This is a genomic window from Kribbella monticola, from assembly GCF_003261635.1.
Lineage (GTDB): Bacteria > Actinomycetota > Actinomycetes > Propionibacteriales > Kribbellaceae > Kribbella > Kribbella monticola.
This window is the reverse complement of record NZ_QFXK01000038.1, coordinates 55,190-112,346: the sequence shown is the minus strand read 5'-3', so window position 1 is coordinate 112,346 and position 57,157 is coordinate 55,190. Positions and strand designations below refer to the sequence as shown.

Here is a 57,157-nt window from a genome sequence, read left to right as displayed (position 1 = left end):
ATCTCCCGGTCGGGTACCACGAACCGGTCCCCGGCGCTCGGCACCCAGAGCGCCCCGGCCTTGCGCAACCGCCTCGCCTGCTCAACCGTGATCACTCTTCCATCCTCCCCACCCACTCCAAGTCCTGCATCAACCGGCGAGTTCGGCCCGGGTCGCCAGGGTCGCGGTCAGACCGATGAGGACGGCGATCGCGGCGATCGTTCCGGCCAGCGCGCCACCGGATCCGTGCAGGGGACCGGTCAGCGACAGGAACACCGTGCCGATCAGCGCGGCCCCGACCGCGAGCGACGCCTGCTGGATCGTCACCATCAGGCCGCTTCCGACACCCGCGAACTCAGCCGGTACGCCGGACAGCACAACGCGGAACATCACCGGGATCTGGGAGCCGGTGCCGAAGCCGCACAGCGCCATCCCCGGCAGGAGCATGAGCGGTGTCAGGTGCTCCCACTCACGCAGTACGACAGCCGCCAGTACTGCGAGTCCCGCGATCTGTGTGAGCCCGCCGCCGACCAGTACCCGGGTGCCGAAGCGGTTGACCAGGCGCGGGCCGACCAGCGAGGCAGTCAGATGGCAGACCGCCAGCGGCGCCAACGCGAGCCCGGCCTGAACAGGGCCCAGGTGAAGTCCTTGCTGCAGCGCGATCGCGAAGACGAACATGAACCCACCGAACCCGATCGAGAACGGCACGAGCAGCACAAGCCCGGTCCGTACTGCGGGGACGCTGAGCAGCCTGGTCGGCAAGAGCGGAAGGACTCCTCTGAGCTCCTTAGCCCGCTCGACCCGCAAGAGGGCGTATGCCGCTGCAGGTACCGCCGCCAGACTCAGCCAGGACCAGATCGGCCAGCCGGCCGCGCGGCCTTCGCTCAACGGGATCAGCAGCAGGACCAGCAACAGGCTGAGCAAGATCGTTCCGGCCCGATCGATCGGAGCCGGCTCGGCCGCGCGCGTAGCGGGCACCGTGCGGGAAGCGAGCAGCAGGGTCAGTAGGCCGACCGGCACATTGACCAGGAAGACCGTGCGCCAGCCGAGGCCCGCGAAGTCGGCGGCGACCAGCAGGCCACCGAGCACCTGGCCGATCACCATCGCCAGGCCGGCGACCGCGCCGTACAGGCCGACGGCCCGGTTCCGGCGGTCGGCGGTGGTGGCCGTCTGGATGGTCGCGAGGACCTGCGGGTTGAGCAGCGCGGCCGAGGCGCCCTGGGCGATCCGGGCGACGACGAGCAGCAGCGCGGTCGGCGCGAGACCGCAGGCCAGCGAGGTCAGGATGAAGGCGGACAAGGCGATCAGCAGCATGCGCCGCCGGCCGAGGGCGTCGCCGAGTCGGCCGCCGACGACCAGCAGGACGGCGTACGCGACGCCGTAGCCGGCGATGACGAGTTCGAGCAGAGCCGGGCCGGCGGCGAGATCGGTGTCGATCGCGGGGAGGGCCACGTTGACGATGAAGAAGTCGAGGATCGGCAGCGCCCCGGACAGCAGCAGGGCCAGCAGGCCGAGCCCACTCAGGTGACCGGTCGCCGCGGAGGCGGGCCGGGTGGTCACTTCCAACTGTGTGGTCATGGATACCACCCTCAAGCGGGGCTCAGCCTGGTACCAGAGTCTCCTTATCCTGGTACAAATTGCACCTGGTACCAGTTTGAGTGCGATGCCATCCTGGTGTCATGGACGCAAGCGACAGCCCTCGCCGGGACGAGTTGGCCAGCTTCCTGCGCAGCCGGCGCGAGCGCCTCACGCCCGAGGACGTCGGTCTGCCGGTCGGCCGCAGACGCCGTACGCCGGGGTTGCGGCGTGAGGAGGTCGCGCAGCTCGCCGCCATCGGGGTGACTTGGTACACCTGGCTGGAGCAGGCGCGCGACATCCAGGTCTCGGCCGAGGTGCTCGACGCGATCGCCCGGACGTTGCGGCTGGACCGGTCCGAACGCAACCACCTGTTCAGCCTGGCCGGGTCGATCGATCCGACGCCGGCGAACAGCTACAGCCCGGTCAGCGAAGCGATCCGGTTGATGATCGACCAGCTCGACCCGTTCCCGTCCAGCGTGCAGAACAATCGCTTCGACGTGCTCGCCTACAACCGCAGCTTCGAGCGGCTGTTCTGCGATCTCGATGCGGTACCGGCCGAGGACCGCAACATGATCTGGCTGGCGTTCACCCACGAGCAGGTGCGGGCGACGATGGGCGATCTCGATCTGACCCTGCGGCTGATGACGGCGAAGTTCCGCGCGTCGATGACCGCGAACCTCGGCGAGCCGGCCTGGAAAGCCTTGCTGAACAGGCTGCAGACCGAATCCGCCGAATTCCGCGAACTCTGGGAACGCCACGAGGTGATGACCCCGACCACCGCCCGCAAGCACTACCGGCACCGCGAGGTCGGCGACCTGCACCTACTGGCCAGCAACCTCTGGTTCGAGCCCAACCCCGCCAGCCCCCACATCGTCACCTACTCCCCGTCCGACGAAGCCACCGCCGCCAAATTGCCCCAGTTGGTCCGCGAACCGTTGCCGGCCCTCTGATTCACGCGGCGACCCGCCAGTACTGGTTCTTGTTCCTGTCCCGTACGACGTAGCCGAGCTTGCCGAGTTCTTCGCGGAGTTCCCGCAGATCAGCCTTGCCCTTGTCACCCTGATCGAACGCCTTCGACCTCGCACGCAGGACGGCGTTGACCGTGGGCGGCAGGTCGGGGTCGTCCTCCACCCAGCGCCGGAACTTCTCGCCGTGCGGATCGCCCGCTTCCGACCACGGATATCCGTGCCGGCGAAACGCCCCCGGGATCTGCCGCGCATCGGACTTCAACTGATCGTGCCGTTCCCGAGCGAGCTCCCGCGACGAAGCGTCCTGGACGACGATCTCCCGGCCGTCCAGAAAAACCACGGCCACCTGCTCACGCCGTACCCGAACAGTCTGCTGGTTCTTCAAGAACTCGATTCCGCTGTTCGTGATCGTCACCTTGAGCGTGTCCTCCAACGCCATTCCGGCAAGCAGCACACCCGCGATCGAACCTGCCGCCGTACAAGCGATCACCGCCCACCAGCTGTCCCACGACGCGATCAGCTCGAGCGGACGCAGGAACGGGACCCACTTCTGCCCGGCGCCCCACTCAGCGATCAACGGCAAGAAGAATCCGAGCGCCGCCCCGGCCAGCGGCAGCCCGCCGAACAGCACCGCCTTGTCGGACGTCGAGTGCCCGATCACTGTCGCGGTGTCGGTGGTCATGGCTTGCTCCTTCTCGTCTGTCCGGCGAACGTAACAGCGCGAGCAGCCCCGATCTGCGGTCGCGATCGAGCGCGATACCGAAGTCGGCGCGGCGGGCCCCGAAAGAGACGAAAGTCGCTGCTGGCACGATGCTGGGAGGCGACTAGGGCGGAGGGTTGATGGCTGAGGGCATTTGGTTGAGGTTCTTGTCCGGGCCGGAGATCGACTCGCTCGGGCTAAGCCGGACGGAGATCGTCGATGCGGTGGAGGCGGCCGTCCGCGATCACGGGGAGGGCGAGACGAGTTTCGAGCCGCGGGTGCATCTGCAACCGGACAACGGCGGGATCGGGCACTTCAACGTACTGCGCGGTCATCTGAACCGCCTCGGCGAGCACGGTGTCAGCGGCGTGAAGGTGGTCGGCGACTTCGTTCCCAACTACAAGGTCGGGCTTCCGAGTGAGCTGGCGATGGCCACCCTGTTCGATCCGACCACCGGCATCCCGCTGGCCGTGCTCGACGCCACGATGATCACGGCTGCGCGGACCGGCGCGATGACCACGGTCGGCGCGCGGCACCTCGCCCGCCGGGACAGCAAGATCCTGGGCCACGCGGGATCCCGCGGTACGGCGTGGTGGAACGTCACCATGCTCGACGATCTCTTCGACCTCGACGAGATCCGGGTGACCTCGCGGCGGCCTGAGTCGCGGGAGAAGTTCGCGGCAGAGCTGTCCGCCGAACTGTCCACGCCGGTTCGCGTGGTCGCGACCGCCGAGGAGGCCTTCGACGGCGCCGACGTGATCGTCGAGGCGACCCGGCTGACCGAGCCGAAGCCCTTGTTGCGAACAGCTGCGGTCAAATCAGGCGCCTTCGTGGTGCCGTACGGGACGGTCAGTGCTGTCGAGCTGGACCTGCTCGACGTGATGGACAAGGTCGTCGTGGACGACTGGCGCGAGGCGCAGTCCGGCCGTTTCGGGGCACTGCGCCGCCACGTCGACACCGGCCGGCTCTCACCGGACACCCTGTACGCCGAACTCGGGCAGATCGTCGCGGGCCAGAAGCCTGGCCGCGAGAACGATGCCGAGCGCAACCTCTTCTGGCATCGCGGGCTTTCCTTGCTGGACGTGGCGATCGCCCACCTGATCCTGCGCCGGGCCGAGGCCGCGGACGTCGGCACGATGCTCAGATTCCACTGACATGCTGATCGACAAACCCGAAGACCTGACCCTGGACCGTACGCCGATCGAGCTCTCCCGCAACCTGATCGACCGCCTCAGCACCACCCGGTACGCCGTACTGTCGGCCTTGCGCGCCGGAGATGCCGTCTATGGGGTCAACACCGGGATGGGGGCCATGAGCAAGGTCCGACTGAGTGAGCCCGAACAGGCAGTCCACCAGCGTAATCTCTTGCTGGCCAGGGCGGTCGGCGGCCCACCCTGGCTGCCGGTCGACGAAGCGCGGGCCGTTGTCGTTGCTCGCTTGCGGACGTTTCTCAGCGGCGACGCGGGAGTGTCCGCCGAACTGTGCCTTCAACTGGTTGAACTCCTCAACAGCGGTGTCGTTCCCGCGATCCCCGTCGAGGGTGCTGGTTCGGCGGGGGAGATCATCCCGTTGGCGCATGCCTTCGGGCCGCTGGTGGGGATCGGAACCGTCCTCACCGACGAGGGCGCGGTCGCGGCTCCGCCGACCTCCTTCCAGCTCGGTCCGAAAGAGGGAATCTCCCTGCTGGCAGGGATTCCGGGAGCCAGCGGACGGGCATGGTTGCAGCTGTCCCAGGTGGCGAAGCTGCTCGAGTACCAGCGCTTCGCTGCAGCTACCGGGATTGCCGTCATCGGCGCCAACCGGGATCCATACAATCCCTTGTGTGGAAGGGGCGACGACGTCCTGACCGCCGAGCTGGCCCGATTGCTGGAGCTCGCCGGACCCGAGGATGAACCGCGCTCGTTGCAGGCGCCTGTGTCGTTTCGGACAGCAGGGCAGGTGATCGCCAACGTCGAGCGGTCCGTCGCGCGCCTGGGGGAGGCGGTCGAGCGGGCACTTGCCGGCGTGACGGATTCGCCTGCCTTCCTCGACGGCGCCTTCGTTGGAACGGCTGGCTTCCACGGGATCGATCTTGCGGCGCATTGCGATCAACTGGTCGCGGCGCTCACGCACGCGGCGGAGGTGTCGGCTGCCCGGGTTCATCGGCTGCTCGATCCCGCGGTGACCGGTCTGCCGGCCCAGTTGGCTCACGAGCCTGGTCCACAGGCGGGGCTGGTCGCAGTACACAAGAAGGCTGTCGCGCTGGTGCATGCGATGCGACGGCTCTCGTTGCCGTCGGCAATTGGTTCGGTCGAGACCTCCAACGGACAAGAAGACGTGCAGTCCTTCAGCTGGGAGGCGGCGGGTGGATTGGCGGGTGCCGTCCGGCTCGCTCGTGAGGTGCTGGCGTGCGAAGTACTGACGGTCTTTCAAGCCTGTGCGCTGGCGAAGCGGCCTGTTTCGCTTGTATTGCAGGCGTTTCTCGATTCAGTGGCGACTGTCGTACCGCCGATCGAGGCGGATCGGCCGTTCGGGGTGGATCTGCACCGGTTGAGCGTGGAGCTGCTCTGATCACTGGTTGTTTGCCACCTGTCACTCCGGGTACCCGGCGGGAGAGACAGTTGCTGACGACAATCAGAACGGGGATGTGAGCACTGATGAGTACCGCGCAGGAGCTGGAACAGGCCATCGGCAAGGACGTTTACGATGTCGAGGGCCACAAGGTCGGCACGGTCGCCAACCTCTACGCCTCCGATCTGTCGGGGATGCCCGAGTGGGTGACGGTGCGGACAGGGCTGTTCGGGACCAAGGAATCCTTTGTCCCGTTGACCGGGGCGCACACCGAGCAGGACGGCCTGCACGTCGGGGCGCCGAAGGACCTGATCAAGGACGCGCCGCGGATCGACGACCAGGGCCACCTGTCGGAGGAAGAGGCGGCCGAGCTGTACCGGCACTACAACCTGCCTGCCGCGATGCCGGGCCGCGACCAGACCGGCCGCAACACGCAGAACCTGGCCGGCCAGGACACCGCGGTGCGGGGTCAGGGCATGCACGGTAAGGGCGATCAGGACCTTGCCGGCCAGGAGTCGATGGTTCGCTCCGAGGAACGGCTGCGGGCCGGTACGGAAACCGTCGAGACCGGTCGCGTCCGGCTGCGTAAGCACGTGGTCACGGAGGAACAGCAGATCACCGTGCCGGTCAGTCACGAAGAGGTCCATGTGACCCGCGAACCGATTGCCGAGGGCATGGATCGCGACGGCAAACTCGGCGGGACCGGCGAGATCGGCGAGGAGGACCGCGAGGTCGTCCTGCACGAGGAACGTCCCGTGGTCGCGAAGGAGACCGTCGCCGTCGAACGCGTCGGCCTGGAGACCGAAACGGTCCGCGAGGAACAGCAGATCAGCGACACGGTCCGCAAGGAGCAGATCGACGTCGAGGACGAGTCCGGCGGCAAACACCGCAAGTAAACACCCGGGGCCGCCGCCATCCATGCCCGGACGGCGGCGGCCCGCCCATCAACACCCTTCAGCGCTCTGCGGCAGTCGGCTGCACCAGGTCCTAGGTATAGGTGGACACTCCGTGCCTCACCATCGCGGGATCACCGGATCCCAGTCCGGTTGGATGGCTCGCATCGGAGTGATGTCGTCGCGGGTGTCGAACCCGCACTTCTCGTACTGCTCCGCGAGCCGCGCCAGTGAGTCCAGGTCCAGCTCGACCCCGAGACCAGGCCCGTCCGGCACAGCCACCGCACCATCGACGAACTCGAGCGCGCCCGGCTGTACTACGTCCTCCACCAGATACGGATAGTGCGTGTCGCAGTCGTAGGTGAGCTCAGGCGTCGCGCCCGCCAGGTGGGTCATCGCGGCGAGGCTGATGCCGAGGTGCGAGTTCGAGTGCATGGAAAGGCCGATCCCGAAGGTCCGGCAGATCGCGGCGAGGTCGCGGGACCGGCGCAGACCGCCCCAGAAGTGGTGATCCGACAGCACCACCTGGACCGCGTCGGCCAGTACGGCGGGCTTGAGGTGGCTGAAGGCGGTCACGCACATATTGGTTGCCAACGGCATCGAGACCTCGCGGGCGACCGCGGCCATCCCGTCGATACCAGCGGTCGGATCCTCCAGGTATTCCAGGACGCCGTCGAGCTTCTTGCCGATCGCGATGCTGGTCTCGACCGTCCAGCCTCCGTTGGGATCAAGTCGCAGTGGATGATCCGGGAACGCTGCCCTGAGGGCGAGGATCGCGTCGGCTTCTTCGTCCGGCGGTAGCACGCCGCCCTTGAGTTTGAGCGACTTGAAGCCGTAGCCGTCGACCATCCGGCGGGCTTGCGCAACGATGCCCTCGGCATCCATCGCCTCGCCCCAGTCGTCCGTCGGGTAGTCCGGCAAGGGACTGTGCGCGGCCGGTTTGAAGAACAGATAGCCGCTGTACGGCACGACGTCGCGGACCTTGCCGCCGAGCAGCTCGACCACAGGGCGACCTAGTGCCTTGCCCTGCAGGTCCCAGCAGGCGACCTCGAAGGCGGACAAGACGGTGGCGAGCGTCTTCTCGTCGCTTGCCTCGCCGACGAGGCCGTGAGTCGCGAGACCGGCGGCTCGGCCGAGCGTTTCGTCGATGATCCGCTCGAGACCGTTCAGGTCGTACGGATCGAGCCCTTGGAGTCGCGGCGCGACCTTGTGCAACGCGGTGAGGATCGCGAGGTCGCCGTACGTCTCACCGAGCCCCGTCAGTCCCTCATCCGTGTGCACCTGGAGGATCGAGCGCAGCGCGTACGGCTGGTGGATGCCCTGGATGTTGCGGAGCGGCGGGTCCTTCATCGCGACCGGGGTGATGACGATGTCGGTGAGCTTCATGCGACGGCCGCCTTCCGTACGACGGTCAGGCCGTGATCCAGGAGTTGGTCCAGTTCCTCCAGGTGCTCCGGCAGCGGGTCGGTGAGAGGCGAGCGGACGGATCCGACATCGGTGAACCGGCGCCGGACGGCTGCCTTGACCAGCGATACGGCGTACCCGGTGCCCTTGTCCCGCAGCTTGACCAGTGGCAGGTAGAACTCGGGCAGCAAAGCGTCGAGACCGCTCTCGTACGCATGCGCGATCTCCGGCGCGAAGCAGTGCACGGCCGACGAGTACGCACGTACGCCGATGGCCGCGTACGACCGGGCGGTGACCTCGGCCGTCGGAAGCCCGTTGAAATAGGTGAGCTCCGGTGCGACGGCCATGATCCGCTGGAGCAGATCCAGATCGCCGAGGCCGTCCTTGAATCCGATCACCTCCGGGATGGCTGCGAGGGCGGCGACGGTCTCGGGGGAGTAGATCGCGTTGTCGCGCTGGTAGGCGATCAGCGGCAAACCGGCCCGCGCCGCGAGCGCCTTGAAGTGGTCGAGCAGACCTTGCTGCGACGGCTTGATCAGGTACGGCGGTAGCACCAGCAACCCGTCGGCGCCGGCCTCCCGAGCAGCCGCGGCGAACTGGGCCGCCATCGCGGTTCCGTATCCCGTCCCGGCGAAAACCGGTAAGGCGCCCGCGGCTTCGGCCACCGCCGCGCGCACCGCGGCGGCGTACTCGTCGAGGGTGAGCGAGAAGAACTCGCCGGTCCCGCAACACGCGAAGATCGCGGCTGGGCCGGCATCGATCTGGTGCCGCAGATGCTGGCGGTACGGACCGAGGGCGAGGTTGCCGTCCGCGTCGAACGCGGTGACAGGGAAGGAGGACAGCCGATCGAGGTGCAAAGACAAGGTTCACCCCTTGCTGGGTGGCGGTCGCTCGCTCGATTGGCAAGCGCTTGCCAATCGAGGTTAGCAAAGCATCGCAGGCCGAGCTCCAGCTGTACCGGCCGCTCTGGGAACCCTGACCCGGCTGGATACTGGCCGTATGTACGTTCCTTCGCATTTCGCCGCGGACGACGCCGTGGTGCAGGATCTGCTGACCAATCACGGCGCGGCGAACCTGATCACCTCGACAACCGACGGCTTGCTGGCGACTTTCCTGCCTCTCGTGTACGACGCCGACGCGGGCGCTCTGCTGGGCCACGTCGCGCGGAACAACCCGCAATGGAAGACCCCGGTCCTCGGCGAAGCGCTCGCGATCGTCGCCGGTCCGGACGCCTACATCAGCCCGTCGTCGTACGCATCGAAGGCCGAGCACGGCCGGGTGGTCCCGACCTGGAACTACGTCACCGCGCACGTCTACGGCGACCTCGTCATCCACGACGACGTCGCGTGGCTGGATCACCTCGTCCGGCGCCTCACCACCAAGCACGAGTCCCGGCACGCCGCCCCGTGGTCCGTTGACGACGCACCCGCGGCTTATGTCGCCGGCCAACTCCGCGCCATCGTCGGCCTCGAACTCCGCATCACCCGCATCGAAGCCAAAGCCAAACTCTCCCAAAACCGCCCCACCGCCGACATCACCGGCGTAATAACCACCCTGGAAACCGACGGCGCCACCCCCACCGCCGACGCCATGCGCACAACCAACAACCTTCCTTGACCTGCGACGTACGGCGGTGCGTTGGTCAGGGGTGGTGGGGGTCTTGGTTCCAGTTGTCAGGGTCGCAGACTTCTGGGGGCCAGCCTTGCCGGCGGCAGTATTCGGCGAGGAGTTCTTCGCGGGTGGGTGGGTGGGACGGCGTCGTGGTGGGCGGCTTCTGGGTGGTGGTGGTCTTCGTGGGCTTCGGGGTGGTGCGCTCGGAGGTTTCGACCTTCTTCGTCGTCCGGGTCTTCCGCGGTAGCGGGGGGAGCGAACTCTTCTCGACCTTCGGCGGGGCCGAGCGCACCGTGGTCGGCGCCTGCGGAGTGGGGGTCGGCGTCGGCGTCGGGGTGCTGTCGTCGACGACACGGACGGCTTGGCTCTCCGGCTGTCCCGAGTCGAACAGGCCGATCGCGGACAACGCCCAGATGTTCAGCGCGAGGAACAACGCGATGCCGCCGGCGCCGGCGAAGACCGCCCGCCGCGACGGCCCGGCGTACCGGCCGATGGGTCCTCGGACCGGGTTGCCCTTGCCGTCGACCCAGAACTTCCAGCCGTCGGGCGCGGGCGGCCAGGCCGGATCCGGGCGCCACGTCTTCGGCGGCATCCAGCTACGACGAGGCGGCGTGGGCCAGTTTGGCGGTACTACGAACCGCTTCACGCATCCTCCACGTCGCCGAGAAACCCGACCCAGGTTAGTTGATCGCTCAGGACACCTTCACCCAGCGTCGCCCCGAACCGGAACATCAACCTGACACTGCCCTAACGAGCGGTACTGAGAAAAGCTACTTTCCAGCGACGGCCCGTCGGCGTGTCGCTGGCGCAGCGACGATGTCATGACTTATATCCACGGCCGCGACGAGATCGCTGAGCCGTCAGACGATGTTCTGCTCGGCGCGCAGCCCGGCGGTCCGGAACCGGGTGGCATGCAAGGGGGCGGTGTCGACGAACGGTGGCCGGTCGAGATACAGGTCGCGGACGATCTCGCCGACGGCGGGGCCCTGGAGGAAGCCGTGGCCGGAAAAGCCTGTGGCATAAAGGAATCGGCTCACCTCGGCGGCCTCGCCGATCAGAGCGTTGTGATCCGGCGTGTTCTCGTAGAGCCCGGCCCAGCCGCTCGCGAGACCGACGTCCAGCAACGACGGTGCCCGCTGCTCCATCGCGGCGGTGAGTCGTGGCAGCCAGGCCTCGGAGCGATCCAGGTGGAAGCCAGGCTGCTCCTCGGGATCGGACATGCCGACCAGCAGCCCTGGTCCTTCGGAGTGGAAGTAGAACGTGCTGCTGAAGTCGATCGTCATCGGCATCGCCGGCAGGTCCGGGATCGCTTCTGTCACGACGATCTGGCGACGCAGTGGTGTCACTGGCAGGTCCACGCCGACCATCGCGCCGATGCTCGCCGACCAAGCACCGGCGACGCAGATCACCGTCGACGTGCGGATGACGCCGCGGTCGGTCCGTACGCCGGCGATCTTGTTGCCTTGAGCATCGATGTCGGTGACCGTGCAGCCGGTGATCAAGGTTGCGCCGAGCCGGCGGGCCGCGGAGGCGTAGCCGAGTACGACCGATTCCGGCGTACAGTGCCCGTCGGACGGCGAGAAGCAGGCGCCCGCCAGGCCGTCCTGGGAGATGATCGGCGCGAGCGAGGCGGCCTCGTCGGGGGAGATCATCCGGGTCGGCTGGCCGGCCGCGTTCTGCAGTCGGGTGCTCTCCTCGAACAGGGCAACTTGGTCGGCGGTGGACAACAGGAACAGGTAGCCGACGCGGTGCAGGTCGATCTCCTGACCGGGTCGTTCGCCGAAGCGCGCGAAGGCCTCCAGGCTACGGGCGCCGAGCGCGATGTTGAGTTCGTCGGAGAAGTTCGCCCGTACGCCGCCGGCCGCCTTCGACGTCGAGCCCGAGCCGAGTTCGTGCTGCTCCAGGAGCACGATCCGCCGTACGCCGGCCTCGGCCAGGTGGAACGCGATACTGGTCCCCATCACCCCGCCGCCGACGATCACCACGTCGGCGGCGTCCGGCAGCGCAACCGGCCGGCGCGAAGAAGCACCCGGCCGGCGCGAGGCAGCAGCCGGAGTCGCCGCCGGTCCCGGGGTCGCCGCCGGTCCCGGGGGTCGTTCCCGGTTCCGGGGTCGCGGCGGTCATCAGTCGGGTAGCAGGAAGTCGTCGTCGGCCTCGACCGTGACGGTGTCCATCTGGGCCTTCTGGAGTTTGCCGGAGTAGTCCCAGTTCAGCGACTGCCAGCGGGTGAACTGGTCGAGCACCCAGATCCCGCTCTGCCGCGAACCGTTGCCCGACTTGCCGTTCCCGCCGAACGGCAGATGCGCCTCGGCACCCGACGTCGAGTTGTTCACACTCACCATCCCGGCCGAAATGCCCTGCGCGAACCGGAACGCCTTGTTCGGATCGGTGGTGTAGATCGAACTGGACAGCCCGTACCCCGACTTGTTGCCCAGAGCAATCGCTTCGTCGAGCGTCGAGTACGTCGTCACGCCGACGATCGGCCCGAACGTCTCGTTCAGGAACAGCTCGTCGTCCGGCCGGACGCCGTCCACGATCACCGGGTGGTAGAACAAGCCGGCCGACGGATCGCCGACGAATCCGTCCCGCGGGTTGTCCGCTCCGACCCGGCCGGTCGACCCGATCACCTGGTGGTGCGCCGCGATCCAGCCGAGCGATTTCTCGAAGCCGGCGGCGAACTTCTCGTCCAGCAGCGGGCCGAACAGTACGTCCTCGCGAGGATCTCCCATCGCCGCCTCGCGGACCGCCGTACCGAACTTCTCGATGAAGGAGTCGTGGATCGACTCGTGCACGATCACCGTTCCGAGCGAGGTACACCGCTGACCCGCAGTACCGAAGCCGGAGAACAGCGCGCCTTCGACAGCGAGGTCGAGGTCCGCGTCCTCGGTGATCACCATCGGGTTCTTGCCGCCGAGTTCGAGGCAGGGGGTCTGCAGGTGGCGGCCGCAGAGTTCGCCGATCCGGCTGCCGACCTCGCTCGAACCGGTGAAGCCGACCTTGTCGATCAGGCCGGCCGCGAGCGCCTGATCGAGTCCGGCGAAGGTGTCCGCGCCGTCGGCGTACACGACGTTGAGCACGCCCAACGGTACGCCTGCGTGGGCGAAGATCTCGTAGAACGCGTTCGAGACGACCGCGGAGTACTCCGCCGGCTTCCAGACGACCGTGTTGCCGCAGAGCAGGGCCGGGACGATGTACCACGACGGGACGGCGACCGGGAAGTTGCCGGCCGAGATCACCGCGACGGCGCCGACCGGGCGGCGGAAGGTGAACAGTTGCTTGTCCGGCATCTCCGACGGCACGGTCTGCCCGTAGAGGCGACGGCCTTCGCCGATGAAGAAGTCGCAGGTGTCGATGATCTCCTGCACCTCGCCCAGTGCCTCGGCGAGCGGTTTGCCGATCTCGCGGGTGACGAGCGCGGCGAGCCGGGTCTTGTTCGCCGTCATCAGCCGGCCGACGTTCGCGATCACCTGACCGCGTTGGGGTGCCGGCAGAGTGGCCCATCCGTACTGCGCTGTCTTGGCCGCCGCCGCTGCCCGGGCGAACACGTCGGCGCCGGCGGAGCCGATGAGGCCGACCACGTCGGCGGTGTTCGCCGGGTTGGTGGACGGGGTGGTCCGGATCGGGTCGGGAACCCGTTCTCCGGCGACGACGGACAGGATGACGGACGACACTGGTGGGTCCTCTCGATCGCAACATTCGGTCCGCCCAGCCTCCGCCACCACCTCACCCTTTGCCAACCCCCGCCCGCCGCCTCGAAGCCCGCAAAGCTGCAGGATGGGCAGGGAGTGGCGCGGGGTACTGGGTTGGGGTTGGTGGGCGTGTGAGCATTCAAGGGTGAGTGGTTTGGGGCTGACGGACGAAGAGATCCAGTCGATGACGGCGGCGGAGCGGCGGGAGCTGATCCGCCGGCTGGCTCCGGCGGCGACCGGGCTGATGCTGAGCCCGCGGACCATGCAGCGGATCCGGAAGTGGCGACTGGTGCTGCTGCTGTTCGCGGTGGCGGTGCTGATCCCGTGGACCGTCTACCTGGGCAACACCCTGCCGAGTCACTACGTGGCGCGGAACTGGGTCGCCACCTGGGTGGGCTTCGACATCCTGCTGCTGGCCATGCTGACGGTGACCGCGATCGCCGGTTGGCGACGGCGGCAGTTGTTGTTCCCGTTCGCCTTCGCGACCGGCGTCCTGCTGATCTGCGACGCGTGGTTCGACGTGATGACCAGCCAGCGCGGTGACGACCTGCTGCAGGCGATCCTCAGCGCGGTCCTGCTCGAACTACCGCTCGCCTTCGTCTTGATCGCCGGCCCGCTGCGCCTGATGCGGTACGTCGCGATCCGGCACGGCCTGGTCGATCCCGGCGTCCGGATGTGGCGGGTGCCGATCGCGATGCCCGAGCTCTGGCCCGACCGCACCGCTCCCGTCGTCGTGGTCGACCCCGATCCACCCTTGTGATTGCATTCACAAGCCACTAAACTCGGTTCGTACAAGCAACCATGTCGCCGGACACGGGAGGTTGGACATGACCGAGCGCAAGCCGCCCTCGATGAACGTCGACGACTGGGTCGAGGCGCAGATCCAGCGGGCCCAGAACGCCGGTGAGTTCGACGACCTCGACGGTGCGGGAAAGCCGCTCCCGAAACTGGCCGATCCGCACGACCCCGACTGGTGGGTCAAGGACTTCATGCGCCGGGAGAAGATCGAGGCCGATGTTCTGCTGCCGCCGACCGTGCTGCTGCGCAAGGAGAAGGCGCGGATCCGCGAGCACGTGCAGAAGATGCGGACCGAAGCCGAGGTCCGCGACTACCTGGCAGACCTGAACAAGCGGATCCTGGTCCAGGTCCGCGACGCCACCGGTCCGGTGATCCCGGTCGGCAAGACCGACGAGGACGCAGTACTGCGGCAGTGGCGCGAGGACCGCGACGCTCTGCAAACGCCCCAGCCCAAGCCCGCAGCCGAGCAGCAGCCGGCCCCGAAGCGCTCCTTCTGGCAACGCCTCTTCAGCTGACCGGGTTGCGTCCCGAAAGTGTGAGGATCCGCTAGTCGGCAAGGAGTTTGCGGGCCGCGGACTCGATGGTCTGTTCGCTGAGCAGAACCTGCCGGGCCGCGTCGCCCAGCGGGACGAAGGAGTCCTCGCTGCTCACCCGGGCCAGCCGTCCGGCGTACCCGGCGTCGATCAGTGCGGCCAGCACGCCCTCCGACACACCACCCGAGCGACGTGTTTCGTCGGCGACCAACACCCGCCCGGTAGCCGTTGCCTCACGCAACAAATCCTCCACCGGTAGCGGCGCGAGCCAGCGCAGGTCGACAACCCGTACGCCGGGCAGCCGGTCCGCCACCCGCAAGCTCATCGGGACGCCGTTGCCGAAGGTGACGATCGTGAGCCGGTCCCCGTCGCCGTACGTTCGGGCCTTCCCGATCGGCACATGCGCAGCCGGATACTCGGCCAGCCAGCGATCGTCACCGTCCTCGAGCAGATCACGCCGGTGGTACAGGGCGATCGGCTCGAGGAAGACGCAGACCGTCCCGTCGCTACGGGCCGCCGCCGCGCACGTGTGCAGCATGGCGGCCGCGTCGTCCGGACGAGAGGGTGACGCGATCACGATGCCCGGGATGTCCCGCAGTACGCCGATCGCGTCGTCGTTGTGGAAGTGGCCGCCGAACCCTTTCTGATAGCCGTATCCGGCGATCCGCAACACCATCGGATTGCTGTACTGCCCTTGCGAGAAGAACTTCAGCGACGCCGCCTCACCGCGCAACTGGTCCTCCGCGTTGTGCAGATAGGCGAGGTACTGCACCTCCGGAATCGGCAGCAACCCCGACACCCCGGCTCCGAGCCCCAGCCCGAGAATGGACTGTTCGTCCAGCAACGTGTCGAACACCCGCGCCGCCCCGAACGTCTTCTGCAGCCCGCGCGTAACGCCGTACACGCCGCCCTTGCGGCCGACATCCTCGCCGAACACCATCGCCTCCGGGTACGACGCCAGTACGTCGGCGAGCGCCCGGTTGATCGACTGGCTCAGCGTGAGCGGACCGCCTTGCTCGACGTGATGACCGGGCAGCGCCTTCGCGACCGTCGCGGCATCCGGATACCGCAGCGGCGCGGCGACGGCCGCTGCCGACTCGAGTTGCGGGAGCCCCGCGACCTCGCGAGCGATCCGCATCACCTCGGCACGCTTGTTCTCGTACAGCTCGACCACTTCGTCCGGCGTACAGCCCGAACCCATCAGCAGCCGGGCCGTGCCGAGCAACGGATCCAGCTCCTCCTCGGCCAGCAGTTCGGCCGGGGTGCGGTAGGCGGCCTCCACGTCCGACCCGGCGTGGCCCATCAGCCGGACAGTGCGGAGCCTGAGGAACGCGGGCCGGTGATTCCGGCGTACGAAGGTCGCGGCCTCGGTCGCCATCGTCAGGGTCGCGCCGAGATCGGTGCCGTCGGCATCGAAGTACCGCAGCCCCGGACGTTGCCCGTAAGCCTGTTTGATCCAGCCTTCCGGGGTACGCACGCTGATCCCGATCCCGTTGTCCTCGCAGACCAGCAGCAGCGGCATCGGCAGTCCCTGGTACGACGCGTGCAGGGCCGCGTTGATCGCGCCGGTCGCCGTCGAGTGGTTCGCCGAGGCGTCGCCGAAGCTGGTCACCACGACGGCATCCGCGGGCCACGGTGACGGTACGCCGAGTTTGGCCGCGCGCGCGATCGAGAAGGCGACGCCCATCGCCCGGGGCAGGTGCGACGCGATCGTCGAGGTCTGCGGAATGATCGCCAGGTCATGCCGCCCGAACACCTTGTGCCGCCCGCCCGCGATCGGTTCCGTCGTCGCGGCGGCGACACCGAGCAGAATGTCTCGGATGCCGTCGGGTGATCGATGTTGCGCCGCCCGGGCCAGGTAGAAGGCACCGGATCGGTAGTGCAGCAGGGCCGGATCGGTAGGCCGGAGCGCAGCGGCGACGGCCGCGTTCCCCTCGTGGCCGGCCGACCCGATCGTGTAGAAACCGAGCCCCTTGGACTGCAACCAGCGAGCGGCCAGATCAGCGTGCCGGCTGCCGAGCTGAGCGTCGTACAACTCCCGCAGTACGGCGGCGGGGTGGTCGCAGGGCGCGGGTTTGAGCGCGGCGACCCGCTCGGCGAACAACTCGTCGACCTGGCTCACTCGTCACAACCCGTCCTCGCCATGGCGACGAGCCTAATTCCCGAGGTACCGGGCCGTCAGCCGCCAGGTGGCGCGAACCCGATCACAACCGAAGCCCCCGACCCGCGCCAACCGATCGGCGTACGCCGGGGTGACGGCCCCCCCGGCCTTGCGGGGTGACCCGGGCTCCCGTCGGGAGGCTTCCGGCGGTGGGAACCGGGGGCGGCGATTGTTCGTTTTCCAGGTGTTGCCGGCCGGGTGGGGGCGGTTTTGGTGGACGGCGACGGGGGTACCCGACTGGATGTCTTCTTCAGATGGATGAGCGAGTCCGATGCACGTTTCTCCCAGGGTTCAGCGGCTGTCGATCGCTGCAGGCGTGGGGATCGGCACCGCGGGCTTGCTGGCTGGGGTGCTGCTGCTCGGACCGCTCGCGGCCTCCATCTTGCTCGTCGTGGTGTTCGGGCTGATCTGGCCGCTGGCTGCGGTGATCCGGCACGTCGCGGATGACGCTCCGTTCGAGTCACCGATGGTGGTCGCCTGTTGTGCGGCCGGGACGGTGCTGTGCGTGCCCGGCGTGGTGCGGCTGCTGGCGTGGGGAGCGATCGGGTTCGCCGTCATGCTGATCGCCGCGGTGATCGGGATCGGCTTCGATCTGGTGGTGCCGAAGGGTGGCCGGCCGAAGCGGCGGCGGCTGCAACCGGCGTACAAGGCGCTGGCGGAGCTGAGCCGGCGTGAGCAGGAAGAAGACGAGCGGTTGATCGCGTCGCTGCAGTGTCCACTCAGCATCGAGGAACTCTGCGGCGTGTGGTGCGAGACGGCGACCACGCTGGCCGAAGGCGCCGGGGCACGGGACCGGCAGGCCGTCGCCGAGGTCCGCCGGATCTGCCTGGACGAATTCGAGCGCCGCAACCCGGCCGGCTTCCAGCGCTGGATCGCAGCCGGCGCTCCCCCCAACCCCGGCAGGTACCTGCTCCCCGAACCTAGCGAGTAGGAGCCGAGCCCGGGGCGGCGCGGCCGGCTGTCGCTCAGCTGATCGGGTCGAGCAGGAGATCGGCGACGGCTCGGGCGGTCGCTTCCGCGGAGGCCGGGTTCTGGCCGGTGACGAGGCGGCCGTCGGTGACCACCTTCGACGCGAAATCGGGACCGGGGTGGTGCTTGGCGCCACGCTTGGTGAGTTCGTCGGCGAGCAGGAACGGTACGACGTCGGTCAGGCCGACTGCTGCTTCCTCGGCATTGGTGAACCCGGCGACGTCCTTGCCGTCGATCAGGTAGCTGCCGTCGGAGAGCCGAAGCCCGATCAGAGCGGACGGGCCGTGGCAGACGGCCGCGACGACTCCGCCACGCTCGTAGACGGTGGCGGCGAGGCCGGCCAGCTCGGTGGCGTCGGGAAAGTCCCACATCGTGCCGTGGCCACCGGCGTAGAAGATCGCGTCGTAGTCGGCCGCGTTCAGATCGGCGGCGGTCGGGGTGTTTTTCAGATCGACCGCCGCGAAGAAGTCCTGCTGTACGGCGTTCGTCTCGTCGCGGCCGTCGACCGGCGGCTCGCCGCCGGCAACCGAGACGACGTCGACGTCGAACCCGGCGGCGCGGAACACGCTCCAAGGCTCCGCGGCCTCGGAGGCGTAGAAGCCGGTCCGGCGGCCGGTGTCGCCGAGCTCGGAATGGCTGGTCAGGGCAATCAGTACGCGTGTCATGGCCCCATCATGGTCAGGTTGATCCATCGGAAACCAATAGGCGCATGACGACTTAGCCATAGGATTTCCGATATGAGCCTCTCCCTCGACCTGCTCCGGAGCTTCCTCGCCGTGCACCGGGCCGGATCCGTCACCGCCGGTGCGGAGACCCTCGGGCTGTCGCAGCCGACGGTGACCGCGCAGCTCAAGGCACTGGAGGCGGCGTTGGGCAGGCCGCTGTTCGTACGACAGGCGCGCGGGGTCCGCTCCACGGCCGCCGGGGACGAGCTGGCCCGCCGGATCGCCGAGCCGATCGACACCTTGCACGGCCGGGTGGTCGACGAGCTGGACGATCCGGTCGCGGCGACGGTCCATCTCGGTGGTCCGTCCGACTTCGTGTCCGATCGGGTGCTTCCGGCGCTCGCTGCTCGCCTCGGTGCGGGCCTCCAGTTGCGGACCAGGTTCGGGTTGCCGGAGGAGTTGCTCGACGGCCTGGCGAGCAGGACGCTCGACGTCGTGATCAGTTCGATCCGGCCACGCCGGGCCGGTGTACGGATCACTCCGCTGTACGACGAGTTGTTCGTCCTGGTCGCCGCGCCGCGATGGTCCGTGGGGAAGTCGATCACGTCACCCGAGCCGCTCCGGAAGATCCCACTGGTCGCGTATGCCGAAGAGGCGCCCATCATCCGGCGCTACTGGCGCAGCGTTTTCGGAGTACGGCTGACGCGGACCGCGGATCTCGTCGTACCGGATCTGCGCGGTGTGCTGTCCGCCGTACGGGCCGGCGCGGGGGCGAGCGTGTTGCCGACCTACTTGTGCGACAAGGCACTCGCCGATGGAGAGCTTGTGCGGTTGGCCGACCCCGAGTTGCCGCCCCTCAACACGTTGTATGTCGCGACGCGATCCGACGTCGGTCCGAAGAGTCCGGCCGCGACGGTCCGCGACGACCTGCTGCGGGCGTTCAGGCGGCCTTCTTCTTAGCGCTGGTCTTCTTCGCCGTGGTTTTCTTCGCGGTTGTCTTCTTGGCTGGAGTTTTCTTGGCTGCTGCCTTCTTGGCCGTTGTCTTCTGGGTCGTCTTCTTGGCAGCGCTCTTGTTGGCAGCGGTCTTCTTGGCGGCGGCGGTCTTCTTGGTGGTGCTCTTCTTCGTCGCCGCCTTCTTCGCGGTACCCGCACGGCGGGCGCGGGCGGCCTCCACGCTGGCGCGCAGGGCCGAGACAAGGTCGCTCCGCGGCGTCGCCTCGGGCTCTTCCTCGGTGAACACGACCTCTTGACCCTTGCGCTTGGTCTCGACCAGCTTCTTCACCCGCTCGGTGTAGGAGTCCTTGTACTCCGTCGGCCGCCACGTGCCGCTCATCGCCTCGATCAGGTCGACCGCCATCGACAGTTGCTTGCCCGCCCCCGACTTGGCCGGCAGCGAGCCCACTTCCTTGGCCGGGTCGCGGATCTCGTCGGCGAAGAACATCGTCTCCAGCACCAGAACCTTGCCGTCGGCCCGGATCGCGGCCAGATATTCCTTGCTACGCATGACGAAAGTCGCGATCCCGGCCCGGTTCGTCTTCGCCAGAGCGTCCCGCAGCAGCGCGTACGACGAGGCGTTCTCGCTGTCCGACGGTGCCAGGTAGTAGCTCTTCTCGAAGTGGATCGGGTCGATCTCGTCCAGGTCCACGAAGGTGGAGATCTCCAGCGACCGCGACTTGCCGGGCGCGATGTCGGCGAGTTCCTCCTGCTCGACGATCACGTACTCGCCGCCGCCGACGTCATGACCCTTGACGATCTTGTCGTAGTCGACCTCGCGGCCGGTCCGTTCGTTCACCCGCTTGTACCGGATCCGGTCCGAGGTGCCCTGCTGGAACTGGTGGAAGTCGAGCTCGTGCTCCTCGGTCGCGCTGTACAGCCCGACCGGCACCGAGACCAGCCCGAAGTTGATGTACCCACTCCAGATCGCCCGCGCCATCGCCCAGCCCTTTCCGTACTCCGGTCCGCCTGACCCCGGTCGTCATCCGTACTCCGGTCCGTCTGGTCCCAGCCGGTACCCACCTCAGAGCCGGTTGTACCGTGCGCGCTCAGAGCCGGTTGTACCGTTTGCGCGCCTCGCGGCTCTCCTTCTGTGCCTCACGCGCCGCCTTGCGCGCTTCGTCGAGCTCGTCACCGATCCGGTGCACGGCCTCCTGGGCATCGGCCAGCGCCTCGCGGGCGGCCTCCAACTGGCCGGCGAGATCGGCGACCGCCGCCTCGGTCGACTCCGCCGCAGCCACCGCGTCCTCGAATTCCTTCTTGGCCGCGGCTTTCTCCGCGGCTTCGCGTTCTTCCTGCTCGCGTTCGGCCTTCTCGCGCTCCCGCTCGGCCTTCTCCCGTTGCTTCTTCTCGGCCGCGGTCTCCTTGACCTCGGGCTCGGCCTTCTCGGGCTGGGCCTTCTCGGTCTCGGCCTTCGTGGTCTTCTTGGCGCGGCGTTCTTCGGCGCGCTGCCGGCGTTCGTCGGTCAACGGCGTCACGTTGGACGGCTCGCCGCTCTCGTCGACGACGCCGAACCCGACATGCCGCAGCGCACTACTCAGCCGGCCCTCGCGAACCGCTTCCCCAGCGGCCGGATCCACCAGCGCGGCATCGAGAGTCTCGCGCAGCTTCTGCCCGACGTCCGCGCTGACCTTCTGTCCCTCGCGCTCCGACAAGCTGGCTGCCGACTTCGTCAGTTGGTCGATCAGCTTGTGCCGCCGGGGCGTCAGCTCCCGCAGGCGCTCGCCGTCGAGGTCGGCCGTCGCTTCCCGGAACTCGTCGCCGAGCGCAAGCAGGTCGTCGATGTCGTCGGGAAGTTCACGCGCGACCAGGTTGGCCAGCCAGGCGGCGACGGTCGGCTTCCGGAGTGCTTTCAGCCGGGTCGATCCGAGCTGGTCGCCGGCCGCCTTGAGTTCCTTGGCCAGCTCGTTGCGAGTAGCAATGAAGTCAGCCGCGGGCGCGGCGTACAACCGGCTCGCTGCTTCTTCGAAGTCCACCCGCCCGACGCTACACCGAACCCACGCCCCAACGACCGTGAATCAGACGCAGGAGTTGCTCCCGCACACGCCATGCTCCACGGTGCTGCACGTGCTCCCGCTCCCCGGCGGTCCTGGCGCGCAACGGGTACGTAGTACGGATCCGGGACGTCGGCGTCGGCACCTGGCGATTGCGTCAGCACCGCACGAGCAGCCTCCCGTCAGACAGCGCGAGGGCTCAGGTGGGTTGGGGGACACCGCCGCCGCCCTTGGTGAGTTCGGCGCGGAGGCGGTCGAGGATGTTGCGGAGCAGCCGGGAGACCTGCATCTGGCTGACGCCGAGTTCGTTGCCGATCTCCTCCTGGGTGAAGCCGGAGCAGAACCGCAGTTCCAGGATGCGCCGGTCGCGATCGCCGAGCCCTTCGACCGCCGGGGTCAGCGTCTGCACGTTCTCGACCAGCTCGTAGCCGTCCTCGTCGGCGGGCACGGCCTCGATCAGGCTGGCGCCGTTGTCCAGCCCGCTCGGCGCATCCAGCGACAAGGTGTTGAAACACCCTCGGACAGAAGCCGCTTCGGCGACCTCTGTCGCGGCGGTACCCAGCGCCTCGGCAGTCTCCTCGTCGGTCGGCAGATGCCCCAACCGCTGGGTCAGCTCGGGCTCCGCGGCCGCGATGTTGCCCTGCATCTCCTGGACCCGCCGCGGCGGCCGAACGGTCCACGCGCAGTCGCGGAAGTACCGCTTGAGCTCACCGCGGATCGTCGGTACGGCGTACGCGAGGAAGGCGGTCGCCGCATCGGCGCGGTACCCGTTGACGGCCTTGACCAGGCCGAGATAGGCGACCTGCTCGAGATCGTCGGCGTCCACGCCCTTGCGGCGATAGCGCGACGCCATCGAGCGGGCGACCGGCGTATTGAGGATGATCACTTCGTCGAGGAGTTCCCGACGGCGCGAGGCAGACGCTTGAGCGGCCTCGGCGAGCAGCTTTTCGGTGCTCTCGGCAACCCCGTCATGGGGGTCGGCGTGGGTCTGAACAGGTGCGATGGTCACGGTGAGAAACCTCGTCGTGCTCGTCCTGCGCTGAGTGGCGTCACGGCTGAACCACTTGGCTTCCACCAGATCAAATCCGGACGACGGAATCAACCTTTGGAGTGTTGCAACCGTTTGAATGTGTTGTGAGGACGCTCACTGGGCACCGGGGCCGCATGGAGCATTACCCCGGCGCCGCAGAGTGGGTTCCGGACACCGGCGGCCTCCCAAGAGTACGAAACGCGCTGCCCGACTGCCGCGGCTGCGACCTGTGGGAGTACGCCGACCAGGTGGTGCCCGGTGACGGCCCGGCCGAAGCGCGGATGATGCTGGTCGGCGAACAACCGGGCGACGTCGAGGACCAGCGCGGGAAGGCGTTCGTCGGACCCGCCGGCCGGTTGCTCGACAAGGCCTTGGTGGAAGCCGGTATCGATCGCGCGGACGTGTATCTCACCAACGCTGTCAAGCATTTCCGCTTCGAGGAGCGAGGCAAACGCCGGATCCACAAGACACCGGCAGTCGGCCACATCGTCGCCTGTCAGCCCTGGCTCGTGCGGGAACTGGCGATCGTGAAACCCGAACTGGTGGTGGTCCTCGGGGCGACCGCGGCACGGTCCCTGCTGGGAACCGGCTTCAAGGTCACCGCGCAGCGAGGTCAGCCGGTCGAGCTGCCGGACGGGACGGCGGCGATGGCAACGGTTCATCCCTCGGCCGTGGTTCGTTCCCGAGAGTATCGGCGGGACTTCGGGCTGTTCGTGGACGACCTCCGCGCGGCCGCCGCGCTGCTCGGCTGAGGACGCGCGCCGGAAGTTTCGGCAGCGGACCCCGTTTGTGGCTGTTGGGCAGCGGGCACCAGAGGGGCCACAGAGAACACGGGGAATCAATCGCCGGGCCGCTGGCCGGTCCGGTGCGTCGAGAAAGGACACGACCATGGGCCTAGTGCTCTGGATCATTGCGGCGATCCTCGTCATCTCGGGGATCGTCTCCCTCGTCCGCGGCCAACTCTTGATGGGCGCGGCCCTCATCGTCGTCGGCCTCTTGGTCGGCCCCGGTGGCGTCAGCATCTTCACCTGACCCGAAAGACCGAACCGTGGGTGGTGGCCGGCAACGGCTGCCACCCACGGCGGTGTCTGAGGGAGCAACGCTGCGGTGTCTGAGCGAACCAACGCTGCGGTGTCTGAGCGAACCAACGCTGCGGTGAGGCAGATCAGCTTTCGGCAGCGTGACGGTGAAGCCGGGTAGGCCTTCGGCAGCGTGATCAGCCGGGCCGGCGGAAGACCCGTAGGGCCGCGGCCATCCGGAGGCGTTCCAGTTCGGCGAGCTGACTGTCGGCATCCTTCAGCAGGTCGTCGAACTCGGCGACCTCGAACCGGTCCTCGTCCTCGGCGAGCTTCCGCAGTACCCGCCAGCCGGCTGCCTTGCCCTCCGTGGCGACCCGCAGCGCTTCAAGTTCCACCACATCGCTGAGCGGCGATCGCCGGATCAGTTCGCCGTTCGGCTTGAACCGGCCCAGTTTCTCGGCCACCCAGGCTCCTGCGTTCTTGACCGGGTCGGGTTTCGAGCCGACCGCCGCGAGATACCGTTCGAGCGCGGTCTGTTCGGCCTCGATCCGCTCCACCATGGCGGCCAGGGCCGTCCGGGCGACCGGATCGGTCTGCTGATCGGCCGCGCGCCGGAACAACTCGATCCCGGCGGCTGATCCCGCGTAGTGGTCCTGCAGATAGGTTCCGAGCCGTCCTTCGTCGATCATCCGTCACTCCCGCACGTTGGATCGGACTGCAGTACTTTCCCGTACCCAGCGGCTGCGATTTCAGACCGATCGGCGGCAAAGACTGACGGGTGTTGTCAGCCTTCGCCGGTTGACTGGCGTACCGGCGTACCGGCGATGCGGAGGTTCGGATGACGGAATGTTGTGCGGTGCTCGACCTGCGGCAGTACACGCTGCGGCCCGGGCAGCGGGATGCCTTGATCGACGTCTTCGACGAGGCGTTCGTCGAAGGGCAGGAGGTCGAGGGAATGCACATCTGCGGCCAGTTCCGCGATCTCGACGACCCCGACCGGTTCGTCTGGCTGCGCGGCTTCACCGACCTCGAAGCCCGGGCGAAGGCACTCAACGGTTTCTACTACGGCCCGATCTGGAAGGCCCGAGGTGGCGAGGCGAACGCGACCATGCTCGACTCGGACAACGCGCTGCTGCTCAAGCCGATCGAACTCGGTCCCGGCTCTCCCGCTCTCGACACGCCCCGCCCGCCGATCGGTGCGACCGAGATCCCCAGCTCGGTGATCGCCGGCGCCGTGTACCACCGCCGTACCGCGGACGACGGCTTCGTGGAGTTCTTCACCGACCAGCTCGCACCGGCGCTGACCGGGACCGGGGCCGTCCTCACCGCGACCTTCGAGACCCTCGACGCGGAGAACAACTTCCCCGCCTTGCCCCTGCGCGACGAGACCGTCTTCGTCTGGCTCGCCACCTTCCCGAACGACAGCGCGTACGCCGAACATCGTCGCCTGCTGGCCGGATCTCGCGTCTGGCAGACCAAGCTCCTGCCCGAGCTGACCTGCCGGAGTACCACCGCGCCCCAGCTGCTCCGGCTTCGCCCGACCGCGCGATCCCAGTTCCGCTGAGCGGTTGAATTTAATTCGGTTGCGGGCTCCGGGAGGAGCCTGCATTCTGGTTTCGCCTGTGCAGCAACGAGTGCTGCCTGAACCGAAGGAGGGCTGAACGGATGTCCATCACTGTGCTGCGGCATGCCCGCGTCAGCCTCACCTCTTCCTTCAGGAGCACACCCGATGTCTTCCGACGTCTTTCGCACGAACTCCGAATTCGCTGAGCAGGACCACTCCGACTTCGCCGACCTCGACTCGCGCTGGGCCGCGCTGACCGCCGACGACTCCGAACCCGATGTCGCCGACGCGTTCGTCTTCCGCTTCTCCGCGGTCGAGGAACAGCTCGACCCCGATCAACGCTGGTCCACCTGGCTGGATGTCGAGCGCGGTTCTCGCGGCCCGGATCCACGACCCGACTGGGTGGTGACGGAACAGGCCGCGATCGACACCGAGCTCGGCATCCTCAAAACCGGCAAGGAAGCCGACGTCTTCCTGCTCGAACGGGCCGTCCAGGCTATCGGCGACAACCCCGCGAAGCGGTCGCTGCTGGCCGCCAAACGGTACCGGTCCGAAGAACACCGGTCCTTCCACCGAAGTACGTCGTACGTGGAAGGCCGTCGGACCAGGAACAGCCGTGACACCCGCGCCATGGCCAAGAAGACCGCGCACGGCCGAAGCGTCGCGGCCGGTCAATGGGCCTATGCCGAATGGGACGCGCTCTGCCGGCTCTGGAAGGCCGGCGTCCCGGTGCCGTACCCGGTCCAGGTCGACGGCACCGAACTCCTGATGGAGTTCATCGACGACGGCAACGGCGGCGCCGCACCCCGCCTCGCGCAGGTCCGTCCCAAAGGCGACCTGCTCGCCTCGTACTACGAACAGCTCCGCGACGGCATGCGCGAACTGGCCCGAGCAGGCCTCGCCCACGGCGACCTCTCGCCCTACAACGTGCTCGCCCAAGGCGACCGCATCGTCATGATCGACCTCCCCCAGGTCGTCGACATCGTCGGCAACCCCAAGGGCATGGACTTCCTGATGCGCGACTGCCACAACATGTCCACCTGGTTCACCAACCGCGGCCTGGAAGTAGACGAACACGAACTCTTCGCCGACCTGCTGACGATGGTCTTCTGAGCAAGGAACCCGCCCGCGCAGGCTCGTTCCTCACCTGCTCCCCACCCCCCAGCGACGGGCGCTCCTCCGTCGCACCCTTTGCTGCCTTGGAGAAAAGCGCTATCGCTCGATCAACCCGATTGCTGTGCGGTCGGGCTGGGCGGTCAGTTCGAGGCGATCAACAAGACCTGTGCCCGTGCGGTTCACGCCAGCGTGGTTGCCAGAACCTTGCGGATCGCGGACTGCTTTTCCAAAGGCAGCGAGGGCGCGACGGAGGAGCGTCCGGGCTGGGGGTGGGGAGCAGGCGACGTAGGAGCCTGCGTGGGCGGATGTGCCTACGAGATCGCCTTGGCGGCGGCGCGGCCTGCGGTGCGGCCGGTGAAGAGGCAGCCGCCTACGAAGGTGCCTTCGAGGGAGCGGTAGCCGTGGATGCCGCCGCCGCCGAAGCCGGCTACTTCGCCGGCTGCGTAGACGCCGGGGAGTGGGGTGCCGTCAGCTCGGAGTACGCGGCTGTCGAGGTCGGTTTGGAGGCCGCCGAGTGATTTGCGGGTGAGGATGTTCAGCTTCACCGCGATGAGCGGGCCGGCTTTCGGGTCGAGGATCTTGTGCGGTGGGGCGACCCGGATCAGCTTGTCGCCGCGGTAGTTCCGGGCGCCACGGAGTGCGGTGACCTGCAGGTCCTTCGTGAAGGTGTTGTCCAGCTCCCGGTCCCGCGCGACGATCTGGCGCTCCAGGTCGGCGTACTCGATCAGATTGGAACCGGCGACCTCGTTCATCCCGCGAACGAGATCGGCCAGGTTGTCCCGGACGATGAAGTCGGCGCCCTTGTCCATGAAGGCCTGCACGGGCGCGGTAGCGCCACCGCGGGCACGGCCGAGCACGCCGCGGATGTCCTTGCCGGTCAGGTCAGGATTCTGCTCCTGACCCGACAGCGCGAACTCCTTCTCGATGATCTTCTGGGTCAGCACGAACCAGGTGTAGTCGTACCCGGTGGTCATGATGTGCTCGAGCGTGCCGAGGGTGTCGAAGCCGGGGAACAGCGGTACCGGCAGTCGCTTGCCGGTGGCATCGAACCAGAGCGACGACGGACCGGGCAGGATCCGGATGCCGTGCATGGGCCAGATCGGGTCCCAGTTCTGGATGCCTTCGGTGTAGTGCCACATCCGGTCGCGGTTGACGTACCGGCCGCCGGCCTTCTCGGTGATGGCGAGCATCCGGCCGTCGACGTGCGCCGGTACGCCGGAGATCATGGTCTCCGGCGGCTTGCCCATCCGGGCCGGCCACTGCTCACGGACGAGATCGTGGTTGCCGCCGATCCCACCGGAGGTGACGATCACGGCCTGCGCGCGCAGGGCGAAGTCCTCCACCTCGACCCGCGAACTGGAAACGCCCCGGGCCTCGTCGCTCGGCTCGAGCACCTTGCCGCTCACGCCGTCCACTACACCGCCGGTCAGCGTCAGCTCGTCGACGCGGTGCCGGAACCGGAACTCCACCAGCCCCTTCGCGACCGCCTCGCGCACTCGCCGCTCGAACGGCGCGACCAGGCCCGGTCCGGTGCCCCAGGTGATGTGGAACCGCGGTACCGAGTTGCCGTGGCCGTCGGCGTTGTACCCACCGCGCTCGGCCCAGCCGACCACCGGGAAGAACCGGACGCCCTGGGCGTGCAGCCAGGCCCGCTTCTCGCCGGCCGCGAAGTCGACGTACGCCTCGGCCCACTGCCGGGCCCACTTGTCCTCGTCGTCCAGCCGGTCGAAGCCGGCCGAACCGAGCCAGTCCTGCCAGGCGAGGTCGCGGGAGTCCTTGATGCCCATCCGGCGCTGCTCGGGGGAGTCGACGAACAGTAGTCCGCCGAACGACCAGAACGCCTGGCCGCCCAGTGACGCCTCCGGTTCCTGGTCGAGCAGCAACACCTTCTTGCCCGCGTCGGCCAGTTCCGCGGTGGCGGCCAGCCCGGCCAGCCCCGCTCCGACGACGATCACATCAGCGTCCACGTGCCACCCCTCAGCGAGCACGGGAGTTCGGCAACCCGCGCAGTGCCCCTATGTATAGCGGACCCCGCCTACCCCTGGACTAGACCTGCGCGAAGTTGCCAGAATGAGGGCTGTGACGATCCTTTTTGCGCAAGATCTGGTTCTGCCCGCCGCCGCGCTCGGACCGGAGAATCCGCTACCGCCGATCCACCAGGTCGGCCGCCCGCCGCTCGGCAACCTGGCCGAGCTGCCCGCGGAGCTGCAGCAGAACGCGCAGTACGGCGGACTGAGCAACCCGCTGCCCTGCCTCCTCCAGGACAACTACGACCGTCACCTCGTCGACCGGCCGATCCCCACGCTCGTACTGGAGAACGACCATCTGCGCGCAACGATCCTGCCGTCGCTCGGCGGTCGCCTCTACTCGCTCGTGCACAAGCCGAGCGGCCAGGAACTGCTCTATCGCAACCCGGTGCTCCAGCCGGCCAACCTCGCCCTCCGCGACGCCTGGTTCGCAGGCGGCGTCGAGTGGAACCTCGGCAGCACCGGACACTGGACCGGCACCTGCTCACCGATGCACGCTGCCCGCGTCGAAGGCCCGGACGGTACGCCGATCCTGCGACTGTGGGAGTGGGAACGCACCCGCAACCTCGTCACCCAACTCGACTTCTGGCTCCCGGAGAACTCGGAGTTCCTGTACGTCGGCGCGCGGATCCAGAATCCGTCGAGCGACCCGGCTCCGGCGTACTGGTGGTCGAACATCGCCGTCGAGCAGACTCCGCAGACCCGCGTCCTGGTGCCCGCGGACCAGGCCTGGCAGCACGGCTACAGCAACCGGCTCGATCTCGTCGACGTTCCGGTACTAGAGGGCGTGGACCTCAGCTACCCGATGCGGCACAAGCGTGCGATCGACTTCTTCTTCGAACCGGTACCGGAGCAGCAGCCCTGGATCACGGCACTCGATGCCGAAGGCAACGGGTTGGTGCAGACCTCGACTGCGCGCCTTCAAGGCCGGAAGATGTTCGTCTGGGGTGAGAGCCGCGGCGGTCATCGCTGGCAGGAGTGGCTGTCGCCAGGCAAGCAAGGCGATGGGTACTGCGAGATCCAGGCCGGCCTGGCGCGGACCCAGCTCGAGCACTTGAAGTTGCCTGCCGCAACGAACTGGCATTGGCTGGAAGCTTACGGCCGCCTCGACGTCGATCCAGGGGTCGCGCATGCGGAGGATTGGGTGACTGCTCGAACCGGCGTCGGTGAGCTTCTCGAGTCATTGCTCAGCGCAACCGAATTGGCGGAGCGGGAAAGCAGCTGGCTGACGGTCGCCGACGCTGCTCCGGTGGAAAGCTTGTTCGCCGGTGCCGGTTGGGGAGCGCTCGAGTTGCGCCGTACCGGATGGAAGGTGTCGAGCGGCACACCGTTCGCCGACGACACCATGTCCGAACGCGAGCGGGCCTGGTTGCCTGCGCTCGAAGGGCGGATGCCGCTGCGCGACGGAGCGCCGGACGGAACCTTGGTCGGCTGGCGTGAACTTCTCGAAGCGGTCGAAGACGACAACTGGCTTGTCTGGTACCACCGCGGCGTCGCCCGTTGGTACGCCGGCGATCGGGACGGCGCGATCACCGCTTGGCACAAATCCGGGTACAACCCCTGGGCCGTGCGGAACTTGGCGATCGCCACCAGTGACGACTCGTACTACGAACGGGCGGTGGAACTCTGTTCGCCGCAGCGTGCCGAGTTGATCGCCGAGGCGATGAACGCCTGTCTCGCTGCCGGTCAGCCGGACCGGGCCCAACGCATCTTGGAGCAAGCCGATCAGGTCGGAGCGGATCCGAGAGTCCGCCTTGCCCGGGTCCGGCTGCTTCTGCTCAGCGGCGATCCGGCGGGAGCAGAGGCGCTGCTGGACGAGGGGATCGAGCTGCCCGGCCTTCGCGAGGGCGAGAACGATCTGGCCGGGTTGTGGCGGGAGATCCAGAGTCGCCTGGGCACGGACCGGCCCGTGCCGACGCAGTACGAGTTCAGCATGTTGGGCGATTCGTAGCGTCCCGGTCATCGCCTGCTGCCCCGAGCTTCGGTGACGACTGGAAGTCTTTTCTCGAAAGGTGGGAACCGGCCACTTCCGGGCAGCGTCAGAACCGTCGTGCGGGAGGGCCGCACAGCTGTATCGACAACGACGACCGCGCCGCTGCGGGCGGCGCGTCGGGGGTGAGTGCCATGTTGACTATCGTTGTATTCGGTGGGTTCGGCCTGGTGCTGCTGGTCGCAGCATGCATCGTGGCAGATGTGGTCGCGGGAGCGAGGCGTCGCGATCCGGGTGAGGAGAAGACGGCGGGGCGGGTCGTGCGGGTCCGGGGCCCGATCCGGGGTCAGTTGGTCGGCGGTGCGCCGGCGGAGTACGTCGAGGTCACCGTCGAGTACTACACGCGGCACGGCGAGGGGCCGTTCGAGGTTCAGCGCAAGGTGCCGGTGAACAGCAGGCTGGTCTACACCAAGGACGACCGGGTGATCGTGAGCTACGACGTACGGACGCCCCGTCGGGCCAGGATCGCGGGCCGGGTCAGCCACTGGCCCCAGCTCGGGCCGCGATCATCGGACCCTGTTCCACAGCCCTAGACCAACCTTGCCTGGGACGATTCCCAGGAGCCGGCCAGACCGGTGTACCCGATCCCTCGCCCGAGTGGCGGGGGCGTTTTGATTCTTGATCGTGTAGTTCTTCACCTGCTCGAGCCGACCTCCCTGGCTCGAGCAGCGCGGCGGCGGATCCGCCGCCGCGGCCGGGCCGCCGTCAACAGGCCGCGGCTACGGGAGGTGGGGCTCGAGCAGGCGATGCAGCGCCGGGCGTCCTTGGGACAGCACGTACTCCGAGGCATCGGCCGGCAGCCGGTCCGCCAGGTGGGCCAGCGCCTCGCCCATCGCGATCGTCAGCGTCACGCTCAGCCGGAACTCGTGACTGTCCCGGGCCCCGAACCGCGAGCTGAGCAGCTCGGCGAACTCGTCCGCGTGCTGGTCGTCGAACTCGCCGGGCGTCGCCTCCAGCTCCGGATCGCCGAGTCCGCTCAGCACGACAGCGCGGAAGCCGGGATCGGTGCGGTGCATCTCCCGGAAGGTGTCCAAGGTGACGTCGACGGCCTGCCGCCAGTCCTCGACGAGGGCCAGCCGCTCCCGGACCGCCTCGGTGTAGCGGTGCTGATTGCGGCGCTCGATGGCCTGGATCAGGGTGCGTTTGTCCGGGAAGTACCGGTAGACGCTGCCGACCGCGATCTCTGCGCGCTTGGCGATGGTGCTGGTGGACGCCGCGTCGTACCCGCGCTCGACCACCTCGGCACAAGCGGCGTCCAGGATCCGCTCGACCTGGCGGCTGGCCCGGTCCTGGGTCGGGGTCCGGCGCAACGGATAGGCCGTTTCGCCGCCCGAGGCCTGGTCCGCGCCGGCTGAAGTGGTGACCATGGCCTCATTGTGCCCCGCGGAAGCGACAACGTTGCCAAAACACCGGGTGATGTCATCAACCTGTGTGTAACTCCGCTGGTCCCTGCCATGACAGCTTTCGTCCAGCTCAGTGACACCGGTCTGGACCAGACTCTTCCCCAGATCCACCGCCAGATCTTTTAAGGAGATCCAGATGCAGATCGGCACCAAGATGGTCGCGGGACTCGCGTCCGCGACCGTCGCCCTGGGAGGCCTGGCCGGCTCGGCCCTGGCCCCCGCCAAGCACACGCCGGACACCCTGCGGACCGCGGGCAGTTCGGGGCTGCGGATGAACCAGGTCCAGCAGATCGGTTCCCACAACTCCTACCACCGTGAGCTCAGCCCGGCCGAGCAGGCCGTGCAGAAGCAGCAGAACCCCGGCTCGGTGGACCTGTGGTACTCCCATGCCCCGATCCAGCAGCAGTTGCAGGACCAGCGCGTCCGGACACTCGAGTTCGACCTGTTCCCGGACCCGGCCGGCGGCCTGTACACGTACCCGCTGATCCGCAAGCTGACCGGCCAGGGTCCGCTCACCGATCCGGCGCTGGCCCAGCCCGGCATCAAGGTGATGCACATCCCGGACTTCGACTACAACACCAACTGCCGCACGTTCGTGATCTGCCTGCAGCAGGTCAAGAGCTGGACCGACCAGCACCCGAACGCCGCGCCGATCTCGATCAACCTCGAGCTGAAGCAGTCCGACCCGAACGTGGTCGCGGCCGGTGGCGTCAAGGCTCCGCCGTGGGACCTGACCAACCTGAACAGCGTCGACACCGAGATCCGCTCGGTCTTCGCCGCGGGCGACCTGATCACCCCCGACAACGTCCGCAAGGACGGCCTGACGCTCGAGCAGTCGGTGCTGACCAAGGGCTGGCCGAGCCTGGCCAGTGCCCGCGGCAAGGTGATGTTCTACTTCGACAACGGCGGCCCGGGCGAGCTCCGCGACCTGTACCGCGAGGGCAGGCCGAACCTGGAGGGCCGGGCCGTCTTCACCCGCGGTCCCGAGGGCGAGCCGGACGCGGCGATCACCGAGGTGAACGACCCGCGCGGGGCGAACACCGCCGAGATCCAGCGGCTGGTGAAGAAGGGCTACCTGGTCCGGACGCGCTCCGACGAGCCGCTGTCGACGATCCGGGCGAACGAGACCAGCCGAGTCGGAGTCGCCCTGGCGAGCGGTGCGCAGTACGTGACGACCGACTTCCCGGTGGCGGGGATGGCCGCGCGGTACGACAGTGACTTCGTCGCTCAGCTGCCCGGGCGCGCCGCCGTACGATGCAATCCGGTGACGGCACCGGCCAAGGTGCTGGCCGCAATCTCGGAGGGATGAGCGCGACATGTCGGAGCACGTGGTCGATGTCAGCTGGAGCCGCGGTGAGCACGAGTTCACCTACGACACCTACAGCCGGGACCACGAGTGGCGCTTCGACGGCGGGATCACGGTGCCCGGGTCCGCCAATCCGGCGTACCGGGGCAGTCCCGGGCCGGTCGACCCCGAAGAGGCGTTCGTGGCGGCCTTGTCGTCCTGCCACATGCTGACGTTCCTGTCGATCGCGGCGAAGAAGCGGCTGGTGGTCGACTCGTACGACGACCACGCGGTCGGCGTGATGGCCAAGAACGCGGCCGGCAAGCTGGCGATCACGCACGTGACGCTGCACCCGAAGATCACCTTCGCCGGGCCGACGCCGGACGCGGAGACGCTGGAGCGGATCCATCACCTGTCGCACGAGGAGTGCTTCATCGCGAACTCGGTGACCACCGAGATCACGGTCGTCCAGTAGCCCAGACACCCAAAAAACCACCCGCCGGTCGGCCCTGAGCCTCGCGCAAGCGGCGTCAGGACTGACTCGGCGGGTGGTTTGGGGTGCTCCCTCTGTGGTGAGAGCACCGGTGACGGTGCAGGCGACGCTGCGCACAAGGGCGCCTCTTGCGTCGTGCGACCTCCGTGCGGTCTACCTCGGTGGGGGAGACCGTCCGGGTGCGTCGCCTGCCCGTCCGTCCGGTTCGCGCCTTTACTGCTCGGCGGCGGCGTCGAACTGGTCGTCGGGGGCGGCGTCGGCCGCGGGAGTCTCGCCGGTCTGCTCAGCGGCGAGAACGCTCATCAATCGGTGGATCGTCATGCCAGTGAGACGCACGCGGACCCGGGGTATGACGGAGATTCCGGAAAACTTTTTGGTGTGACCTACTTCTCATCCAGTCCGTCTGGTCTCAGCGGGACCAGGTCGCGGGCTTCCTCGTAGGTCGCACCGGTCAGTTCCAGGAGGTCGACGATCGTCGAGCGGATCTGGCCGAGCACCACCACGGCGGACAGACCGGCGGGCGTGGGCAGGTCCGCAGTACGGCGGCCGAGTTCGCCGAGGACCCGGTGGGCTGCCACGTCGGCGGCCGGTTCGAACAGGGACTCCGCGATCAGCCGGGTACCGTCGGCGAGGCGTTCGAGCAGTTGCGGGTATTCGGCGGGGATCTGCTCGCCTCGCCAGACGGCGACCGCCGCCCGGCGTACCAGGACCCGGATGTTGCGGATCGCCCGGTCCAGCGGGACGACCAGGTCGGCGACTTCCTGAACCCGGCCGCGATGCCGCCGCCGGAACGGGGACATCCGGACCACCGCGACCCCTTCGGATGCGGCGCTACGGAGATCGTCGAGCAGGGATTCGCTCTCCCGGGCACGACGCAAGGCGTCGGTCAGGTCGCTCTCGTCGTGGTTGCGCAGCCCGTCGGCCGTCTCGACCAGGAGGGAGGCGAGCTCGTTCAGTACGCCGGTGGCTTGTTGCCGAGGGCGACGAATCGCCGCGGCGGGCGCGATCGTTGCCGCGGCCAACGCCACGACGCCGCCGAGCGCCGCATCCAGCCAGCGGCTGAACCCGGCCCCCGGATCGGGCAGCAAGGTGGTGACCATCGCCGCCTGTACGCCGGCCTGCGTGACCATCAGGTTGCCCGCGCCGAGCAGTACGGCGACGCTCATCGCCAGCGCGACGACGAAGACGATCTGCGGGATCCCGGTACCGAACATCTTGACGAACAGGTCGCCGACCCCGACCCCGACAGCCACACCGACCATCACCTCGGCAACCCGGCGCAACCGCTGCCCGAAGCTGAACCCGAGGCAGACCATTGCCGCGACCGGCGCGAAGAACGGCATTTTGTGACCGACCACATAGCGGGCCAATCCCCACGCGACGCCGGCGGCGAGCGCGCACTGGGCGATGAAGAACGCCCGGTTGCGCCAACGGTCGACGCGACGGCGTACGGAGGCTCTGGACCGGCGAGCGGCCTGCGGGGCGACGTCGTCGCGCAGCTCACGCAGCTGTTCCAGGGTCAGCCTGACCGGATCCATCACACCATCATGGAGTACGCCGTACGCCGTCCGGGGGACACGGCCGCGCTCTGCCTTGATTCAGCTCCCCTGGACGGTCAGGGTGGGGGCATGACCGAGAACAACCGTGAGGACTACGGCAGCTACAGCGTCGACGACGAGGACCAGCTGCAGCCCGAGGACACGCTGAACGACCGCGGCGTGGACGACCTGCTGGACGAGGGCTACTCGCCGCCGGAGAAGTGGTCCGCGGGAGAAGGCTTCGGTACCACCGCCGACGAGGCGCTGGAAGGCGAGACCCTGGACCAGCGGATCGCTCAGGAGGAGCCCGACATCGACCCGTACGCCGAGGAGGACGAGAACGTCGGCGGTCCCGAGGTCGGCGAGGCCCGCTCCGGCCGGCTCGTCGCACCGGACGAAGGCGCCCACTCCGACCTCGAGAAGGACCTGGTCGCCGAGGACGTCGGCTTCGACGGCGCCGGCGCGAGCGCCGAGGAAGCAGCCGTCCACGTCGTCAACGACGACGAACCCTTCGTACTCGACGACGAGGACGAAACCGACATCGAGGACGTCCGCGACGTAGACCTGGGCGACATCGGCGACCTGGAGGACTGAATCCTTTGAGCTGAGGCGGTCTGCCCCACGCCGCCGCCTACGGTCGCTCCTCCGTCGCGCCCTCCGCCGCCTGGCTCCCACCCACCCGGCGCCGCGGGCTCCTCCGTCGCCCGCTCAATGGGTGCCTGGCTGAGGTTGCAGGTAAGGCGGCCATGGTGACCTCTGATGACTCCTCGCGGCGAGCCCCTCGTGCCTGGTGCTCGCCGCCAGGGTGCGACGACCTGCTACCCCGGCCGTGGCGCGTCAGAGGTGGAACCTGCGTGGGTCACGTGTTTCTCGACTTTAAGAGCACAAGCAGTACCTAGCAGGGATCGGCGCTGAGCGCCAACCCAACGGGCTACGCGACGTTCAGCCAGCGGGGCCGGTGAGATGCGTGCGGACACCCGCTGCTGGACCACGAGCAAGCTGCAGCTAGGCGGCGGCGCGCCCACGGACTGAGCAGGGCGGCGGAGGAGCCTGCGACCCGGCGTGGGTTCGACAGCCTCAGCTGGTTAGCGGGGGGTGATGGTGATTTCGCAGCCGCGGGCGGGGACGAGGGTTACGTTGCGGGGTTGGGTTTTTTCTGGTTCGGGGCGGGGGGCGTGGACGTCGTAGCGGGTGAGGGCGGCGCGGAGGATTTCGGTTGCTTCTAGCAACGAGAAGCCGGCGCCGATGCAGCGGCGGGCACCGCCGCCGAAGGGGATCCAGGTGCCTGGTGCGGGCGGGTTCGGGCCAAGGAAGCGGTCCGGCTTGAATTCGGACACGGCGGGGAAGTGCTGCTCGTCGCTTTGTACGAGGCCGATCGCGGCCATCAGGGTCGTTCCGCGCGGCAGGCGGTAGCCGGCGATCTCTACCGTCTCGGTGACGCGGCGGCCCACCTGGTACACGACAGGGTGCAGCCGCATCGACTCCTTGGTGATCGCTTCCAGGTACTCGTCGTCGCCCTCGTCGGCGGCTCGTTGTCCGGCTCGCAACAGCTCTGGGTCTCTGGCCAGTTCGTGGAATGCCCACGCCAGCGCCGTCGCCGTGGTCTCGTGGCCGGCCAGTAGCAGGGTGACCAGTTGATCTCTGAGTTCGATGTCGGACAAGATGCCGGCGGCAAGCAAACGCGAGAGCACGTCGTTGCGCTCGGCAAGGTTTTGCTGGGAGCGCCGGGTCGCGATCTCGTCGTACAGGATCGCGTCGACCTCGCGCTGGATCTCCAGATAGGTTCGCCAGGGACGCATGCGCAGCAAGCGCGGATAGAAGCCGCCGAGCATGATGATCGGACGGACCGCGACGATCCGCTCGAGCAGCGGCCGGAGCTGGGCCAGCCGGTCCTGGTCGGTGACGCCGAAGACGACCTGCAGGATGACCTCGAGTGTCAGGGTGCGCGTTCGCTCGTGCAGCTTGAAGGTTTCACCGATCGGCCAGGTGGCGACCTCGGCACGGGCCAGGCGGCCGATCATCTCGCGGTAGCCGCGCAAGGCGCTGCCGTTGAAGGCGGGCATCAGTTGGCGGCGCATCCGGGCGTGATCGTCGTCGTCGATCAGCAGCAGCGAGTGCTGGCCCATGATCGGAGCGAGCACGGTGTTGCCTTCGCCCGCGTGCATCACCTTCGGCGAGGCGCCGAACACCTCGCGGATGTGCTCGGGCCGGCTGAGCACCACGACCACCCGGCTGCCTGGTACGAGGCGGATCGTGAAGACATCGCCGTACCGGGCTCTCAGCCGTGGGAAGAAGGTCTTGCGATGCCCCGCGAACAGAAAGGTCTGCACCAGCGTCGGCAACCGCGACCCGGGTGGCAGAGATCGAGCCGTCTCCCGGTCAAGCGTGCGCGATCCCAGCAAGGGCGTCGTCATGCCACCTCCCACCTCCAGCGTCCCTCCCACGCTACGTCAGCCCGGTGAACGCCAGGTGGCGTCCACACCACCGCCGTCGGAGAGCCGAACTCGGGCCGGAATACTAGGTTGGCGGTGTGAGCCTCGACATCCCTGACCAAGTCCGCAAGACGGTCATAGCTGACGGGAACGAAGCCTGGCTCGATGAACTGCCTGGTGTGGTCGATTCGCTGGCTCAGGAATGGTCTCTGATGATCGGGTCCAGCTTGGCGGGCGGTCATGCCGCCCTGGTCCTCGAGGTAACGCTGGTTGACGGAACTCCGGCGGTCCTCAAGATCGGTGTGCCAGGTCGGGACGTCGGGCCGGAGGCCATGGCGTTGCGGCTGGCCAATGGAGAGGGATGCGCCAAGCTGTTGGGCGAAGACGTGAGTCGGCAAGCCCTTTTGCTGGAACGTCTTGGGGCACCGATGTACGACGTCGTCGCCGACCCTGCGAGCCGCCACGCCTTGCTGTGCGAAGTGGCGGTTCGCCTGTGGCGTCCGGTGGGTCCCGACAGTGACCTTCCAACCGGCGCGAACTTGGCTGAGCAGTACGCCGATCGGCTGCCAAAGCTCTGGGAGCAGGCGGGCCGACCGTGTTCGCCGGCCACCGTGGCGGACGCACTGGACTGTATGAATCGTCGTCGCCTTGCCCATGACGATCGGTCCGCGGTTCTGGTCCACGGCGATATCCACGAGCTGAACGCCCTGCAAGCGAGTGACGGCAGCTACAAGCTCATCGACCCAACCGGGCTGCGGGCCGAACCCGCGTGCGATCTCGGCACCATCGTGCGTTGCAACCCGGACCTCGGGGATGACCTCCGGGTGCGGACCGAACAGCTGGCTTCTCGTACGGGCGTGGACGCCACCGCCATCTGGGAATGGGGAACCATCCACCGAGTCGTCAGCGGCGTCTACGCCTGCAGCATCGGCTTCCAACCCTTCGGCGACCTCCTCCTGGCCGAAGCCGACCGCCTCACGGCGTAGTCACCGGATCGGGCAGCAGTCCCAACCCTCCGTCCCGTGACGCCCGGCACGAAGCTCGCGGACGCGACGTCCACCACCGCCGTCAAACAGCCATCTGATCACGAGCGACGGCTGGAGTACTTGGCCGAGCCGGTAGCGACCATTGATTGAGAATGGTCAAGGACACTGGCGCAGAGAGCGTCGAGAGTTCCCTGGCAAGCAGCGCTGACCTAGTTGGCTTTGAGGCGATGGACAGGCTTCCGAGTTCGTTTGGAAACAACGCCAGCCAGGCACCCACTGAGCGGGCGACGGAGGAGCCCGCGACCCGGGGCGGGTGGGCTGGACGACAGCAGGGCCGCCCGGGACTGGGCGGCCCTGCTGTTTGGGGGTGTCAGGCGCGGGTGAAGCGGAGGGTGAGGATTTGGAAGGGGCGGAGGTCCAGGGCGACTGTGCCGTTGACGAGGTCGTGGTCGGTGAGAGTGCGTTCGAGGAGGTCGACCTCGGTGACCGCGCCGGCTTGGAAACCTGGGGTGATGGTGGCGCGGGAGCGGCCGCCGGAGGACTCGTAGAGGCGGACGATGACGTCGCCGGACTGGTCGTCGGCCAGCTTGACGGCCTCGACGATCACGTTGCCGTTGTCGATGGCAACGATCGGGTCGACGCCCGCCGCACCGGTGACGACGCGCTCCGGCAGATTGATCCGGTAGCCCTCCTCGATCGCCTCGGGGATCCCGGCGCCGACCACCAGCGCGTGGTTGACGACGTGCAGCCCCTGGTCGGTCTGCGGATCGGGGAAGCGCGGCGCCCGGATCAGCGACGTACGGATCGTGGTCGTCGTTCCGCCGTCCGCGCGCGCGGTGCGGTTGACGTCATGCCCGTACGTCGAGTCGTTCACCACCGCGACGCCGTAGCCGGGCTCGCCGACGTGGACCCAGCGGTGCGCCGCGATCTCGAACTTCGCCGCGTCCCACGAGGTGTTCTGGTGGGTCGGCCGGAAGATGTGCCCGAACTGGGTCTCCGAGGCGGACCGGTCGGCGTGCACGTCCACCGGGTACGCCGCCTTGAGGAACTTCTCCGACTCGTGCCAGTCCATCGCCGTCTCGATGTCGACCCGCTTGGCGCCCGGCCGCAACCGCAGCGTCTGGGTGACGCTGGACCGGTTGAAGGACCGCTTCACCACGACGGTGGCGACCCCGTCCTCGACCGAGAAGTCGACGGTGTCGACCTCGGTGATGTCGCGGACGGTGTTCTTGTAGAACGAGTCGACGTCCCAGGCATCCCACTGGTTCGGGGTGTCGACGTGCAGCTGCAGCAGGTTCGCGGCGGTGCCCGGTGCGATCACCTCGCGGTCGGCGGCCACGTCGTACAGGCTGGTGATCAGGCCGCGGTCGTCGACGGTGACCCGGATCAGGCCGTTGTCGAGGACCTGGCCGTCGATCGTGGCGGCCTGGCCCGCGCCGGTGGTGATCCCGGCGCCGAGACCGGGGACGCCCTCGCGGCCGTGCGGGGCGGCGTTGAAGACGACCTGGTTCGAGCCCTCGCCGGCCAGCGCTTGCTGGGCCTTGGCGATGATCGCCTCGAGCTCCTCGGCCAGCCTCGCGTACGTCGCTTCGGCCTCGCGGTGCACCCAGGCGATCGAGCTGCCGGGGAGGATGTCGTGGAACTGGTTCAGCAGCACGGCCTTCCAGATCCGGTCCAGCTCCTCGTACGGGTAGCTGTCGAGCTTGCCGGCGACCACGGCGGCCGTGGACCACAGCTCGGCCTCGCGCAGCAGGTGCTCGCTGCGACGGTTGCCCTGCTTGGTCTTGGCCTGTGAGGTGTACGTCGCGCGGTGGATCTCCAGGTAGAGCTCACCCGACCAAACCGGGGCGTCCGGGTACTCCTCCTGGGCGGCGCTGAAGAACTCGGTCGGCGACTCGATCGTCACCCGCGGCGAGGACTCCAGGTTCGCCACCCGGCGGGCGGTCGCGATGAACTCACGGGTGGGGCCGCCACCGCCGTCGCCGTACCCGAACGGAGCCAGCGAACGCGTCGCCGCACCGTTCTCGGCGAAGTTGCGCTGCGCACGGGCCAGCTCGCGGCCGGACAGGTCGGAGTTGTAGGTGTCGATCGGCGGGAAGTGCGTGAACACCTGGGTGCCGTCTAGACCCTCCCACCAGAAGGTGTGGTGCGGGAACTTGTTCTTCTGGTTCCAGGAGATCTTCTGGGTCAGGAACCACTTCGAACCGGACAGCTTCACCAGCTGCGGCAGCGCCGCGGTGTAGCCGAACGAGTCCGGCAACCACACTTCCTGGGTGTCGATCCCGTACTCGTCCAGGAAGAACCGCTTGCCGTGCACGAACTGCCGGGCCAGCGCCTCGCCGCCGGGCAGGTTGGTGTCGGACTCGACCCACATCCCGCCGACCGGAACAATGGTGCCCTCGGCAACGGCCTTCTTCAGCCGCTCCCAGATCTCGGGGTAGTTCTCCTTCACCCACGCGTGCTGCTGCGCCTGGGAGAAGGCGAAGACGAGTTCGGGATACTCCTCGGCGAGCGTCGCGACGTTGGAAACCGTGCGGGCCACCTTGCGGCGGGTCTCGCGCAGCGGCCAGAGCCAGGCCGAGTCGATGTGCGCGTGACCGACCGCGGAGATCTGGTGAGCACTGGCGTGCGCGGGACGGCTCAGTACGTCGGTGAGCTCGGCGCGCGCGTCAGCCGCAGTACCGGCGACGTCTTCGTAGTCCAGTACGTCGAGGGCGCGGCTGAGCGCACGGAGGATCTCACGGCTGCGCGGCTCCTGCGGGGCCAGTTCCTGCTGCAGGCTGTTGAGTGCCTCCAGGTCGAGGATCAGGTCCCACACCTCGGCGTTGAAGACGGCCAGGTCGGCGCGGGTGAGCTGGTAGATCGGCTTGCCGCCCGGCTCCGGCTTGGCGCCGAGGTCGGCGGAGATCGGAGCGAACGCGTTCCAGCCCAGTACTTCGGGGTTGGCGGCCGCCTCGACGTAGAACTCGATCGAGTCGCCGGGCGACGCAGCCGTACCGTCCGGGCCGAGGATCGACAGCGGCGCGTAGGTCTGGCGCGGGTGCAGGCCCTTCAGCGGGACGCCCTTGGTGGTGTGCACCAGGCCCTCCGCGGAAAAGCCCGGGCCGCCGCTGAAGCCGAGGTCGATGACGGCCTCGATCTCGCGGCCGGCCCACTCGGCCGGCACCTGGCCGCTGAAGTGGAACCACGCAGTGCCCCACGGAGCACCCCAGGGCAGGCCGATCTCGGCGGGCTCATAGCTGGCCGCCAGCGCTTCTGCGGGGGACACCGGCTCACCGGGCGCATGCCACACCTTGATGTCCAGCGGGACGGCCGCGCCGTAGATCGCGGGGCGGATCCGCTCCCGCAGGGCGCGCTGGAGCCGCTCCTCGATGAGTTGACGGTCGTCGTGCACGAAATCATCCTCCGATGACGGGGTGGTGCTCAGTGGGTAGACGCGGCCTTCACGGCCGACTGTGTTGACAACGCTGTCACACCAGGTGGGGGCCCGTCCAGACCTGTTCGCTCGCGTACGCGCGGTAGTGACGCATCCGCGGGCGGCCCGGCGATGGTGGCGCGGGTCGCAGCGGAGCGACTACCCGTGGGGACCGGGTGCCCTCTAGGTTGTTCCCATGGATCGTCCCCGCCTGCTGAATCGCCGGAGTGTGCTCGGACTGGGGGCAGCCACCGCGGCCGCCCTGGTGACACCCGGTTGTTCGCGCGGCCGCTCCGACGAGCCCGCCCCCGCGTCACCGGCCAGACTGGCCACCGGGAATGCCGGCGGCGTCTACCAGAAGTACGGCGACGGGCTGGCCAAGCTCGTCACCGAGGTCACCGGGGTGTCGATGACCACCGTCCCGACCGCCGGCTCGATCCAGAACCTGAGAATGCTGCACAGCGGGACCGCCGACCTCGGCTTCAGCCTGTCGGACTCGGCCCTGGACGCGTGGGAGGGCGAGGGTGCCTTCACCTCCGGCGTACTGCGGTTCACCGCGCTGGCCCGGACGTACGACAACTACGTGCACATCGTCGTACCGACTGCCTCGGACGTCTTCAAGATCGAGCAACTGGCCGGCAAGGAAGTCAACATCGGCCCGGACAACTCCGGCACCAGGGTGATCGCCGAGCGCATCCTCACCGCCGCCAACGTCAAGGTCCGGGCCCGGAAGTTCGACCTCGAGACGGCGGTCGCGCGACTCATCCTGCGGGCCAAGGAGCCGACCAAACCGGGCGGCATCGACGCGCTGATCTGGAGCGGCGGCCTACCGACCGACCCGATCAAGGACCTCCAGTCGACGATCGGGTTCCGGCTGGTGGACATCGGCAAGATCGCCGAGCAGATCGCCCTGCGGCGCTTCGGCGGGTACATCCTGTCCTCGATCCCGCCCTCGATCTACCAACTGTCGAGTTCGGTACCGACCCTCGCAGTACCGAACTACCTGCTGGCCAGGCGCGGCCTGTCCGACTCCTGGGCCTGGTGGACACTGAACACCCTGTTCCGCCGGCAAGCCGACCTGATGCAGTTCCACCCGGAAGCAGGCTCGCTCGACGCCCGTTCGGCGATCGCCACGATGCCGATTCCGCTGCACCCCGCAGCCGAACGCTGGTACCGCAACAACCACATCTGAGCAGGGATTCCACGCTCAGCTGGGCGTTCAAAAGGTAGAATTCGACAGTGAATCCCGCGCGTATTTCTACGGTCGATCAGCTACTGGAAATTCTCGATCATTCGGTGGCGGCGAGTGATCGTGGCGACCGTTCCGATCAGTCCGCTGCCGAGTTCTGGACCAACCTGCTGACCACGCCCGGGCACCCACTCGCGACGTCGTTGCCGGACGAACCGCTGGTCGATTGGCACGATCGCGGCCTGCTCGGAGATCTCTCCAGAGCCCGCGTGCTGGACATCGGTTGTGGTGCGGGGCGGAACAGTCGATGGTTCGCCGAGCAGGGCGCGACGGTGGAAGGCATCGACCTGGCCGCGCCTTTGCTGGCACACGTCCGGCCGACGATGCCCGAATCCGTCACCCTCACCGCGCTGAATGTCCTGCACGACCCACTCCCGGCAGGCCAGTACGACGTGGTCTACGACTCCGGCTGCTTCCACCACATCGCGCCGCACCGCCGGATCTCTTACCTCGAACGGGTTCTGCCCGCAGTACGCCCGGGAGGCCGCTTCGGCATCGTCACCTTCGCCGGCGAACAGATGGAGACCCCCACCGACCAGCAGATCGTCCTGAGCGGCGACACCGCCGGCGGGATGGCCTTCACCCTCGACGACCTGCGGACGATCTTCCAGGCGCTGAAGCCAGTCGAACTACGCCAGGTCCGCGACAACCGAGCCGGCACCTTCGGCCCCGACTTCCTCAACGCAGCACTCTTCACCGCCGAGTAGCTGCTGGTCACGCCGAAGGGAGTCACACCGCTTTCATCCAGCGGCGACGTAGAAGCTTGCGTGGGGCCCTGTTCGTAGTACTAGACGTCGTAGTCCTCGATGAGGGGGACGCGGACTTCGATGACCAGGCCGCCGCCGACGGGAGGGCGGGCTACGACGCGGCCGCCGACTCGGGCTGCTTCGGAGCGGACAATGGCGAGGCCGAGGCCTGTGCCGGGCATTTCGCGGTGGTGGGCGCTGCGCCAGAAGCGTTCGCCGACCTTCTTGAGGTCGCGGGAGCCGAGGCCGAGGCCGTGGTCGCGCACGGACAGGACGACCTCGGTGCCGTCGCGGGTGACGGAGACCTCGACCGGCGGTGCGCCGTACTTGGAGGCGTTGTCGAGCAGTACGTCGAGGATGTCGTCGACCTCGAGTTCGGGGGCGACGCCACCGGGGACCATTTCGCCGATGATGAGTTCGAGGTCGTCGGCGGCGTACACGGCCTTCCAGCCGACCAGCCGCTCCTTCACCGCCTGCGCCAGGTCGAGCGCGTCGTCGCTCCCCTCGATGTCGCCCGGGCGGTCGGAACCGGCCAGCCGGGAAAGCCGCTGGACGATCCGGCCGAGCCGGTCGATGTCGCTGAGGGCGAAGCGGGCGGTCGGGGACAGCCGGGAGAGCCCTTCGATGTGGATCCGGGCCGAAGTGAGCGGCGTACGAAGCTGGTGGGACGCGTCGGCGACGAACTCGCGTTCGCGCTGCCGGGCCTGGTGGAGGCTGAGCGCCATCGAGTTGAAGCTGTCGCCGAGGCGGCGGAGTTCGGGGGCGCGGCCGTCGGTGGAGACGCGGGTGTCGAGGGCGCCGCGGGTGACCTGGTGGGTCGCGTTGTCGAGGTCGTTGAGCGGCCGCAGTACCCAGCGGGTGACCGGGCGGACGATGCCGATGACAACGGCGCCGATGCTGATCAGGAGGCCGCCGAGCAGCAGCAGGAGCCCACGCTCGACCTGGTCGCGTCCTTTCTCGGTGGGCACCCGCAGTACTGCGGCGCCGAGTACGCGACCGTTGTTCACGACCGGCCGCGCGACGACCATCTCACCGGATCGCCACGGCCACAGGGCCGGCGGTTCGGCAGGGAGGCGGCCGGCCAGCGTGCTGTCCAGAGCGGCGTCCAGGTCGGACTCCTGCACGTCGACGCCGGACCGAGAGGTCGCGATGACCCGGCGGTCGACGTCGACGACGAAGACCGGGGTGTTGTAGAGCTCGTGGTACCGGACGGCGAGTTCGCGCAGGCTCGCGATGTCGCCGGTCTGCAGCGGCGACTCGGCCATCGTCGCGAACCAGTCGGCGTCGTTGCTGCGGGAAAGGAAGAGCGTGCGCGACGCACTGGTCGCGATGTAGTTGGCCAGCGGCACAGCAGCGACGATGGCGAGGACGACCACCATCGGGACGAGGGACTGCAGCAGGCGACGGCGCAACGGTCAGTCCGAACCCAGGCGGTAGCCGACGCCGCGGATGGTCTGGACGAGTTCGGGGCGGCCGAGCTTGGCCCGGAGACTGGCGACGTGCACGTCCATCGTCCGCGAGGAGGCCTCGAACACGGACTGCCAGGCGTACAGCGCGACCTGCTCGCGCGGCACCACCCGGCCGTGGTGGGCGGCCAGCACAGCTAGCACGTCGAACTCCTTGCGGGTCAGGCTGATGGGCTTGTCCGCGACCTGCACCGTCCGCGCCTCGATGTCCACGGTCAGATCGCCGACGGTCACCCGCGGGCGGGGCTGGAGCAGACCGGTACGACGAAGTACAGCATCGATGCGGGCCAAGAGCTCGGAGATGGCGAACGGCTTCACCACATAGTCGTCGGCGCCACTGCGCAGACCGCGGACCCGGTCGGCCGCCTCGCCGCGCGCGGTCACCGCGATCACCGGCACGTCGGACACCGTACGGATCTGCCGGCACACGTTGATGCCGTCGCCGTCGGGCAGGCCGAGGTCGAGCAGCACGAGGTCGCCGGGGTCGGCTGCGAGCGCGTCGGCGGCGGTCCGGACGTGGGTCACCATCAGGCCGTAGCGCCGCAGCGCGGGTATCAGTGCGTTGGCGATATCGAGATCGTCTTCGACCAGCAGAATCCTGACGGCGCCACTCATGCCGTGATCGTAGGGCAGGACAGCAACATGTGTGTCAGATCTTGGTAAAGACGTAATCACGCGACTCCATGGCGTGGTCGCCGACACTAGCCTTCGAGCACAGGAGGGAACCGGTCAATGACTGTGGGTGTTGGTACGGGGGGCGGCACCGCCGCGTTCTCCGAGTCCGAGCTAGCCGAGTACGAGCAGGAAAAACCTGCCCGGCGGCTGCATCCTGCCCTCGACCAAGTGATCTCGGCCTGGTGCGCGGTGGTCAGCATCGGCGTACTGCTCCAGGTCTTCTTCCCGCTCTCGGCCGGTACCCAGTTTTATTTAGTGATCTTTCTCGCAGCCGTCCTTCCGATCACGTTGTTGTGCTATCGGGGCTGGCACGTGCCGCCGTTCCTGAATCCCTTCAAGGCCCGGAGCAGAGAAAGCGACAACCCCGGCATCGTCGACTGGGCGCTGGCCGCGGTCGCCCTGGCGGTCTGTCTCTATCCGCTGCTCGACTTCGACGGCTACCTCGAACGACGCCAGACCCCGACCACCCTCGACGTCCTCGCCGGCGCAGTACTGCTCGTATTACTCCTCGAAGCATGCCGTCGTACTACGGGTTGGGTGCTGCCCGCGTTCAGCCTGCTGTTCATTGCCTACGCGTACTACGGCGGCTATCTCCCCTACACCTGGTCGCTGGCCCACCAGGGCTTCAACTTCGACGCCATCATCGCCCAGTTCACGATGGGCACCGCAGGGTTCTACGGCACGCCACTGGGAGTCGCGGCCAGCTACATCGTGCTGTTCACCATTTACGGCGCAGTGCTGGACTACTCGGGCGCAGGCAAGTTCTTCATCGACCTGTCGTTTGCTGCATTCAAACGAAGCCGTACTGCGCCCGGCCGTACTGTCACTCTCGCCGGCTTCCTGCTGGGCAGCGTCTCCGGCTCCGGTACTGCGACGGCCGTGTCGCTCGGCACTGTGTCGTGGCCGATCCTCCGCCGCGCGGGCTACCCGCCTGAGCCCGCCGGCGGGATGCTCGCGGCTGCCGGTATCGGCGCCATCCTGTCGCCTCCGACGCTGGGAGCAGCCGCGTTCATCATCGCGGAGTTCCTGCAGGTGTCGTACCTGACCGTGCTCGGGTACGCGACGATCCCCACGATTCTTTATTACCTGGGCATCCTGCTGGCGATCGAGATCGATGCCCGCAAGCACGGGACGACCAACGCCGAGACGTCGACCCGATCCGCGCGGCATCTGCTGCTGCGGTTCAGCTACCATTTCCTCTCGCTGTTCGTGATCATCGGATTCATGGCGGTGGATGTCCCGCCGTTCAAAGCCGTGGTCTACGCGGTGATCATCCAGTTCGGGTTGTCGTTCCTCGACCGTGAGCACCGGCTGACCGCCGGCCCGCTGTTCAAAGCGCTTGCCCAGGGCACCCGATCGGTGCTGCCGGTCGCGGCCACCTGCGCGACGGCCGGCGTGATTGTTGCCGTCACCACCCAAACCGGGTTGGGGCTGAACCTCGCCGAGATCATCGTGGACGCGGCGAAGGGGCTGACGGAGAACCCGACGGTCGTGCTGATCCTGACCGTCGTGCTGTCCGCGTTCGCAGTACTGATCCTTGGACTGGCCGTGCCGGTGACTGCGTCGTTCATCATCGCTGCGGTGATCATCGCGCCCGCGTTGGTGCAGCTCGGCGTGACCCAGCCCGAGGCGTACATGTTCATCTTCTACTACGCGGTGCTCTCCGAGGTGTCGCCGCCGACCGCGCTGGCCGCTGTGGCGACCTCGGCGATCACCGGCGGCAAGACGATGGCGACGATGTGGCAGGCGTGGAAGTACACGCTCCCGGCCTTCCTGGTGCCGTTCGCGTTCGTGCTGACCGACAACGGCGCGCACCTGCTGGGACAGGGCAGTTGGATCGGGATGGCCTGGACGCTGGGAGTCTCGATGCTTGCGGTCGCCGCGCTCGCGGTGGTGACCGGAGGCTGGATCGCGATCGCCACCGGCTGGGTCGAGCGACTGCTCTGTGTTCCGTCCGCGTTGTTGCTGCTCTACCTCGCGCCCGTAACCATCGCGGTCGGAATCGGTTTGCTCTTCGTTGCCGTCGTCATCAATCTCCTCAGGCGGCAGCGCCTGATCGGAGCTACGGAAGGATCCGCCACTTCATGAGAACCCGTCGTCTTCCCCTCGTCGTGGTCGCCGTGGCCGCTGCCGTCTCGCTGGTCGCCTGCGGAGGGCAGCGCGAACCCGAGGGCGGCAAGGCCGGTACCGATGGCGGCCGGCTGACGATTGCCACCGGCAACACCACCGGCGTGTACTACCAGCTGGGCGGCGCGCTCGCCTCGGTGATCTCGTCGAAGGTCGAGGGCTATCGGGCGACCGCCAGCGAGACCGGAGCCTCGGTGCAGAACGTGCAAGGCCTGGTGGCGGGCAACTACGACATCGCGTTCTCGCTCGGCGACACGGCAGCCGACGCGGTCAAGGGCGAGCACAGCTTCAAGGCACCGCAGGACGTGGTCGCGCTGACGCGGCTGTACCCGAACTACACCCAGGTCGCGGTCCGGGCCTCGTCGGGAATCACCAAGATCGCCGATCTCAAGGGCAAGCGGGTCTCCACCGGGTCGCCCAACTCCGGCACCGAGGTGATCGCGCGGCGGCTGCTCGAAGCGGCCGGGCTGAACCCGACCCGCGACGTCACCGCCCAGCGGCTCGGGCTGCCGGAATCGGTGGATGCGATGAAGAGCGGCTCGATCGATGCGCTGGTCTGGTCCGGCGGGCTGCCGACCGGTGGTATCACCGACCTGACCACCAGCCTCGGTAAGGACGTGAAGCTGATCCCGATCACGGACCTGCTCCCCGCGCTGCAGAAGACCTACGGCACGATCTATGCCCAGGGCACCATTCCGGCTGCCACCTACAAGCAGCCGGCCGAGGTGCCGACGATCATCGTGCCGAACGTGCTGCTGGTCCGGAAGAACATGTCCGACGAACTCGCCGAGAAGCTCACCAGGGCGATCTTCGAGAACAAGGACGCGCTGGTTCAGGTGAACGCGGCGGCCAAGGGCATCACGATCGAGAACGCCGAGAAGACCGACCCGGTGCCGCTGCACCCCGGCGCGAAGAAGGCGATCGAAGCGCTGAAGTAACCCACAGACCCGTCCTCCCCCGCATTCCAGGCGCAGCGGGGGAGGGCGCAAGATCCCGCCTCCGCACACCAGGCGCAGCGGAGGCGGGAACCAAAGCCCTCCTCCGCACACCAGGCGCAGCGGAGGCGGGTAGAAGGCCCACCCTCACGACCAGGCGCAGTGGGGGAGGGTTTCAGGCCGGGCCCGTACCGAGCGGAGGCATCCGCCCGGACCACGGGCCCGGCCGCTTTCACTCCGGGGACTGCCAGGCGACCCGCCGTACCGGTGTGGTGAGTGCGGGTGTGGTCAGCGAGTGAAGCGCTCCGTGAAGATTTGCGTGAATCGCTCTGTGTTGCGACGTACGTCCACTTAGGGTGGTCGCTCCTCGCCAGGCGGCGGGAATCGACCTCAGGGAGGCCCGTCGCGTGACGGTACGACGCCCCGGCGCGCTGCGTGCGACCCAGCTCTTGCTTACCCTCGCCGCGCTCGCCGGCCCAGGGGCTGCGACAGTCCAGCCGGTGGCAGCGGTGCAACCGGAGACGGCAGTGCAGCTGGGGGCAGCAGTGCAACCGGGGGCGGCGGTGCAAGCGGTGGCGGCGGTGGCGGTCGGTGCTCGGGACATCACCGGTGACGTTCTGGCTGGGCGGGATGTGACGCTCGGCGGGGATGCGTCGATCACGGTGCCGGGCGGGACCACGACGTACGCAGGCGTCATCCGCGGTGAAGGGACTCTGCGGATCAGGGGACGCGGCACGCTGATTCTGACCAGGGACAGCGACTTCACTCTGCTGAAGGCACAGCAGCGGCAGAGCGTCCGGATCCTCGGCGGCAATCATCCGTACGTCGTCGTCGCCACGCCCGACCCGGCTGCGGTGATCATCGATCGTGGCGCCACCCTGCAGTACGGAAACGGCGGCACGACCGGCGTGATCGGGCGCTTCCCGTACAAGACACCGGGCTTCGAGCTCAACCAGGACAACATCGAAGTCAACGGCACCCTCCGGCTGTCGGTCACCCGGGCGATCAACCTCGGCACCATCAGCGGCTCCGGGCTGGTCACGCAGCCGCGGTTCCTGTGGGGCACGCTCGATCTCGCCGGTACGCAGCCGTTCTCCGGCGTGATCGACAACGGCACCGGTACGGCAGCCGGCAAACCCGAGTCCGCGGTCGCGCTGCCCAACGTTCGTGCGGTCCTCAACCAGGGGACGTGGACCGTCGACACCCCGCTCGGCCAGACCGTCGTACTGCGCCAGAACTTCTACCAGCGCGAATACGGCAGCGACATCAACGTCCACTCCCGCCCGGGCGGCAAGGTGGTGCTGGCCGGGCAGTACAGCTACTCCGATCGAGGCGGCGACGCCGACCCGTCGCTGAGCGATCTCCGGATCAATTGGCGAAAGATCCCGCACGACCTCAACAAGCGTGGGACCAACATCAAGGGCGCCGATGTCCAGTGGGGTGACGGCAGCACGCACGAGATCTTCATGCCGGGCACCGCGGACACCGTCTACATCAACCTGCTGGCGGCGCGGTCCCGCTCGAAGCTCACCTTCGCCTACAACGGCCCGGTCACTCTGGGCGCGCCCATCGGCGGCGGCGTCTTCCACGACACGCTCAAATCGCCGGGGGCGGGGGACATCGTGATCAAGGCAGTGCCCGGCAACGACGTGACCTTCGCAGCGGACCAGTACTACGACGGCTCGACGACCATCGATTCGGGCGCCGTACTCCGATTGGGTAGCGGGCGGTCGGGTGGCGACGGCAGCCTGCTGACGAAGGCCGCGCTCTTCAAGGTGATCGACAACGGCTCACTCGTGGTGCAGAACGTGCGCCATGCTGTCTCGTTGTCGAAGATCAGCGGCACGGGCTCCTTCGCTCAAGCCGGGCCGGCCACGACCCGCCTGACCGGCGACGTCACCTACACCGGCAGAACCACGATCTCCAGGGGAACACTGGCTCTCACCGCAGGCACCCTCCGCAACAGCAGCGCTGCCGCCATCACCAGCTCCGGCGCTCGCCTGGACCTGACCGCTGCCGGCAACCAAACCCTCCGCAACCTCACGATGGCCGCCGGTACAACGCTCACAGCGAACCGCCGCGCCGTCGTGAGCTTGAGTGGCAACTCCACCGTCTCGGGCACCATTTCAGCCGGCGCCCTGATGAACACTGGCCAGCTCACCGGGTCCTTCACCGTGTCCGGCGCCTACACCCAAACTCGCACTGCCGCGCTGACAGTCCCGCTCAACGCCGAACCGCCGCAGGTCACCGGCACGGTGAACCTGGCCGGCGCTCTGCATATCCCAGCCGCAACCGCTCGACCCGGTGCCCGCCGAGAGATCACCCTCATCGAGAACACCGGTCCGAGCCCAGTCACCGGCACCTTCCGCGACCTCCCCGAGGGAGCCCGGCTGCCCCTGGCCGGAACGCAGTACGCCATCACCTACTCCGGTGGCACCGGCAACGACGTCACACTGAAACCCGTCGAAGCCGGTGCACCTGCCGTCGTTCCGAACCAGTCCGGCGGCGACAGCACGCCCGCGGCCACCGCGGCGACGACCGGCAGTTCGTCGTACTGGCGCACAGCCGGTCTTGCCGCGCTGGCCGCCGCGGTCGGCCTACTGGGGTTCGTACTGGTCCGCCTCAGGCGTCGGAGCTCTTCTTCCACAGATTGATGCCGGCCTCGACGGCGTCCGCGTCGATCGCGTCCAGCTCTTCCTGAGTGAACTTCAGGTTGTTCACCGCGGCCAGGTTGTCCTCGAGTTGGGCGACGCTGGAGGCGCCGATCAGGGCGCTGGTGACCCGGTCGTCGCGCAGCGTCCAGGCGAGTGCCAACTGGGCGACGGACTGGCCGCGCTGCTTGGCGATCTCGTTCAGCGCGCGGACGTGCTTCAGGGTCTCCTCGGTCAGCATGTCGGTGCTCAGCGACTTGCCCTGCGTCGCCCGCGAGCCTTCCGGTACGCCGTCGAGGTAGCGGTCGGTCAGCACGCCCTGGGCCAGCGGCGAGAACGCGATCACGCCGACACCGAGTTCACCGACGGCGTCGAGCAGGTCCTCCTCGATCCACCGGTTCAGCATCGAGTACGACGGCTGGTGGATGAGCAGCGGCGTGCCGAGCTCGTCGAGGATCCGGGCCGCTTCGCGGGTCTTCTCCGCGGAGTACGACGAGATGCCGGCGTACAGCGCCTTGCCGGAGCGGACGGCGGCATCCAGTGCGCCCATCGTCTCCTCCAGCGGGGTGTCGGGGTCGAACCGGTGCGAGTAGAAGATGTCGACGTAATCGAGACCCATCCGGTCCAGCGACTGGTCGAGCGAGGCCAGCAGGTACTTCCGGCTGCCGCCACCCTGACCGTACGGGCCCGGCCACATGTCGTACCCGGCCTTGGTGGAGATCAGCAGCTCGTCGCGGTACGGCTTGAAGTCGCGGGCGAAGTGACCGCCGAAGTTGGTCTCGGCCGAGCCGTACGGCGGGCCGTAGTTGTTCGCCAGGTCGAAGTGGGTGACGCCGAGGTCGAAGGCACGGCGCAGGATGTCGCGCTGGGTGTCGAGCGGCTTGTCACCGCCGAAGTTGTGCCAGAGCCCGAGCGAGATCGCCGGCAGCTGCAGCCCGCTGCGGCCACTGCGCCGATAGGTCATCTGGTCGTCGTACCGGTCGGAGGCAGCTACGTAGTCAGTCACGAAACAGCAGTCTGCACCATGTCCGCACAAGTCCGCGAACCCTTGTTTTACGGGCAGAAACCACGTCGATCACAGTCAGAAGATGGGCTGCTGGCCGCCCAGCTCCCGCCACGGCGACGGAGGGTCCCCAGCAAAGAACCGCAGCACGCCGAACAGGCGACTCGCGGGCGCCGCAGTCCAATGCCGCAGCTCCTCCTGCGGCGCTCCACCGACCCCGCCCCGCCCCGACCCAAGGAGGTCCGACCGACCCGAGTCGAGGAGGTCCGACCGGCCCGAGCCGAGGGGGTTGGGTCGGCCCGAGCTGAGGGGGTTGGGTCGGCCCGAGCTGAGGGGGTTGGGTCGGCCCGAGCCGAGGGGTTGGACCGGCCCGAGCCGAGGGGTTGGGTCGACCCGAGCCGAGGGGGTTGGGTCGGCCCGAGCCGAGGGGTTGGACCGGCCCGAGCCGAGGGGTTGGGTCGACCCGAGCCGAGGGGTTGGGTCGACCCGAGCCGAGGGGGTTGGACCGGCCCGAGCCGAGGGGGTTGGACCGGCCCGAGCCGAGGGGGTTGGACCGGCCCGAGCCGAGGGGGTTGGGCTGGTTCGGGCTGAGGAGGTTGGAGAGGCCCCAGCTGAGGTGGAACCAGAGGGCTGCTGCTTCCAGCTCGCCGTGGCCTGCTTGCCGGTAGCCGGGTAGCAGTTGGGCGACCTGCTCCAGGCGGAGCTTGGCGAACTCTGCGCCCGCCGGGCCCCAGGCGGCGTCGCCCCAGTCGATCAGTGCGCAGTACCGGCCGTCCTGGTCGACCATGATGTTCTGTGCCGCCAGGTCTCCGTGCAGCAGCACGTTGGGGGCTGCGCGATCGAACCGGGTGGCGAGGTGCTCGAACCACGTGAGCAGCCACTTCGCAGTACCGGTGTCTATCCATCCATCGGTTGCCAGGCGTTCTACGGTGGGGCGTGGGTCATTGTCCTCGTCGGTCGGCACTCCCTTGATTTGTTGATACTTGGTCTCGTGCAGGAGGCGCATCTGGTCGCCTAGCTCGGGCCAGAGTTCCGGGTGCTCCGCCTCGCTGTCGACGAGATCTGTCGCGTGGACACGCTCCATCACCACGTACGGCGCGTCGACGATCGACCGGGTGTCGTCGAAGTCCACGATCGCCGGTGTCCGTACTCCGGCGGCCCGGGCGACCGGGATGACCGCGACCTCCTTCACCAGGTCGGCTTCGAACTCCTGGCTGCGGGGTATCCGCAGGAACAGGTGATCGCCGAGCGTGTAGGTCTGGTTCGCAACACCGCCTGGGACCTCGCGGATCTGGTCCGGGCGTACGCCGTACCGCTCGGCGAGTGCTGGGATGATCGTCATTGCCTCCATCGTGCTGTTGCCAGGTTGCCCTGGTCCACCGAATTCGGTGCCGGGCAATACTGAGCGGGTGCGAGTCGACTTTGTGCCGGGGGCTGTCAGTGGGCGTGCGTTCTATGCGTTGCTGAATTCGGTGGTGGTGCCGCGGCCGATCGCCTGGGTGTCGTCGCGGTCGGCGGACGGCGTCCTGAATCTGGCGCCGCATTCGTTCTTCACCGTGGCATGCGTGCGGCCGCCGATGGTGCAGTTCACCTCGGTCGGGCGCAAGGACAGCTTGAACAACGTCGAGGCGACCGGCGAATTCGTGGTCAACTTCGCCTCGGAGCCGCTCTACGAACAGGTGAACGCGTCGGCGACGGACTTCCCGCCGGAGATCTCCGAGTTCGCCGCGGTGGGGTTGACCACCGAGCCGTCCACGACCGTCGCCGTACCGCGGGTCGCCGAGTCCCCGGTGGCGATCGAGTGCACCCTGCACACCACTCTCGAGCTGGGTGACTGCACGGTCGTCATCGGCCAGGTCCGCCACATCGCCGTCGATTCGTCCGTGCTCGACGGCGACCATCCCGAGATCACCCGGCTCCGCCCGCTGGCGCGCCTCGGCAAGGACGAGTGGTCCACGATCGGCGAGATCCGCTCCATCAGCCGGATCAAGAACAGCGATTGGCCAGGACACTTCACCCCACCTGAGACGGACGCTCGCTGAGGTCTTCCCGCTGGTAGGAGGAGTGCTTTTCGCTGACTGGGAAAGTGCTTGAGGGACAAGGCTTCTCTGCCAGGCGTTTCGGCTGCCTGTTGCCGGCTGGGTGAAGATTTCTTGGAGATCCACCCATCCGGGGGCGCGGTCGGTCCGAAGCACCGGCATGACTACGACGATGCGACGCCGGATGCCAGCCGCGCTGGGAGGTGTGCTCGCCGCAGGTGCAGGACTCGGCCTCGGTGAGCTGACCGCAGCGCTGGCCGGCGGTACGTCGCCGGTCGTCGGCGTCGCGACCCACCTGATCGATCTCGCACCGGGGCCGGCCAAGGACTGGGCAGTCAAGAATCTCGGCACGGCGGACAAGCCGGTCCTGATCGGCGTCGTCCTCCTCGGGGTAGCCGTTTTCGCTTTGCTAGCCGGGGCGATCGGCGCCTCCCGGCCGCGCATCGCAGTAGTACTGACGGTTCTCCTCGGCCTGCTCGCAATCCTCGCAGCAGCCACCGGCCGAACTCTCGCTCCCAACCACTTCATTCGAATCCTTCCCGGGATCGTCACGTTGCTAACAGCAACGATCGGCATCGTTGCGATCCTGCGCACCCTGAACCTGAACCCCTTCGACGGCGGTGGACACCGGAAGGCCGCCGCCGCCGAAGGCACCAAGTCAATTGCCCACAGCAATCAATCCGAGAGCCTCCCCACAACCCCGCCAACCACCGAAGCCCCGACGATCGCCCCGGTTCGTCCTGCCGTCACCACTCCTGCTCCGGCGACCGCTCCGGCGGGGTTCGATCGGCGGGGGTTTCTTGTGACGGCGATGGCGCTCGGGGCGGCTGGTGCTGGTGGGTTGCTGGTGTCGCGGGTGCTGCCTGATGGTGTGAGTGAGGCGACGCGGATGGGGATCAAGATCCCCGCTCCGGCGAGCCCGGCGAACGCCGTACCGGCTGGGGTGTCTGCTGATGTTGCGGGAGTCAGCCGCTTCGTCACTCCGAACAAGCAGTTCTACCGCGTCGACACCTTGCTGACCGTTCCGAAGATCGACCCGCGCAGCTGGGAGCTGCGGGTGCACGGGATGGTCGACCACGAGTTGCGACTGAACTTCGCCGACCTGCTCGGACGTCGCCTGATCGAACGGGACATCACCCTGACCTGCGTCTCCAACGAGGTCGGCGGCCCGTACGTCGGCAACGCTCGCTGGATCGGCGTACCGATCGCCGAGATCCTTCGCGAAGCCGGCGTTCACGCCGAGGCCGACGCGGTCCGGTCGAGGAGCGTGGACGGGCTGACGATCGGCACTCCGCTGAAGGCGCTGACCGACGGCCGGGACGCGATCTTCGCGGTCGCGATGAACGGTGAGCCGCTGCCGTTCGAGCACGGCTTCCCGGTCCGGATGGTGGTTCCCGGCTTGTACGGCTACGTGTCCGCGACGAAGTGGGTCGTCGACATCGAGGTGACCCGGTTCGAGGACTTCAGCGCCTACTGGACCGACCGTGGCTGGGCCGTCGAGGCGCCGATCAAGACGTCGTCGCGGATCGACGTACCGAAGGGCTTCGCGCAACTGAAGGCCGGCCCCTCGGTCGCGGCCGGAGTCGCCTGGGCACAGCACCGCGGGATCACCAAGGTCGAGGTGCAGGTCGACGACGGCCCGTGGCAGCCCGCCGAACTCGCGGCCGAGGACACCATCGACACCTGGCGGCAATGGACGTTCCGCTGGAACGCGACGCCGGGCAACCACAAACTCACCGTCCGGGCGACAGATGCCGACGGACAGGTGCAGACCGCCGACCGTGCAGCACCTCGACCCAACGGGTCGAGCGGACTGCACAACACGGTGGTGATGGTCGAGTAGTCCGTTCGCAGTACAGCCGGCTGCCGTCATCCCGCATCTGCCGGCAGAGCACAGCTCAGGCAGCCGCACCGCGCACCTCCGACGAGGACGCGGCACACCTCGCAACGCAAAAACCATCGAAGGAGAAGGATCGTCATGTCCCACACCATCAAGCGAGTCGCTCTGGCCGCCTCTGCTCTGTCCCTGCTCTTCGCGACCGCGGCTTGTGGCGGCAGCGACGACAACTCGAGCAGCAGCCCCTCGACCACCACCTCGTCCTCGGCGCCGATGCCGAGCGAGAGCATGAGCTCCTCCGCTCCGGCCGGCAACACCTCCGGCCTGGTCGGCCCCGGCTGCGCCGACTACGCCAAGGCCAATCCGACGGGTGCCGGCTCGGTCGACGGCATGGCCGCCGCACCGGTCGCGACTGCTGCCTCGGGTAACCCGCTGCTGAAGACGCTGGTCGCGGCGGTATCGGGCAAGGTGAATCCGAAGGTCGACCTGGTCTCGACGCTGAACGGTGGCGAGTTCACCGTGTTCGCGCCGGTCGACTCCGCGTTCGCCAAGATCGACGCGAAGACGATGGCCACGCTGAAGACCAACGACGCGCTGCTGAGCAAGATCCTGACCTACCACGTCGTACCGGGTCAGCTCGACGCGG

50 protein-coding genes (2 of these 50 cut by a window edge) are annotated in these 57,157 nt (G+C 68.0%); 27 read left to right on the top strand and 23 right to left on the bottom strand.

The window, feature by feature from the left end:
* Positions 1-95 carry the 5' portion of a pilus assembly protein CpaE gene (locus DIZ26_RS30700; protein WP_112247916.1) on the bottom strand. 292 nt of this gene lie to the left of the window's left edge, so the window shows 95 of its 387 coding nt (coding positions 1-95); its start codon is at positions 93-95; its stop codon lies beyond the left edge, outside the window.
* Positions 96-129: 34 nt separating this feature from the next.
* A complete protein-coding gene (locus DIZ26_RS30695; RefSeq protein WP_112247915.1) occupies positions 130-1,557 on the bottom strand; it encodes an MFS transporter in 1,428 nt (475 codons plus the stop codon).
* 101 nt (positions 1,558-1,658) lie between these two features.
* On the opposite strand from DIZ26_RS30695, the gene DIZ26_RS30690 reads away from it, so the two are divergent.
* Entirely contained in the window at positions 1,659-2,507 is an 849-nt protein-coding gene (locus DIZ26_RS30690) for a helix-turn-helix transcriptional regulator (protein WP_112247914.1), read from the top strand.
* A gap of 1 nt (position 2,508) precedes the next feature.
* Here the strand turns inward: DIZ26_RS30690 and DIZ26_RS30685 are convergent, their stop codons facing one another.
* Entirely contained in the window at positions 2,509-3,207 is a 699-nt protein-coding gene (locus DIZ26_RS30685) for a YqeB family protein (RefSeq protein WP_112247913.1), read from the bottom strand.
* Positions 3,208-3,365: 158 nt separating this feature from the next.
* On the opposite strand from DIZ26_RS30685, the gene DIZ26_RS30680 reads away from it, so the two are divergent.
* The 3 genes from DIZ26_RS30680 (at position 3,366) to DIZ26_RS30670 (ending at position 6,671) form a co-directional block, all read left to right on the top strand.
* Positions 3,366-4,379 carry an ornithine cyclodeaminase family protein gene (locus DIZ26_RS30680; RefSeq protein WP_112247912.1) on the top strand — a complete coding sequence of 338 codons (1,014 nt, stop codon included), beginning with the start codon at positions 3,366-3,368 and terminating at the stop codon, positions 4,377-4,379.
* Between the two features lies 1 nt (position 4,380).
* Entirely contained in the window at positions 4,381-5,775 is a 1,395-nt protein-coding gene (locus DIZ26_RS30675; protein WP_112247910.1) for an aromatic amino acid lyase, read from the top strand.
* Between the two features lie 86 nt (positions 5,776-5,861).
* The gene (locus DIZ26_RS30670; protein WP_112247908.1) at positions 5,862-6,671 is read left to right on the top strand and encodes a DUF2382 domain-containing protein; all 810 of its coding nucleotides are present in this window, start codon (positions 5,862-5,864) and stop codon (positions 6,669-6,671) included.
* A gap of 117 nt (positions 6,672-6,788) precedes the next feature.
* Here the strand turns inward: DIZ26_RS30670 and DIZ26_RS30665 are convergent, their stop codons facing one another.
* On the bottom strand, positions 6,789-8,054 hold the full coding sequence (locus DIZ26_RS30665; RefSeq protein WP_112247906.1) for a glucarate dehydratase family protein: 1,266 nt from the start codon (positions 8,052-8,054) through the stop codon (positions 6,789-6,791).
* Positions 8,051-8,935: a 5-dehydro-4-deoxyglucarate dehydratase gene (locus tag DIZ26_RS30660; RefSeq protein ID WP_112247904.1), complete on the bottom strand. Its 885-nt coding sequence runs from the start codon at positions 8,933-8,935 to the stop codon at positions 8,051-8,053. The genes DIZ26_RS30665 and DIZ26_RS30660 overlap by 4 nt, the downstream gene beginning before the upstream one ends.
* 136 nt (positions 8,936-9,071) lie before the next feature.
* On the opposite strand from DIZ26_RS30660, the gene DIZ26_RS30655 reads away from it, so the two are divergent.
* On the top strand, positions 9,072-9,689 hold the full coding sequence (locus tag DIZ26_RS30655) for an FMN-binding negative transcriptional regulator (RefSeq protein WP_112247903.1): 618 nt from the start codon (positions 9,072-9,074) through the stop codon (positions 9,687-9,689).
* Positions 9,690-9,714: 25 nt separating this feature from the next.
* On the opposite strand, the gene DIZ26_RS30650 is transcribed toward DIZ26_RS30655, so the two are convergent.
* The 3 genes from DIZ26_RS30650 to DIZ26_RS30640 all read right to left on the bottom strand — a co-directional run bounded on the left by DIZ26_RS30650 (position 9,715) and on the right by DIZ26_RS30640 (position 13,354).
* Entirely contained in the window at positions 9,715-10,329 is a 615-nt protein-coding gene (locus DIZ26_RS30650) for a hypothetical protein (RefSeq protein ID WP_157979855.1), read from the bottom strand.
* 214 nt (positions 10,330-10,543) lie between these two features.
* Positions 10,544-11,668 (bottom strand): NAD(P)/FAD-dependent oxidoreductase, encoded by a 1,125-nt coding sequence (locus DIZ26_RS30645; RefSeq protein ID WP_232828716.1) that lies wholly within the window; start codon positions 11,666-11,668, stop codon positions 10,544-10,546.
* Between the two features lie 138 nt (positions 11,669-11,806).
* Positions 11,807-13,354: an aldehyde dehydrogenase family protein gene (locus DIZ26_RS30640; protein ID WP_112247897.1), complete on the bottom strand. Its 1,548-nt coding sequence runs from the start codon at positions 13,352-13,354 to the stop codon at positions 11,807-11,809.
* 163 nt (positions 13,355-13,517) lie between these two features.
* Between DIZ26_RS30640 and DIZ26_RS30635 the strand changes: the two genes are divergently transcribed.
* Both DIZ26_RS30635 and DIZ26_RS30630 read left to right on the top strand, forming a co-directional pair.
* Positions 13,518-14,132, top strand: coding sequence for a hypothetical protein (locus tag DIZ26_RS30635; protein ID WP_112247895.1), 615 nt, complete (start codon positions 13,518-13,520; stop codon positions 14,130-14,132).
* Between the two features lie 67 nt (positions 14,133-14,199).
* On the top strand, positions 14,200-14,685 hold the full coding sequence (locus DIZ26_RS30630; RefSeq protein ID WP_112247893.1) for a DnaJ family domain-containing protein: 486 nt from the start codon (positions 14,200-14,202) through the stop codon (positions 14,683-14,685).
* 31 nt (positions 14,686-14,716) lie between these two features.
* Here the strand turns inward: DIZ26_RS30630 and DIZ26_RS30625 are convergent, their stop codons facing one another.
* Complete coding sequence (locus DIZ26_RS30625; protein ID WP_112247891.1) at positions 14,717-16,825, bottom strand: thiamine pyrophosphate-dependent enzyme; 2,109 nt, start codon at positions 16,823-16,825, stop codon at positions 14,717-14,719.
* A 310-nt stretch (positions 16,826-17,135) separates the two neighbouring features.
* On the opposite strand from DIZ26_RS30625, the gene DIZ26_RS30620 reads away from it, so the two are divergent.
* Complete coding sequence (locus DIZ26_RS30620; RefSeq protein WP_112247889.1) at positions 17,136-17,795, top strand: hypothetical protein; 660 nt, start codon at positions 17,136-17,138, stop codon at positions 17,793-17,795.
* A gap of 34 nt (positions 17,796-17,829) precedes the next feature.
* Here the strand turns inward: DIZ26_RS30620 and DIZ26_RS30615 are convergent, their stop codons facing one another.
* Entirely contained in the window at positions 17,830-18,498 is a 669-nt protein-coding gene (locus DIZ26_RS30615; protein WP_112247887.1) for a type 1 glutamine amidotransferase domain-containing protein, read from the bottom strand.
* Positions 18,499-18,570: 72 nt separating this feature from the next.
* Here DIZ26_RS30615 and DIZ26_RS30610 point away from each other — a divergent pair, with 72 nt between their 5' ends.
* On the top strand, positions 18,571-19,458 hold the full coding sequence (locus tag DIZ26_RS30610; protein ID WP_112247885.1) for a LysR family transcriptional regulator: 888 nt from the start codon (positions 18,571-18,573) through the stop codon (positions 19,456-19,458).
* On the opposite strand, the gene ku is transcribed toward DIZ26_RS30610, so the two are convergent.
* The 3 genes from ku to DIZ26_RS30595 form a co-directional block, all read right to left on the bottom strand.
* Entirely contained in the window at positions 19,439-20,431 is a 993-nt protein-coding gene (gene ku, locus DIZ26_RS30605) for a non-homologous end joining protein Ku (RefSeq protein WP_112247883.1), read from the bottom strand. The two genes, DIZ26_RS30610 and ku, sit on opposite strands and share 20 nt — an antisense overlap.
* Before the next feature lie 109 nt (positions 20,432-20,540).
* Positions 20,541-21,467: a hypothetical protein gene (locus tag DIZ26_RS30600; RefSeq protein WP_112247881.1), complete on the bottom strand. Its 927-nt coding sequence runs from the start codon at positions 21,465-21,467 to the stop codon at positions 20,541-20,543.
* 217 nt (positions 21,468-21,684) lie between these two features.
* Positions 21,685-22,494, bottom strand: coding sequence for a sigma-70 family RNA polymerase sigma factor (locus tag DIZ26_RS30595; protein ID WP_232828715.1), 810 nt, complete (start codon positions 22,492-22,494; stop codon positions 21,685-21,687).
* Between the two features lie 155 nt (positions 22,495-22,649).
* On the opposite strand from DIZ26_RS30595, the gene DIZ26_RS30590 reads away from it, so the two are divergent.
* Positions 22,650-23,267: a UdgX family uracil-DNA binding protein gene (locus tag DIZ26_RS30590; RefSeq protein WP_112247877.1), complete on the top strand. Its 618-nt coding sequence runs from the start codon at positions 22,650-22,652 to the stop codon at positions 23,265-23,267.
* A 136-nt stretch (positions 23,268-23,403) separates the two neighbouring features.
* Positions 23,404-23,547, top strand: a complete 144-nt coding sequence (locus tag DIZ26_RS38035) for a GPGG-motif small membrane protein (RefSeq protein WP_012918574.1) — start codon at positions 23,404-23,406, stop codon at positions 23,545-23,547.
* Between the two features lie 184 nt (positions 23,548-23,731).
* On the opposite strand, the gene DIZ26_RS30585 is transcribed toward DIZ26_RS38035, so the two are convergent.
* Positions 23,732-24,223: a hypothetical protein gene (locus DIZ26_RS30585; RefSeq protein ID WP_112247875.1), complete on the bottom strand. Its 492-nt coding sequence runs from the start codon at positions 24,221-24,223 to the stop codon at positions 23,732-23,734.
* 149 nt (positions 24,224-24,372) lie between these two features.
* Here DIZ26_RS30585 and DIZ26_RS30580 point away from each other — a divergent pair, with 149 nt between their 5' ends.
* A complete protein-coding gene (locus tag DIZ26_RS30580; protein ID WP_232828714.1) occupies positions 24,373-25,098 on the top strand; it encodes a putative quinol monooxygenase in 726 nt (241 codons plus the stop codon).
* Positions 25,099-25,263: 165 nt separating this feature from the next.
* A complete protein-coding gene (locus tag DIZ26_RS30575; RefSeq protein WP_112247872.1) occupies positions 25,264-26,211 on the top strand; it encodes a serine protein kinase RIO in 948 nt (315 codons plus the stop codon).
* A gap of 314 nt (positions 26,212-26,525) precedes the next feature.
* On the opposite strand, the gene DIZ26_RS30570 is transcribed toward DIZ26_RS30575, so the two are convergent.
* Complete coding sequence (locus DIZ26_RS30570) at positions 26,526-28,181, bottom strand: FAD-binding dehydrogenase (protein ID WP_112247870.1); 1,656 nt, start codon at positions 28,179-28,181, stop codon at positions 26,526-26,528.
* A 112-nt stretch (positions 28,182-28,293) separates the two neighbouring features.
* On the opposite strand from DIZ26_RS30570, the gene DIZ26_RS30565 reads away from it, so the two are divergent.
* Both DIZ26_RS30565 and DIZ26_RS30560 read left to right on the top strand, forming a co-directional pair.
* Positions 28,294-30,192, top strand: coding sequence for a DUF5107 domain-containing protein (locus tag DIZ26_RS30565; RefSeq protein WP_232828712.1), 1,899 nt, complete (start codon positions 28,294-28,296; stop codon positions 30,190-30,192).
* 173 nt (positions 30,193-30,365) lie between these two features.
* Positions 30,366-30,764 carry a DUF3592 domain-containing protein gene (locus tag DIZ26_RS30560; protein ID WP_232828711.1) on the top strand — a complete coding sequence of 133 codons (399 nt, stop codon included), beginning with the start codon at positions 30,366-30,368 and terminating at the stop codon, positions 30,762-30,764.
* A 186-nt stretch (positions 30,765-30,950) separates the two neighbouring features.
* Here DIZ26_RS30560 and DIZ26_RS30555 read toward each other — a convergent pair whose 3' ends face one another.
* Positions 30,951-31,598, bottom strand: coding sequence for a TetR/AcrR family transcriptional regulator (locus DIZ26_RS30555; RefSeq protein WP_112247866.1), 648 nt, complete (start codon positions 31,596-31,598; stop codon positions 30,951-30,953).
* Between the two features lie 172 nt (positions 31,599-31,770).
* On the opposite strand from DIZ26_RS30555, the gene DIZ26_RS30550 reads away from it, so the two are divergent.
* Positions 31,771-32,943, top strand: coding sequence for a phosphatidylinositol-specific phospholipase C1-like protein (locus DIZ26_RS30550; RefSeq protein WP_112247864.1), 1,173 nt, complete (start codon positions 31,771-31,773; stop codon positions 32,941-32,943).
* Between the two features lie 7 nt (positions 32,944-32,950).
* The gene (locus tag DIZ26_RS30545; RefSeq protein ID WP_112247862.1) at positions 32,951-33,394 is read left to right on the top strand and encodes an OsmC family protein; all 444 of its coding nucleotides are present in this window, start codon (positions 32,951-32,953) and stop codon (positions 33,392-33,394) included.
* A 401-nt stretch (positions 33,395-33,795) separates the two neighbouring features.
* Here DIZ26_RS30545 and DIZ26_RS30540 read toward each other — a convergent pair whose 3' ends face one another.
* Positions 33,796-34,950, bottom strand: a complete 1,155-nt coding sequence (locus DIZ26_RS30540; RefSeq protein WP_112247860.1) for an FUSC family protein — start codon at positions 34,948-34,950, stop codon at positions 33,796-33,798.
* 90 nt (positions 34,951-35,040) lie between these two features.
* On the opposite strand from DIZ26_RS30540, the gene DIZ26_RS30535 reads away from it, so the two are divergent.
* Entirely contained in the window at positions 35,041-35,544 is a 504-nt protein-coding gene (locus tag DIZ26_RS30535; RefSeq protein ID WP_112247858.1) for a DUF5709 domain-containing protein, read from the top strand.
* A 491-nt stretch (positions 35,545-36,035) separates the two neighbouring features.
* Here DIZ26_RS30535 and DIZ26_RS30530 read toward each other — a convergent pair whose 3' ends face one another.
* The gene (locus DIZ26_RS30530; RefSeq protein WP_112247856.1) at positions 36,036-37,364 is read right to left on the bottom strand and encodes a cytochrome P450; all 1,329 of its coding nucleotides are present in this window, start codon (positions 37,362-37,364) and stop codon (positions 36,036-36,038) included.
* A 116-nt stretch (positions 37,365-37,480) separates the two neighbouring features.
* On the opposite strand from DIZ26_RS30530, the gene DIZ26_RS30525 reads away from it, so the two are divergent.
* Complete coding sequence (locus DIZ26_RS30525; RefSeq protein ID WP_112247854.1) at positions 37,481-38,368, top strand: aminoglycoside phosphotransferase family protein; 888 nt, start codon at positions 37,481-37,483, stop codon at positions 38,366-38,368.
* Between the two features lie 370 nt (positions 38,369-38,738).
* Here DIZ26_RS30525 and DIZ26_RS30520 read toward each other — a convergent pair whose 3' ends face one another.
* Positions 38,739-41,762 carry an alpha-mannosidase gene (locus tag DIZ26_RS30520; RefSeq protein ID WP_112247852.1) on the bottom strand — a complete coding sequence of 1,008 codons (3,024 nt, stop codon included), beginning with the start codon at positions 41,760-41,762 and terminating at the stop codon, positions 38,739-38,741.
* 217 nt (positions 41,763-41,979) lie between these two features.
* Here DIZ26_RS30520 and DIZ26_RS30515 point away from each other — a divergent pair, with 217 nt between their 5' ends.
* Together DIZ26_RS30515 and DIZ26_RS30510 are read left to right on the top strand one after the other, a co-directional pair.
* Positions 41,980-42,975: a TAXI family TRAP transporter solute-binding subunit gene (locus tag DIZ26_RS30515; RefSeq protein ID WP_112247850.1), complete on the top strand. Its 996-nt coding sequence runs from the start codon at positions 41,980-41,982 to the stop codon at positions 42,973-42,975.
* 47 nt (positions 42,976-43,022) lie between these two features.
* Positions 43,023-43,739: a class I SAM-dependent methyltransferase gene (locus DIZ26_RS30510; protein ID WP_112247848.1), complete on the top strand. Its 717-nt coding sequence runs from the start codon at positions 43,023-43,025 to the stop codon at positions 43,737-43,739.
* An 80-nt stretch (positions 43,740-43,819) separates the two neighbouring features.
* Here DIZ26_RS30510 and DIZ26_RS30505 read toward each other — a convergent pair whose 3' ends face one another.
* Together DIZ26_RS30505 and DIZ26_RS30500 are read right to left on the bottom strand one after the other, a co-directional pair.
* Positions 43,820-45,190 (bottom strand): sensor histidine kinase, encoded by a 1,371-nt coding sequence (locus DIZ26_RS30505; RefSeq protein WP_232828710.1) that lies wholly within the window; start codon positions 45,188-45,190, stop codon positions 43,820-43,822.
* A gap of 3 nt (positions 45,191-45,193) precedes the next feature.
* Positions 45,194-45,859 carry a response regulator transcription factor gene (locus DIZ26_RS30500; RefSeq protein ID WP_012918592.1) on the bottom strand — a complete coding sequence of 222 codons (666 nt, stop codon included), beginning with the start codon at positions 45,857-45,859 and terminating at the stop codon, positions 45,194-45,196.
* Between the two features lie 117 nt (positions 45,860-45,976).
* Here DIZ26_RS30500 and DIZ26_RS30495 point away from each other — a divergent pair, with 117 nt between their 5' ends.
* From DIZ26_RS30495 to DIZ26_RS30485, 3 genes are all read left to right on the top strand, one after another.
* Entirely contained in the window at positions 45,977-48,007 is a 2,031-nt protein-coding gene (locus DIZ26_RS30495; protein ID WP_112247846.1) for a TRAP transporter permease, read from the top strand.
* Positions 48,004-48,984 (top strand): TAXI family TRAP transporter solute-binding subunit, encoded by a 981-nt coding sequence (locus DIZ26_RS30490; RefSeq protein ID WP_112247845.1) that lies wholly within the window; start codon positions 48,004-48,006, stop codon positions 48,982-48,984. The genes DIZ26_RS30495 and DIZ26_RS30490 overlap by 4 nt, the downstream gene beginning before the upstream one ends.
* 404 nt (positions 48,985-49,388) lie before the next feature.
* Positions 49,389-51,635: a hypothetical protein gene (locus tag DIZ26_RS30485; RefSeq protein WP_198676369.1), complete on the top strand. Its 2,247-nt coding sequence runs from the start codon at positions 49,389-49,391 to the stop codon at positions 51,633-51,635.
* On the opposite strand, the gene mgrA is transcribed toward DIZ26_RS30485, so the two are convergent.
* Together mgrA and DIZ26_RS30475 are read right to left on the bottom strand one after the other, a co-directional pair.
* Positions 51,604-52,638 carry an L-glyceraldehyde 3-phosphate reductase gene (gene mgrA, locus DIZ26_RS30480; RefSeq protein WP_112247843.1) on the bottom strand — a complete coding sequence of 345 codons (1,035 nt, stop codon included), beginning with the start codon at positions 52,636-52,638 and terminating at the stop codon, positions 51,604-51,606. The two genes, DIZ26_RS30485 and mgrA, sit on opposite strands and share 32 nt — an antisense overlap.
* Positions 52,631-53,977 carry an aminoglycoside phosphotransferase family protein gene (locus DIZ26_RS30475; RefSeq protein ID WP_198676368.1) on the bottom strand — a complete coding sequence of 449 codons (1,347 nt, stop codon included), beginning with the start codon at positions 53,975-53,977 and terminating at the stop codon, positions 52,631-52,633. The genes mgrA and DIZ26_RS30475 overlap by 8 nt, the downstream gene beginning before the upstream one ends.
* Positions 53,978-54,044: 67 nt before the next feature.
* On the opposite strand from DIZ26_RS30475, the gene DIZ26_RS30470 reads away from it, so the two are divergent.
* From DIZ26_RS30470 to DIZ26_RS30460, 3 genes are all read left to right on the top strand, one after another.
* Positions 54,045-54,677 carry a flavin reductase family protein gene (locus tag DIZ26_RS30470; RefSeq protein WP_112247839.1) on the top strand — a complete coding sequence of 211 codons (633 nt, stop codon included), beginning with the start codon at positions 54,045-54,047 and terminating at the stop codon, positions 54,675-54,677.
* A gap of 157 nt (positions 54,678-54,834) precedes the next feature.
* Positions 54,835-56,517 (top strand): molybdopterin-dependent oxidoreductase, encoded by a 1,683-nt coding sequence (locus tag DIZ26_RS30465; RefSeq protein WP_232828709.1) that lies wholly within the window; start codon positions 54,835-54,837, stop codon positions 56,515-56,517.
* A gap of 135 nt (positions 56,518-56,652) precedes the next feature.
* On the top strand, positions 56,653-57,157 hold the 5' portion of the coding sequence (locus DIZ26_RS30460) for a fasciclin domain-containing protein (RefSeq protein WP_112247837.1). The gene runs 167 nt beyond the window's last position; 505 of the gene's 672 nt are visible here — the first part of the coding sequence; the start codon lies at positions 56,653-56,655; its stop codon lies off the right edge, out of view.

Excerpts from the sequence above, each read along its gene's own strand:
- DIZ26_RS30555 (WP_112247866.1), bottom strand. The coding sequence starts at position 31,598 with ATGGTCACCACTTCAGCCGGCGCGGACCAGGCCTCGGGCGGCGAAACG.
- DIZ26_RS30685 (WP_112247913.1), bottom strand. The coding sequence starts at position 3,207 with ATGACCACCGACACCGCGACAGTGATCGGGCACTCGACGTCCGACAAG.
- DIZ26_RS30655 (WP_112247903.1), top strand. The coding sequence starts at position 9,072 with ATGTACGTTCCTTCGCATTTCGCCGCGGACGACGCCGTGGTGCAGGAT.
- DIZ26_RS30500 (WP_012918592.1), bottom strand. The coding sequence starts at position 45,859 with ATGAGTGGCGCCGTCAGGATTCTGCTGGTCGAAGACGATCTCGATATC.
- DIZ26_RS30495 (WP_112247846.1), top strand. The coding sequence starts at position 45,977 with ATGACTGTGGGTGTTGGTACGGGGGGCGGCACCGCCGCGTTCTCCGAG.
- DIZ26_RS30475 (WP_198676368.1), bottom strand. The coding sequence starts at position 53,977 with ATGACGATCATCCCAGCACTCGCCGAGCGGTACGGCGTACGCCCGGAC.
- DIZ26_RS30665 (WP_112247906.1), bottom strand. The coding sequence starts at position 8,054 with ATGAAGCTCACCGACATCGTCATCACCCCGGTCGCGATGAAGGACCCG.
- DIZ26_RS30545 (WP_112247862.1), top strand. The coding sequence starts at position 32,951 with ATGTCGGAGCACGTGGTCGATGTCAGCTGGAGCCGCGGTGAGCACGAG.
- DIZ26_RS30530 (WP_112247856.1), bottom strand. The coding sequence starts at position 37,364 with ATGACGACGCCCTTGCTGGGATCGCGCACGCTTGACCGGGAGACGGCT.
- DIZ26_RS30580 (WP_232828714.1), top strand. The coding sequence starts at position 24,373 with ATGACGGAATGTTGTGCGGTGCTCGACCTGCGGCAGTACACGCTGCGG.
- DIZ26_RS30690 (WP_112247914.1), top strand. The coding sequence starts at position 1,659 with ATGGACGCAAGCGACAGCCCTCGCCGGGACGAGTTGGCCAGCTTCCTG.
- DIZ26_RS30615 (WP_112247887.1), bottom strand. The coding sequence starts at position 18,498 with ATGACACGCGTACTGATTGCCCTGACCAGCCATTCCGAGCTCGGCGAC.
- DIZ26_RS30560 (WP_232828711.1), top strand. The coding sequence starts at position 30,366 with ATGTTGACTATCGTTGTATTCGGTGGGTTCGGCCTGGTGCTGCTGGTC.
- DIZ26_RS30465 (WP_232828709.1), top strand. The coding sequence starts at position 54,835 with ATGACTACGACGATGCGACGCCGGATGCCAGCCGCGCTGGGAGGTGTG.
- ku (WP_112247883.1), bottom strand. The coding sequence starts at position 20,431 with ATGGCGCGGGCGATCTGGAGTGGGTACATCAACTTCGGGCTGGTCTCG.
- DIZ26_RS30490 (WP_112247845.1), top strand. The coding sequence starts at position 48,004 with ATGAGAACCCGTCGTCTTCCCCTCGTCGTGGTCGCCGTGGCCGCTGCC.
- DIZ26_RS30670 (WP_112247908.1), top strand. The coding sequence starts at position 5,862 with ATGAGTACCGCGCAGGAGCTGGAACAGGCCATCGGCAAGGACGTTTAC.
- DIZ26_RS30695 (WP_112247915.1), bottom strand. The coding sequence starts at position 1,557 with ATGACCACACAGTTGGAAGTGACCACCCGGCCCGCCTCCGCGGCGACC.
- DIZ26_RS38035 (WP_012918574.1), top strand. The coding sequence starts at position 23,404 with ATGGGCCTAGTGCTCTGGATCATTGCGGCGATCCTCGTCATCTCGGGG.
- DIZ26_RS30540 (WP_112247860.1), bottom strand. The coding sequence starts at position 34,950 with ATGGATCCGGTCAGGCTGACCCTGGAACAGCTGCGTGAGCTGCGCGAC.
- DIZ26_RS30680 (WP_112247912.1), top strand. The coding sequence starts at position 3,366 with ATGGCTGAGGGCATTTGGTTGAGGTTCTTGTCCGGGCCGGAGATCGAC.
- DIZ26_RS30610 (WP_112247885.1), top strand. The coding sequence starts at position 18,571 with ATGAGCCTCTCCCTCGACCTGCTCCGGAGCTTCCTCGCCGTGCACCGG.
- DIZ26_RS30535 (WP_112247858.1), top strand. The coding sequence starts at position 35,041 with ATGACCGAGAACAACCGTGAGGACTACGGCAGCTACAGCGTCGACGAC.
- DIZ26_RS30575 (WP_112247872.1), top strand. The coding sequence starts at position 25,264 with ATGTCTTCCGACGTCTTTCGCACGAACTCCGAATTCGCTGAGCAGGAC.
- DIZ26_RS30590 (WP_112247877.1), top strand. The coding sequence starts at position 22,650 with ATGGAGCATTACCCCGGCGCCGCAGAGTGGGTTCCGGACACCGGCGGC.
- DIZ26_RS30585 (WP_112247875.1), bottom strand. The coding sequence starts at position 24,223 with ATGATCGACGAAGGACGGCTCGGAACCTATCTGCAGGACCACTACGCG.
- DIZ26_RS30675 (WP_112247910.1), top strand. The coding sequence starts at position 4,381 with ATGCTGATCGACAAACCCGAAGACCTGACCCTGGACCGTACGCCGATC.
- DIZ26_RS30630 (WP_112247893.1), top strand. The coding sequence starts at position 14,200 with ATGACCGAGCGCAAGCCGCCCTCGATGAACGTCGACGACTGGGTCGAG.
- DIZ26_RS30620 (WP_112247889.1), top strand. The coding sequence starts at position 17,136 with ATGCACGTTTCTCCCAGGGTTCAGCGGCTGTCGATCGCTGCAGGCGTG.
- DIZ26_RS30515 (WP_112247850.1), top strand. The coding sequence starts at position 41,980 with ATGGATCGTCCCCGCCTGCTGAATCGCCGGAGTGTGCTCGGACTGGGG.
- DIZ26_RS30550 (WP_112247864.1), top strand. The coding sequence starts at position 31,771 with ATGCAGATCGGCACCAAGATGGTCGCGGGACTCGCGTCCGCGACCGTC.